This is a genomic window from Duganella caerulea (genome assembly GCF_040362985.1).
GTDB lineage: Bacteria > Pseudomonadota > Gammaproteobacteria > Burkholderiales > Burkholderiaceae_D > Rugamonas > Rugamonas vulcania.
Genome location: NZ_BPWJ01000007.1, coordinates 221648 through 278129 on the forward strand (window position 1 = coordinate 221648; position 56482 = coordinate 278129).

At 64.0% G+C, this 56482-nt stretch carries 52 protein-coding genes (2 of these 52 cut by a window edge); 39 read left to right on the forward strand and 13 right to left on the reverse strand.

The genetic code is table 11. The features are described 5' to 3' along the window. Positions 1 to 761 carry the beginning of a Tex family protein gene (locus ACUJB0_RS21700; protein ID WP_444847029.1) on the reverse strand. Its footprint begins 1588 nt before the window's first position, so 761 of the gene's 2349 nt are visible here — the first part of the coding sequence; its start codon is at positions 759 to 761; its stop codon lies beyond the left edge, outside the window. Between the two features lie 203 nt (positions 762 to 964). Between ACUJB0_RS21700 and ACUJB0_RS21705 the strand changes: the two genes are divergently transcribed. From ACUJB0_RS21705 to tatC, 31 genes are all read left to right on the forward strand, one after another. Beyond that, entirely contained in the window at positions 965 to 4093 is a 3129-nt protein-coding gene (locus ACUJB0_RS21705; protein WP_444847030.1) for a DEAD/DEAH box helicase, read from the forward strand. Continuing rightward, positions 4094 to 5227 (forward strand): PAS domain-containing sensor histidine kinase, encoded by a 1134-nt coding sequence (locus ACUJB0_RS21710; RefSeq protein ID WP_444847031.1) that lies wholly within the window; start codon positions 4094 to 4096, stop codon positions 5225 to 5227. It abuts the gene before it with no gap. Between the two features lie 55 nt (positions 5228 to 5282). Continuing rightward, the gene (locus tag ACUJB0_RS21715; protein WP_117012214.1) at positions 5283 to 5963 is read left to right on the forward strand and encodes a response regulator transcription factor; all 681 of its coding nucleotides are present in this window, start codon (positions 5283 to 5285) and stop codon (positions 5961 to 5963) included. A gap of 105 nt (positions 5964 to 6068) precedes the next feature. Then, positions 6069 to 7664 (forward strand): methyl-accepting chemotaxis protein, encoded by a 1596-nt coding sequence (locus tag ACUJB0_RS21720; RefSeq protein WP_444847032.1) that lies wholly within the window; start codon positions 6069 to 6071, stop codon positions 7662 to 7664. A 57-nt stretch (positions 7665 to 7721) separates the two neighbouring features. Further along, a complete protein-coding gene (locus tag ACUJB0_RS21725; protein WP_444847033.1) occupies positions 7722 to 8423 on the forward strand; it encodes an REP-associated tyrosine transposase in 702 nt (233 codons plus the stop codon). A 192-nt stretch (positions 8424 to 8615) separates the two neighbouring features. Further along, positions 8616 to 13343 carry a glutamate synthase-related protein gene (locus tag ACUJB0_RS21730; RefSeq protein ID WP_444847034.1) on the forward strand — a complete coding sequence of 1576 codons (4728 nt, stop codon included), beginning with the start codon at positions 8616 to 8618 and terminating at the stop codon, positions 13341 to 13343. Positions 13344 to 13378: 35 nt separating this feature from the next. Next, positions 13379 to 14842 (forward strand): glutamate synthase subunit beta, encoded by a 1464-nt coding sequence (locus tag ACUJB0_RS21735; protein WP_444847035.1) that lies wholly within the window; start codon positions 13379 to 13381, stop codon positions 14840 to 14842. 255 nt (positions 14843 to 15097) lie between these two features. After that, positions 15098 to 15901, forward strand: a complete 804-nt coding sequence (locus ACUJB0_RS21740; protein ID WP_444847036.1) for an ABC transporter ATP-binding protein — start codon at positions 15098 to 15100, stop codon at positions 15899 to 15901. After that, positions 15898 to 16683, forward strand: coding sequence for a lipid asymmetry maintenance ABC transporter permease subunit MlaE (gene mlaE / locus ACUJB0_RS21745; RefSeq protein ID WP_161089568.1), 786 nt, complete (start codon positions 15898 to 15900; stop codon positions 16681 to 16683). The genes ACUJB0_RS21740 and mlaE overlap by 4 nt, the downstream gene beginning before the upstream one ends. Before the next feature lie 36 nt (positions 16684 to 16719). Next, positions 16720 to 17190, forward strand: coding sequence for an outer membrane lipid asymmetry maintenance protein MlaD (gene mlaD / locus ACUJB0_RS21750; protein WP_161089569.1), 471 nt, complete (start codon positions 16720 to 16722; stop codon positions 17188 to 17190). Next, positions 17187 to 18062, forward strand: coding sequence for an MlaA family lipoprotein (locus ACUJB0_RS21755; protein ID WP_444847037.1), 876 nt, complete (start codon positions 17187 to 17189; stop codon positions 18060 to 18062). The genes mlaD and ACUJB0_RS21755 overlap by 4 nt, the downstream gene beginning before the upstream one ends. Positions 18063 to 18093: 31 nt before the next feature. Then, the gene (locus ACUJB0_RS21760; protein ID WP_161083044.1) at positions 18094 to 18738 is read left to right on the forward strand and encodes an MlaC/ttg2D family ABC transporter substrate-binding protein; all 645 of its coding nucleotides are present in this window, start codon (positions 18094 to 18096) and stop codon (positions 18736 to 18738) included. An 11-nt stretch (positions 18739 to 18749) separates the two neighbouring features. Further along, positions 18750 to 19175: an STAS domain-containing protein gene (locus ACUJB0_RS21765; protein ID WP_444847038.1), complete on the forward strand. Its 426-nt coding sequence runs from the start codon at positions 18750 to 18752 to the stop codon at positions 19173 to 19175. A gap of 184 nt (positions 19176 to 19359) precedes the next feature. After that, on the forward strand, positions 19360 to 20274 hold the full coding sequence (locus ACUJB0_RS21770) for an ABC transporter ATP-binding protein (RefSeq protein WP_444847039.1): 915 nt from the start codon (positions 19360 to 19362) through the stop codon (positions 20272 to 20274). Then, positions 20271 to 21038 carry an ABC transporter permease gene (locus ACUJB0_RS21775; RefSeq protein WP_117012203.1) on the forward strand — a complete coding sequence of 256 codons (768 nt, stop codon included), beginning with the start codon at positions 20271 to 20273 and terminating at the stop codon, positions 21036 to 21038. Before ACUJB0_RS21770 ends, ACUJB0_RS21775 begins: the two co-directional genes overlap by 4 nt. Positions 21039 to 21055: 17 nt before the next feature. Next, positions 21056 to 21292 carry a BolA family protein gene (locus tag ACUJB0_RS21780; RefSeq protein ID WP_161083048.1) on the forward strand — a complete coding sequence of 79 codons (237 nt, stop codon included), beginning with the start codon at positions 21056 to 21058 and terminating at the stop codon, positions 21290 to 21292. Positions 21293 to 21294: 2 nt separating this feature from the next. Beyond that, positions 21295 to 22545 (forward strand): UDP-N-acetylglucosamine 1-carboxyvinyltransferase, encoded by a 1251-nt coding sequence (gene murA / locus ACUJB0_RS21785; RefSeq protein ID WP_444847040.1) that lies wholly within the window; start codon positions 21295 to 21297, stop codon positions 22543 to 22545. Position 22546: 1 nt separating this feature from the next. After that, positions 22547 to 23209, forward strand: a complete 663-nt coding sequence (gene hisG / locus ACUJB0_RS21790) for an ATP phosphoribosyltransferase (protein ID WP_161089575.1) — start codon at positions 22547 to 22549, stop codon at positions 23207 to 23209. Between the two features lie 6 nt (positions 23210 to 23215). Beyond that, the gene (gene hisD, locus ACUJB0_RS21795) at positions 23216 to 24532 is read left to right on the forward strand and encodes a histidinol dehydrogenase (protein ID WP_444847041.1); all 1317 of its coding nucleotides are present in this window, start codon (positions 23216 to 23218) and stop codon (positions 24530 to 24532) included. Next, positions 24529 to 25347: a DNA-methyltransferase gene (locus ACUJB0_RS21800; protein ID WP_161083052.1), complete on the forward strand. Its 819-nt coding sequence runs from the start codon at positions 24529 to 24531 to the stop codon at positions 25345 to 25347. Before hisD ends, ACUJB0_RS21800 begins: the two co-directional genes overlap by 4 nt. A 13-nt stretch (positions 25348 to 25360) precedes the next feature. Further along, on the forward strand, positions 25361 to 26455 hold the full coding sequence (gene hisC / locus ACUJB0_RS21805) for a histidinol-phosphate transaminase (RefSeq protein WP_444847042.1): 1095 nt from the start codon (positions 25361 to 25363) through the stop codon (positions 26453 to 26455). Positions 26456 to 26485: 30 nt separating this feature from the next. Beyond that, positions 26486 to 27076 carry an imidazoleglycerol-phosphate dehydratase HisB gene (hisB, locus tag ACUJB0_RS21810; protein WP_117012196.1) on the forward strand — a complete coding sequence of 197 codons (591 nt, stop codon included), beginning with the start codon at positions 26486 to 26488 and terminating at the stop codon, positions 27074 to 27076. A 24-nt stretch (positions 27077 to 27100) separates the two neighbouring features. Then, positions 27101 to 27739, forward strand: coding sequence for an imidazole glycerol phosphate synthase subunit HisH (gene hisH / locus ACUJB0_RS21815; RefSeq protein WP_444847043.1), 639 nt, complete (start codon positions 27101 to 27103; stop codon positions 27737 to 27739). A 32-nt stretch (positions 27740 to 27771) separates the two neighbouring features. Continuing rightward, positions 27772 to 28566, forward strand: a complete 795-nt coding sequence (gene hisA / locus ACUJB0_RS21820) for a 1-(5-phosphoribosyl)-5-[(5-phosphoribosylamino)methylideneamino]imidazole-4-carboxamide isomerase (protein WP_444847044.1) — start codon at positions 27772 to 27774, stop codon at positions 28564 to 28566. Beyond that, positions 28566 to 29327 carry an imidazole glycerol phosphate synthase subunit HisF gene (gene hisF, locus ACUJB0_RS21825; protein ID WP_444847045.1) on the forward strand — a complete coding sequence of 254 codons (762 nt, stop codon included), beginning with the start codon at positions 28566 to 28568 and terminating at the stop codon, positions 29325 to 29327. Before hisA ends, hisF begins: the two co-directional genes overlap by 1 nt. Before the next feature lie 13 nt (positions 29328 to 29340). Further along, positions 29341 to 29802: a phosphoribosyl-AMP cyclohydrolase gene (gene hisI / locus ACUJB0_RS21830; RefSeq protein ID WP_161083057.1), complete on the forward strand. Its 462-nt coding sequence runs from the start codon at positions 29341 to 29343 to the stop codon at positions 29800 to 29802. Then, positions 29799 to 30137: a phosphoribosyl-ATP diphosphatase gene (locus ACUJB0_RS21835; RefSeq protein WP_117012191.1), complete on the forward strand. Its 339-nt coding sequence runs from the start codon at positions 29799 to 29801 to the stop codon at positions 30135 to 30137. Before hisI ends, ACUJB0_RS21835 begins: the two co-directional genes overlap by 4 nt. 21 nt (positions 30138 to 30158) lie before the next feature. Continuing rightward, entirely contained in the window at positions 30159 to 30530 is a 372-nt protein-coding gene (locus ACUJB0_RS21840) for a histidine triad nucleotide-binding protein (protein ID WP_444847046.1), read from the forward strand. 102 nt (positions 30531 to 30632) lie between these two features. Further along, positions 30633 to 30836, forward strand: a complete 204-nt coding sequence (tatA, locus tag ACUJB0_RS21845; RefSeq protein WP_117012745.1) for a Sec-independent protein translocase subunit TatA — start codon at positions 30633 to 30635, stop codon at positions 30834 to 30836. Positions 30837 to 30876: 40 nt separating this feature from the next. Further along, positions 30877 to 31371, forward strand: coding sequence for a Sec-independent protein translocase protein TatB (gene tatB, locus ACUJB0_RS21850; protein WP_444847047.1), 495 nt, complete (start codon positions 30877 to 30879; stop codon positions 31369 to 31371). Then, on the forward strand, positions 31372 to 32127 hold the full coding sequence (gene tatC, locus ACUJB0_RS21855; protein ID WP_444847048.1) for a twin-arginine translocase subunit TatC: 756 nt from the start codon (positions 31372 to 31374) through the stop codon (positions 32125 to 32127). A 2-nt stretch (positions 32128 to 32129) separates the two neighbouring features. Here the strand turns inward: tatC and ACUJB0_RS21860 are convergent, their stop codons facing one another. From ACUJB0_RS21860 to ACUJB0_RS21880, 5 genes are all read right to left on the reverse strand, one after another. After that, complete coding sequence (locus ACUJB0_RS21860) at positions 32130 to 33059, reverse strand: hypothetical protein (RefSeq protein ID WP_444847049.1); 930 nt, start codon at positions 33057 to 33059, stop codon at positions 32130 to 32132. Between the two features lie 108 nt (positions 33060 to 33167). After that, complete coding sequence (locus tag ACUJB0_RS21865) at positions 33168 to 35120, reverse strand: DUF885 domain-containing protein (protein WP_444847050.1); 1953 nt, start codon at positions 35118 to 35120, stop codon at positions 33168 to 33170. A gap of 143 nt (positions 35121 to 35263) precedes the next feature. Next, positions 35264 to 35698: a CBS domain-containing protein gene (locus ACUJB0_RS21870; RefSeq protein WP_444847051.1), complete on the reverse strand. Its 435-nt coding sequence runs from the start codon at positions 35696 to 35698 to the stop codon at positions 35264 to 35266. Between the two features lie 70 nt (positions 35699 to 35768). Beyond that, on the reverse strand, positions 35769 to 39932 hold the full coding sequence (locus ACUJB0_RS21875) for a DEAD/DEAH box helicase (RefSeq protein WP_444847052.1): 4164 nt from the start codon (positions 39930 to 39932) through the stop codon (positions 35769 to 35771). 6 nt (positions 39933 to 39938) lie between these two features. Continuing rightward, complete coding sequence (locus ACUJB0_RS21880) at positions 39939 to 41912, reverse strand: prolyl oligopeptidase family serine peptidase (RefSeq protein WP_444847053.1); 1974 nt, start codon at positions 41910 to 41912, stop codon at positions 39939 to 39941. Positions 41913 to 42026: 114 nt separating this feature from the next. On the opposite strand from ACUJB0_RS21880, the gene hemE reads away from it, so the two are divergent. Further along, complete coding sequence (hemE, locus tag ACUJB0_RS21885) at positions 42027 to 43109, forward strand: uroporphyrinogen decarboxylase (RefSeq protein WP_444847054.1); 1083 nt, start codon at positions 42027 to 42029, stop codon at positions 43107 to 43109. A 567-nt stretch (positions 43110 to 43676) separates the two neighbouring features. Here the strand turns inward: hemE and ACUJB0_RS21890 are convergent. Further along, the gene (locus ACUJB0_RS21890; protein WP_444847055.1) at positions 43677 to 43895 is read right to left on the reverse strand and encodes a hypothetical protein; all 219 of its coding nucleotides are present in this window, start codon (positions 43893 to 43895) and stop codon (positions 43677 to 43679) included. Here ACUJB0_RS21890 and ACUJB0_RS21895 point away from each other — a divergent pair. Continuing rightward, positions 43894 to 45927 (forward strand): primosomal protein N', encoded by a 2034-nt coding sequence (locus ACUJB0_RS21895; RefSeq protein WP_444847056.1) that lies wholly within the window; start codon positions 43894 to 43896, stop codon positions 45925 to 45927. The genes ACUJB0_RS21890 and ACUJB0_RS21895 overlap by 2 nt on opposite strands. Before the next feature lie 105 nt (positions 45928 to 46032). On the opposite strand, the gene ACUJB0_RS21900 is transcribed toward ACUJB0_RS21895, so the two are convergent. Next, on the reverse strand, positions 46033 to 46923 hold the full coding sequence (locus tag ACUJB0_RS21900; protein WP_444847057.1) for an ArgP/LysG family DNA-binding transcriptional regulator: 891 nt from the start codon (positions 46921 to 46923) through the stop codon (positions 46033 to 46035). 146 nt (positions 46924 to 47069) lie between these two features. Here ACUJB0_RS21900 and ACUJB0_RS21905 point away from each other — a divergent pair, with 146 nt between their 5' ends. Continuing rightward, positions 47070 to 48512 (forward strand): dihydrolipoyl dehydrogenase, encoded by a 1443-nt coding sequence (locus ACUJB0_RS21905; RefSeq protein WP_444847058.1) that lies wholly within the window; start codon positions 47070 to 47072, stop codon positions 48510 to 48512. A 73-nt stretch (positions 48513 to 48585) separates the two neighbouring features. On the opposite strand, the gene ACUJB0_RS21910 is transcribed toward ACUJB0_RS21905, so the two are convergent. Continuing rightward, a complete protein-coding gene (locus ACUJB0_RS21910) occupies positions 48586 to 49068 on the reverse strand; it encodes an SRPBCC family protein (protein ID WP_161089593.1) in 483 nt (160 codons plus the stop codon). 135 nt (positions 49069 to 49203) lie between these two features. On the opposite strand from ACUJB0_RS21910, the gene ACUJB0_RS21915 reads away from it, so the two are divergent. From ACUJB0_RS21915 to ACUJB0_RS21925, 3 genes are all read left to right on the forward strand, one after another. After that, positions 49204 to 51264: a UvrD-helicase domain-containing protein gene (locus tag ACUJB0_RS21915; protein WP_444847059.1), complete on the forward strand. Its 2061-nt coding sequence runs from the start codon at positions 49204 to 49206 to the stop codon at positions 51262 to 51264. Positions 51265 to 51327: 63 nt separating this feature from the next. Then, a complete protein-coding gene (locus ACUJB0_RS21920) occupies positions 51328 to 51783 on the forward strand; it encodes a cache domain-containing protein (protein WP_444847060.1) in 456 nt (151 codons plus the stop codon). 29 nt (positions 51784 to 51812) lie between these two features. Beyond that, a complete protein-coding gene (locus ACUJB0_RS21925) occupies positions 51813 to 52028 on the forward strand; it encodes a SlyX family protein (RefSeq protein WP_008443009.1) in 216 nt (71 codons plus the stop codon). A 15-nt stretch (positions 52029 to 52043) separates the two neighbouring features. Here the strand turns inward: ACUJB0_RS21925 and ACUJB0_RS21930 are convergent, their stop codons facing one another. Together ACUJB0_RS21930 and ACUJB0_RS21935 are read right to left on the reverse strand one after the other, a co-directional pair. Continuing rightward, a complete protein-coding gene (locus ACUJB0_RS21930) occupies positions 52044 to 52511 on the reverse strand; it encodes a heme-degrading domain-containing protein (protein ID WP_444847061.1) in 468 nt (155 codons plus the stop codon). Between the two features lie 49 nt (positions 52512 to 52560). Continuing rightward, positions 52561 to 54195 carry a TonB family protein gene (locus tag ACUJB0_RS21935; protein ID WP_444847062.1) on the reverse strand — a complete coding sequence of 545 codons (1635 nt, stop codon included), beginning with the start codon at positions 54193 to 54195 and terminating at the stop codon, positions 52561 to 52563. 160 nt (positions 54196 to 54355) lie between these two features. Between ACUJB0_RS21935 and ACUJB0_RS21940 the strand changes: the two genes are divergently transcribed. Next, entirely contained in the window at positions 54356 to 54802 is a 447-nt protein-coding gene (locus ACUJB0_RS21940; protein ID WP_444847063.1) for an SRPBCC family protein, read from the forward strand. 4 nt (positions 54803 to 54806) lie between these two features. On the opposite strand, the gene ACUJB0_RS21945 is transcribed toward ACUJB0_RS21940, so the two are convergent. Then, the gene (locus tag ACUJB0_RS21945) at positions 54807 to 55175 is read right to left on the reverse strand and encodes a hypothetical protein (protein ID WP_444847064.1); all 369 of its coding nucleotides are present in this window, start codon (positions 55173 to 55175) and stop codon (positions 54807 to 54809) included. 178 nt (positions 55176 to 55353) lie between these two features. Here ACUJB0_RS21945 and ACUJB0_RS21950 point away from each other — a divergent pair, with 178 nt between their 5' ends. Next, positions 55354 to 55620: a type II toxin-antitoxin system Phd/YefM family antitoxin gene (locus tag ACUJB0_RS21950; RefSeq protein ID WP_444847065.1), complete on the forward strand. Its 267-nt coding sequence runs from the start codon at positions 55354 to 55356 to the stop codon at positions 55618 to 55620. Between the two features lie 6 nt (positions 55621 to 55626). On the opposite strand, the gene ACUJB0_RS21955 is transcribed toward ACUJB0_RS21950, so the two are convergent. Continuing rightward, positions 55627 to 56482: the 3' portion of an NPCBM/NEW2 domain-containing protein gene (locus ACUJB0_RS21955; RefSeq protein ID WP_444847066.1), read on the reverse strand. Its footprint extends 1058 nt past the window's final position; 856 of the gene's 1914 nt are visible here — the last part of the coding sequence; its start codon lies beyond the right edge, outside the window; its stop codon occupies positions 55627 to 55629.

The window sequence follows — 56482 nt, forward strand, 5'->3', positions numbered from 1 at the left end:
TTCTCGGCCTCGGTGTCCAGCCGCAGCGTGACGTCGAGGATGCCTTCGCGGCGGCCGCGCAGCAGGGCCAGCGCGCGGTGCGACGGCACGGTGGCTATGGTTTCGGAATAATCGAAGTAATCGGCGAACTTTTCGCCCTCGTCTTGCTTTCCTTCAATAACCTTGGACTCCACGATGCCATGCTCTTGCACATATTCGCGCAGGGATTGCAGCAGGGTGGCGTCTTCGGCAAAGCGTTCCATCAGGATCTGGCGGGCGCCGTCCAGCGCCGCCTTGATGTCGGCCACGCCCGGATTGTTGCCCTCGGCGGTGGTGAAGGCGTCGCGCAGGTATTTGTTGGCTTCCATTTCCGGGTTCAGTTCCGGATTGGCCAGCAGGCCGTCGGCCAGCGGCGCCAGGCCCGCTTCGATGGCGATTTGCGCCTTGGTGCGGCGTTTTTGCTTGTAGGGCAGATATAAGTCTTCAAGACGGGTCTTGTCTTCTGCATGCATGACTGCATCTAACAGTTCGGGCGTCATTTTATTCTGCTCGGTGATCGAAGCCACGATGGCGGCGCGGCGGTCTTCCAGCTCGCGCAGGTAGCGCAGCCGCTCTTCGAGCAGACGCAATTGAATGTCGTCCAGGCCGCCGGTGGCTTCTTTCCGGTAGCGGGCGATGAAGGGCACCGTGGCGCCTTCGTCCAGCAGGGCGATGGCGGCGGCGACCTGCACCGGTTTGCAAGTCAGTTCCAGGGCAAGACGTTGTTCGATTGAAGGCAACATGTGGGCGATTCCTAAGCAGTCAAGCCCGGAATGATACGCAATCGGCGCGAATGCGCCAGTCTTGACAGTCCAAACGGACTGTGGGCGGCCGAAGTAACACGTTTATCTGCGGGTTTTTGAAGAATCCGCAAACACGAAGGCGTGTATGGCGGATAATATCGCCTGTTGCCGTTTTTGAACCATGCTGACCAACAATGCGACCTATGGATTTTACCCGCGACGACGCCACCGATGTCCCAGCTGCCCCGGCAGCCCCCGTACGCCCTGCGCCGCCCGCGAATCAATTGTCGTACGCCGTAGCCACCTGGCTGCAGCGTGTGGATGCCGCAGCGCATCCAAAAGCCAAACTGAACGCGCCGCCGGTCGATAACGATCCCAAGCAGCAGACCCAATACAAGTTGATCTACGTGATGGCGCCCACCAGCGGCGGCCGCCATGTGGCGCTGTGCCTGTACAAGGCGCGGCTGCGCTCGAACGGCGATGTCGCCGCGGCCAGCCCGGTGAGCGAGATATTTTCGCTGCTGTCGGCCCCGCCGAGCTTCCTCGCGCCCGGCGACGAGGACTTGATCCGTTTCTTTGTTGCAATGCGCAGCGGACAGAATTCCCAGACCGGCTCCGCCACCGAGCCGCGCGGCAAGATCGGCGCGGCTTTGCTCAACATGCTGGCCGAACAGGATAAATTGCTTTGGGCAAACTCCTGGGCCGACGTCGGCAACGGCCTGGTCTACCCGCTCAAGGGCGGCGTGATGCGCGAAGCCAACCTGGCCTGGCGCGAAGAAGGCAAGGGTTTGCGGCTGGGCTGGCAAGTGCAGGCGCCGCCGAACGCCAAGCATGTCGGCGCCGACCAGGTCGACTACATGCTGCCGACCGATCCGCCGTGGTACATCGACAATCTTTCCTGCGGCGTGCTGCAGCTGAACCAGGGCGGCGCGGCGATCCCGCTGGCCGACCTGCAGGCGCTGGTGGCGCAAGCTCCGCTGCTGACCAACAACGACAAGATGCGCGTGTCGCAGCTGCTGCTGGCCCACGGCCTGCAGCAGCTGATGCCGCTGCCGCAGCCGCTGCCGCAGCGGGTGCGCGATGACGTCAAGCCGCGCCCGGTGCTGACGCTGGACGCGGCCATGCTGGCCGACGGCTCGCTGCAACGCTGGCACGACTTCGCCGTGCTGTCCTTCGACTACGACGGCGAGCGCGTCTCCTTCGACCCGTCGCAGCGCGTGGTGCGCCAGAAGGGCGAAGTGACCGAAATCATCCAGCGCGACAGCGCCGCCGAGGAGCTGGCCCTGTCGCTGCTGACCGAGCGCCACTTCCACCCGCCGGTCGCGCTGCCGTTGAGCAGCGTCAAGGGCGGCCTGTTGCTGCCCAGCCAAGCCGAATGGATACGCTTTGCCCGCGACGGCATCGACGCGCTCAAGCAAGCCGGCTGGAAGGTCGAAAAAACCGTCAAGTACCGCTACGACGTGACCGAGGTCGGCGACTGGTATGCCGATGTGGTGGAAGACCCGGCCGACGGCGGCCACGCCTGGTTCGAGCTGGAACTGGGCATCATGGTCGAGCAGGACCGCGTGCCGCTGCTGCCGGTGCTGGTGCAGATGATCCGCAGCGCGCCGAACGACTTCAACCCGAAAACCATCGCCCAGCACGGCGACGAGGACCAGATGCTGGCCGTGCTGCCCGACGGCAGCCGTGTCGCGCTGCCGTGGGGCCGCGTCAAGCCCATCCTCAACACGCTGGGCGAGTTGTACTTCAACGACAAGATCAAGACCTCGCTGCGCATGGCCACGCTGGACGCGGCGCGCCTGGACGACCTGGCCCGCAACGTCGAGCTCAACTGGACTGGCGGCGCCGAGCTGCGCGAAATGGGCGCCCGCCTGAACCAGTTCGGCGCCGTCAAGCGCATCGCCACGCCGGCCGGCCTGCAGGCCACGCTGCGCGACTACCAGACCGACGGCTTGTCGTGGATGCAGTTCCTGCGCGAATACGGCTTCGCCGGCATCCTGGCCGATGACATGGGCCTGGGCAAGACCGTGCAGACCTTGGCCCACATCCTGGTCGAGAAGGAAGCCGGCCGCCTGACCGCGCCGGCGCTGGTGATCGCGCCGACCAGCCTGATGGGCAACTGGCAGGAGGAGGCCGCCCGTTTCGCCCCCGGCCTGCGCGTGCTGCTGTTGCAAGGCAAGGACCGCATGGGCCAGTTCGACCAGATCGAGGAAGCCGACCTGGTGCTGACCACCTACGCGCTGCTGCCGCGCGACGAGGAAAAACTGCGCGAGCATGATTTCCACCTGGTCATCCTGGACGAATCGCACTACATCAAGAACACCCGCAGCAAGGCCGCGCAAAGCGCCGGCCTGTTGCGCGCGCGCCATCGGCTGTGCTTGTCCGGCACGCCGCTGGAAAACCACCTGGGCGAGCTGTGGTCGCAATTCCACTTCCTGCTGCCCGGCTTGCTGGGTGACGAGAAGGGTTTCAACACCGTGTTCCGCCACCCGATCGAACGCCAGGACGACCCGCTGCGGCGCGCGCTGCTGAACCGCCGCATCAAGCCTTTCCTGCTGCGCCGGACCAAGGACAACGTGGCCAAGGAACTGCCGCCCAAGACCGAGATGGTGCGCAAGGTCGAGCTGACCGGCGCCCAGCGCGACCTGTACGAAACGGTGCGCCTGGCCATGGACCAGAAGGTGCGCGAGGAAATCGACCGCAAGGGCGTGGCGCGCAGCCAGATCGTGATCCTGGAGGCGCTGCTGAAGCTGCGCCAGGTGTGCTGCGATCCGCGCCTGGTCAAGTCGCTGCCGTCGAAGAAGCAGACGGCCGGCTCGGCCAAGCTGCTCGACCTGATGCAGATGGTCGAGGACTTGCTGGAGGAAAACCGCAAGATCCTGGTGTTCTCGCAGTTCACCAGCATGCTCGAGCTGATCGAGGAGGAACTGGAAGCGCGCGATATCCCGTATGCCTTGCTGACCGGCGAGACCAAGGACCGCAGCGCGCAAGTGGCGGCGTTCCAGCAAGGCGCGGTGCCGATCTTCCTGATCAGCCTGAAGGCCGGCGGTGTCGGCCTGAACCTGACGGCGGCCGACACCGTGATCCACTACGATCCGTGGTGGAATCCGGCGGCGGAAAACCAGGCCACCGACCGCGCCTGGCGCATCGGCCAGGACAAGCCGGTGTTCGTCTACAAGCTGATCGCCAAGGGCACGCTGGAGGAAAAAATCCAGCTGCTGCAGCAGAAGAAATCCGATCTGGCGCAATCCATCCTGGCCGAAGGCGAGTCGCAGAAAATGGCGCTCACCCAGGAGGACTTGCAGCAGATCTTCGCCCCGCTGGCGGAATAAGTGGCGACCGTCGCCGAACTGCAAGCGGCGCTGCGCCAGTCGCAGGAGGAAGCGGAGCGGTACCGCCTGCTTTTGCAGCACAGCAGCGAGGTCAGCTGGATGGCCGACTGCGCCAGCCTGCGCCTGACGTGGCTCAGTCCGGCGGCCGAGCGCCAGTTCGGCTACACGCTGGAGTCCGCGCAGGCGCTGGCGTCCGGCCTGTTGCAACAGCTGCCGGCCCGGCTGGCGCGCCACGCTGGCGGCGACCCGAGCCGCCTTCGCCTGCTGCGTGAAACCGAGCTGCCCCACGCGGACGGCCGCATGCTGCCGGTGGAAATCGAATCGACGCTGATCCTCGACGAGCACGGCGCCGCCGTCTCGGTGGTCGGCATCGTGCGCGACCTGAGCGCGCGCCGCGAGCTGGCGGCGCAGCAAAAGAAATTCGCCTCCATGCTGTCGCACGAATTCCGCACGCCGCTGTCGACCATCGACGGCGCCGTGCAGCGCCTGGAAATGACCGGCGCCCACCACGACGAAGCCACCCGCAAGCGCTACCGCAAGATCCAGACCGCGGTCGACCGCATGCTGGTCATGCTGGACGAGTACCTGTCGCCCGAGCGCATGGCCAGCATCGGCCGCGAGCGCCAGCCCAACGAAATCTCACCCGCCACGCTGCTGGAATCGGTGGCCGAACAGGCGCGCCGGCGGCGAGACGCGGTCAGCGTGCGTACCGATGCGCTGCCGCAATGGATGCGCTGCGACCCCGCCGGCATGCGCTTATGTCTGGAAATCTTGCTGGACAATGCAATTAAGTACACAAGTGCCAATACTCCGATAGAATTGATAGGCAAAATGGCAAGCGAGGGTGGTGTCGAGTTCCTGGTGCGCGATCACGGGGCCGGTGTGCCGGCGGCCGAACTGGCGCATGTGTTCGACAAATCCTTCCGCGGCAGCAATGCTGTCGGCGTCGCCGGATCGGGCCTGGGCCTGTACATGGCGCGCGCGGTGGTGGACGTCCACGGCGGCACGGTGACTGCAACAAATGTTTCTGAAAGCGGCGCGGAATTTCGGATTTGGTTGCCGGTTGGGCCCGCTGCCGGGAAAAGCCTTGCGCGGTCGGGTGGCAGCAGTGATAATTCCTTGGACGCAAGCTGAAGCAGTAGGGCAGGACTGAGCACTGTCGCTCAATAATCGATCGAATGGCGCATCAATGACGCAAATACTTATCGTGGAAGACAATCTGGACTATGCCGAGGAAATGGCAGAGTTCTTGACTGAGCTTGAACACGAAGTACACATCACCAACAACGCCAGCGAAATGTGGTCCGCCCTGAGCCAGGGCAATGTCGGCGTGGTGGTGCTCGATCTGGGCTTGCCGGACGAAGATGGTTTCAATGTGATACCCCGGATGCGCCAGCTGTATCCGCAGATCGGCCTGCTGGTGCTGACCGGCCGGGTCGCGTTCGACAACCGCATCCTCGGCCTGCGCCTGGGCGCCGACCACTACCTGACCAAGCCGATCAAATTCCCGGAACTGGCCGCCCACATCGAGGCGCTGGACCGCCGCGTCGGCCCGCAGGAAACCGTCCCGGCCCCCAGCAAATGGACGCTGCGCGTCAGCGCCCGCCAGCTGGAACTGCAGGGCATGGCGATCACGCTGACCGAGAAAGAATGCAATTTCCTTCATTTGCTGACGATTAACACCCGTCCCGTACCGCGCCAGGTCATCGTGGCCGGCATCGGCGGCGACGATCCCGACGCCGGCCGCCGGGTCGACATGCTGGTGTATCGTTTACGCAAAAAAGCCCGCACCGGCCTTGGCCAGGACTTGCCCCTGCGCAGCGCCTATGGCGAGGGCTACAGCCTCTCCGCCAGCTTCAACTTATCTTGAGTCGAACTCAATAGTATTTCTGTACTGTGGAAATCTGTGAGTTTCCTAAGTGCAGCTTTGTCGTAGCATGAATTTTCCACCTTAAAAAAACTGGGGAGAATTGTAATGCGCTACAGCGATTGGAAGATAGGGATGCGCCTGGCCGGCGGTTTCGGCCTGGTGATGTTGCTCATCGTCGGCATGGCCATGGCCGGCATGTGGCGCCTGCAGGCGGTGGGCGACCTGACCGAACAGATGGTCGGCAGCGCCAGCGTCAAGGAGCGCCTGACCGCCGAATGGCATAACCAGATCAGCATCAGCGGCGTGAGCGTGCTGGCCTTCGCCCGCAATACCGAAACCGCCGAATCCCCGGCGCTTGCCGAGAAGGCAGCTGCCACCCGCGCGCGCGTCAACGCCATCCAGAAGCAACTCGAACCCCTGCTGACCAGCACCGAGGAAAAAGCCTTGCTGGAATCGGTCGCGTCGGTGCGCAAGGGCTATGCGGCCAGCCGCGATCTCTTGTTCAAGCTCAAGAAGAGCGGCGATATCGCCGGCGCCCGTGCCCTGGCCGACAATAAATTGGAAGCCCAATTCAACGCCTACCTGGACAGCGTGCACAAGATCGGCGACTACGAGGCCGGCGTCGGCCGCGCGCTGGCGGCGGACGTGCAGCAGCAATACCACTCCGGCCAGCGCTTCCTGCTGGCGCTGACGGCCGGCGCGCTGGTGCTGGGCGCCTGGTTCGCCTACATGATCGGCCACTCGATCACCGACCCCATCCACAAGGCGGTGCGCGTGGCGCAGACCGTCGCCGCAGGCGACCTGAGCAGCAAGATCGACGTCCGCAGCAAGGACGAGACCGGCGTGCTGCTGCAAGCGCTGAAGGACATGAACGCCAGCCTGATCAACATCGTCGGCCAGGTCCGCAGCGGCACCGACACCATCGCCACCGCCTCGGGCCAGATCGCCACCGGCAACCTCGATCTGTCGGCCCGCACCGAACAGCAGGCCAGTTCGCTGCAGCAGACCGCCTCGTCGATGGAGGAACTGACCGCCACCGTCAAGCAGAACGGCGACAACTCGCGCCAGGCGCATACGCTGGCGCTGTCGGCCTCGGAAGTGGCGGTCAAGGGCGGCACCGTGGTCGACGAAGTGGTCGACACCATGAGCGAGATCAGCACGTCGGCGCACAAGATCGTCGACATCATCGCCGTCATCGACGGCATCGCCTTCCAGACCAACATCCTGGCCTTGAACGCGGCGGTGGAGGCGGCCCGTGCCGGCGACCAGGGCCGTGGCTTTGCCGTGGTGGCAAGCGAGGTGCGCAACCTGGCCCAGCGCAGCGCCAGCGCGGCGAAGGAAATCAAGGAATTGATCAACAATTCGGTCGACAAGGTGGAAAGCGGCGCGCGCCTGGTGGCCCAGGCCGGCAGCACGATGCGGGAAATCGTCGTCAACGTGCGGCGTGTGACCGATATCATCGGCGACATCACCGCCGCCAGCGCCGAGCAGACCAACGGCATCGAGCAGATCAACCGCGCCATCGCGCAGATGGACCAGGTGACGCAGCAGAACGCGGCGCTGGTCGAGGAGGCGGCGGCGGCCTCCGCCGCATTGCAGGACCAGAGCGGGGCGCTGGCCCGCGTGGTCAGCGTATTCCAGCTTTCCGGCCCTGGGCCAAAAAACAGGGACAGAGTCAGGCCGATTTTGCTGGGTACCTGATTAATCGGGGACAGAGTGGTGTAGAATCGGTGTTTCCGATTCCTTTTGCTGAAATTTATGGCACGTCTACCCCGCTTGATCGTCCCCGGCCAGCCGCATCACGTTATCCAGACCGGCAACAACAACCAACCGATCTTCCGCGAGGCCGAGGATTACCAGGCCTTCCTCGGCTGGCTGCGCACCGCCGCCAAGAACTACAAAGTGGCGGTGCACGCCTATGTTTTGATGCCGGATCACCTGCATTTGCTGGTCACGCCGGCCGACGCGGACGGCCTGGGCCAGATGATGCAGTGGATAGGCCGCTACTACGTGCCCTATTTCAACCAAAAATACGGCCGCAGCGGCACTTTGTGGAACGGACGCTACAAAACATCGCTGATCGACGCCGAGCAATACTTCATGTCGTGCAGCCGTTATATCGAGTTCAACCCGGTGCGCAACGGCATGGTGGCCAGGGCCGAGGATTATCCGTGGTCCAGCTATCCGCACCACGCCGGCCTGCGCTCCGACGGCCTGATCGTCGACCATCCGAAGTTCTGGGAACTGGGCAACACGCCATTCCAGCGCGAGGCGGCCTACATCGCGCTGGCCGAGCCGGCCTTGAGCGAAGACGAGATCACCCTCATCAGCAAGGCGCTGCTCAAGGGCTGGCCGCTGGGTACGGAGCAATTCAAGACGGCGTTGCAGCACAAGGTCAAGCGCCAGGTCTTGCCAGCCAAGCGCGGCCGGCCGTTCAAAATCAAGCCTGAAGCGGCCTGAACAGCCAGCCAGAACCGTGGGAATCGAGGGATCCCACGGTTTTTTTATAGCGGCCATCACTCTGTCCCTAATTAAAATTTCCGGCGACTTATAAAAAATTAATTCGACTCCGACCCTAATTGTTATTGTTGAAGTTTACGCTGCATTGCACTACTCTAGCTTTTCGTTAGTCAAAATTGCAGTGGAGAGCCCATGAAAGCCCAAGGTCTGTACGATCCGTCCAATGAACACGATGCCTGCGGCGTCGGTTTTGTCGCCCACATCAAAGGCAACAAGAGCCACTCCATTGTGGAACAGGGTCTGTTGATCCTGAAAAACCTCGATCACCGGGGCGCCGTGGGCGCCGACGCGCTGATGGGCGATGGCGCCGGTATCCTGATCCAGATCCCGGACCAGTACTATCGCGACGAGATGGCCAAGCAGGGCGTGGAGCTGCCGCCGCCAGGCGAGTACGGCGTCGGCATGGTGTTCCTGCCGAAGGAAAACGCTTCCCGCATCGCTTGCGAACAGGAAATCGAGCGCGCCGTGCGCGCCGAAGGCCAGGTCGTGCTGGGCTGGCGCAACGTGCCGGTCGACTGCGACATGCCGATGTCCCCGACCGTGCGCGCCAAAGAGCCGGTGATCCGCCAGATCTTCATCGGCCGCGGCGCCGACATCATGGTGACCGACGCGCTGGAACGTAAGCTGTACGTGATCCGCAAATCGTCCGGCCACGCGATCCAGGCCTTGAAGCTGATCCACGGCAAAGAATTCTTCGTGGCCTCGCTGTCGGCCCGTACCATCGTCTACAAGGGCCTGCTGCTGGCGGACCAGGTCGGCGTGTACTACAAGGACCTGCAGGATGCGCGCTGCGTCTCGGCGCTGGCGCTAGTGCACCAGCGTTTCTCGACCAACACCTTCCCGGAATGGCCGCTGGCCCACCCGTACCGCCTGATCGCCCACAACGGCGAGATCAACACCGTCAAAGGCAACTTCAACTGGATGCGCGCCCGTGAAGGCGTGATGAAGTCGGCCGTGTTGGGCGATGATCTGCACAAGCTGTTCCCGCTGATCTACGAAGGTCAGTCGGACACCGCCTGCTTCGACAACGCGCTGGAACTGCTGCTGATGGCAGGCTATCCGATCGCCCAGGCGATGATGATGATGATCCCGGAAGCCTGGGAAAATCACGGCACGATGGACGACAATCGCCGCGCGTTCTACGAATATCACGCCGCCATGATGGAACCATGGGACGGCCCGGCCGCCATGGCCTTCACCGACGGCCGCTACATCGGCGGCACGCTGGACCGCAACGGTCTGCGTCCGGCCCGCTACATCGTCACCGACGACGACCTGGTGGTGATGGCCTCGGAATCGGGCGTGCTGCCGATTCCGGAATCGAAAATTATCCAGAAATGGCGCCTGCAGCCAGGCAAGATGTTCCTGATCGACCTGGAAGCCGGCCGCATCATCGACGATAAAGAGCTCAAAGACACCTACGCCAACGCCAAGCCATACAAGGCATGGATCAACGCGGTGCGCATCAAGCTCAACGAAATCAAGCTGAGCGAAAGCCAGCTGGCGCACAACCGCGCCAAGGACGTCGCGCCGGCGCAGGGCGAAAAAGCCACGCCATCGCTGCTGGACCGCCAGCAAGCCTTCGGCTACACCCAGGAAGACCTGAAATTCCTGATGGCGCCGATGGCCGCCGCCGGCGAAGAAGCGACCGGCTCGATGGGCAATGACTCGCCGCTGGCCGTCATGTCCAACAAGCTCAAGCCGCTGTACAACTACTTCAAGCAGCTGTTCGCGCAAGTGACCAACCCGCCGATCGACCCGATCCGCGAAGCGATGGTGATGTCGCTGGTGTCCTTCATCGGCCCTAAACCGAACCTGCTGGACACCAACAACGTCAATCCGCCGATGCGCCTGGAAGTCTCGCAGCCTATCCTGGGCTTCGACGACATGGCCCGCCTGCGCGGCATTAGCGCGCATACCGGCGGCAAGTTCAAGTCATATGAGCTCAACATCTGCTATCCGCTGGCATGGGGCAAGGACGGCGTGGAAGCTTGCCTGGCGTCGCTGTGCGCCGAGGCGGTCGATGCGGTCAAGTCCGGCCACAACATCCTGATCGTGTCGGACCGCTCGGTCGGCCCTGATCGCGTGGCGATTCCAGCGCTGCTGGCCACCTCGACCGTGCACCAGCACCTGGTCAGCAAGGGCCTGCGCGCGTCCACCGGCCTGGTCGTCGAGACCGGCTCGGCCCGCGAGACCCACCACTTCGCGCTGCTGGCAGGCTACGGCGCCGAAGCGATCCACCCTTACCTGGCGATGGAAACGCTGGTCGAGATGGCGCTGGGCATGCCGGGCGACATGACCGGCGAGAAGGCGGTCTACAACTACACCAAGGCGGTCGGCAAGGGCCTGATGAAGGTCATGTCCAAGATGGGCATCTCGACCTACATGTCCTACTGCGGCGCGCAGATCTTCGAAGCTGTCGGCCTGAACAAGTCGCTGGTCGACAAATACTTCAAGGGCACGGCCTCCAACGTGGAAGGCATCGGCGTGTTCGAAGTGGCGGAAGAAGCGCTGCGCCTGCATAACCTGGCCTTCGGCGACGATCCCGTGCTGGCCAACCACCTGGACGCCGGCGGCGAGTACGCCTACCGCGTGCGTGGCGAAGACCACCTGTGGACCCCGGATGCGATCGCGAAACTGCAGCATTCGACCCGCAGCAACAACTTCTCCAGCTATAAAGAGTACGCGCAGATCATCAACGACCAGAGCAAGCGCCACCTGACCTTGCGCGGCCTGTTCGAGTTCAAGCTCGATCCAACCAAGGCGATCCCGCTGGACGAAGTCGAGCCGGCCAAGGAAATCGTCAAGCGCTTCGCGACCGGCGCGATGTCCATGGGTTCGATCTCTACCGAAGCGCACGCCACGCTGGCGGTGGCGATGAACCGCATCGGCGGCAAGTCCAACACCGGCGAAGGCGGCGAGGATCCATCGCGCTACACGATGGAACTGAAGGGCATCAAGATCAAGCAGGGCGAGACCATGGCTTCGGTCATGGGCAAAGAGCAGATGGTGGTCGACATTCCGCTGCAGGCGGGAGACTCGCTGCGTTCGCGCATCAAGCAGGTGGCGTCCGGCCGTTTCGGCGTGACCGCGGCTTACCTGAACTCGGCCGACCAGATTCAGATCAAGATGGCGCAGGGCGCCAAGCCGGGCGAAGGCGGTCAGCTGCCGGGCCATAAAGTGTCCGAGTACATTGCAACGCTGCGCTTCTCGGTGCCGGGCGTGGGTCTGATCTCGCCGCCGCCGCACCACGATATCTATTCGATCGAAGACTTGGCACAGCTGATCCACGACCTGAAGAACGCCAACCCGCGTGCTTCGATCTCGGTCAAGCTGGTGTCGGAAGTCGGTATCGGCACCGTGGCCGCCGGCGTGACCAAGGCCAAGGCCGATCACGTCGTGGTCGCCGGCCATGACGGCGGCACCGGCGCCTCGCCGCTGTCGTCGGTCAAGCACGCTGGTACGCCGTGGGAGCTTGGTCTGGCGGAAACGCAGCAGACCCTGGTGCTGAACGGCCTGCGCAGCCGCATCCGCGTCCAGGCGGACGGCCAGATGCGCACCGGCCGCGACGTCGTCATCGCCGCCATGCTGGGCGCCGACGAAATCGGCTTCGCCACCGCACCGCTGGTGGTCGAGGGTTGCATCATGATGCGCAAATGCCACCTGAACACCTGCCCGGTCGGCGTCGCCACGCAGGATCCTGTGCTGCGTGCCAAGTTCTCCGGCAAGCCTGAGTATGTGGTGAACTACTTCTTCTTCGTTGCCGAAGAAGCCCGCCAGCTGATGGCGCAACTGGGCATCCGCACGTATGACGAGCTGATCGGCCGCGTCGACCTGCTGGACAAGTCCAAGGCGATCACGCACTGGAAAGCCAAGGGCCTGGACTTTAGCAACATCTTCTACTCGCCGGAAGTGCCGAACGGCGATTCCATCTACCACACGATGGACCAGGACCACGGCCTGGACAAGGCCCTCGACCACAAGCTGATCGCGCAAGCCAAGGCCGCGCTGGAGAAGGGCGAGCGCGTCTCGTTCATCTCGCCGGTACGCAACGTCAACCGCACCGTCGGCACCATGCTGTCGGGCGAAGTGGCCAAGCGCTACGGCCACGCCGGCCTGCCGGACGACACCATCCACATCCAGCTGCAAGGCACGGCCGGCCAGTCGGCCTGCGCCTTCCTGGCGCACGGCATCACCATCGACCTGGTCGGTGAGGGCAACGACTACGTCGGCAAGGGCTTATCGGGCGGCCGCATCATCGTGCGTCCAAACACCGAGTTCCGCGGCTGGGCGGTGAACAACATCATCATCGGCAACACCGTGCTGTACGGCGCGATCAGCGGCGAAGCCTTCTTCAACGGCGTGGCTGGCGAGCGCTTCGCTGTGCGTAACTCGGGCGCCACCGCCGTCGTCGAAGGCACCGGCGACCACGGTTGCGAATACATGACCGGCGGCACCGTGGTCGTGCTGGGCGCCACCGGCCGCAACTTCGCGGCGGGCATGTCGGGCGGCATCGCCTACGTGTACGACCCGGAAGGCGATTTCGAAGCCCGCTGCAACACCGCGATGGTGACGCTGGAACCGGTGCTGACCGCCAAGGAGCAGGAAGCCCAGAGCGAAACCTGGCACGTGCAGCACAAGGACCACGGCCGCGAAGCGGACGAGGTGATCCTGAAGCGCCTGATCGAGCGCCACTTCAAGCACACCGGCAGCACCCGTGCCCGCCTGTTGCTGGACAACTGGGCCGAAGGCCGCGGCAAATTCGTCAAGGTCTTCCCGAGCGAATACAAGCGCGCCCTGGTGGAGATGGCCGAGGATGTGGCGAACGAAGCCGCTTCCGCGCAGCCGATCGCAGCCTGATGCTGACCGTACAGAACAATATTTAAGGAATTATCGTGGGTAAAATCACCGGCTTCATGGAATTCAAGCGTCAGGACGAGAGCTATCTGCCGCCTGCTACGCGCTTGAAAAACTATTCCGAATTCGTCATCACCCTGACCAACGAACAGGCCAAGGTGCAGGGCGCGCGCTGCATGGATTGCGGCATCCCGTTCTGCAACACGGGCTGCCCGGTCAACAACATCATCCCGGACTGGAACGACCTGGTCTATCGCGGCAACTACCGCGAGGCGCTGGACACCCTGCACTCGACCAACAACTTCCCGGAGTTCACCGGCCGCATCTGCCCTGCGCCGTGCGAGGCCGCCTGCACGCTGGGCATCAACAACGATCCGGTCGGCATCAAGTCGATCGAGCATAAGATCATTGACGAAGGCTGGGAACACGGCTGGGTCGTGCCGCAGCCGGCCGCCCAGCAGACCGGCAAGAAAGTGGCCGTGGTCGGTTCCGGCCCCGCCGGCCTGGCGGCGGCGCAGCAGCTGGCGCGCGCCGGCCACGCCGTCACCGTGTTCGAGAAGAGCGACCGCGTCGGCGGCCTGCTGCGCTACGGCATTCCCGACTTCAAGATGGAAAAGTCGCACATCGACCGCCGCATCAAGCAGATGGAAGCCGAAGGCGTGGTGTTCCGCACCAGCGTGCTGGTCGGCAAGGACTTCCCTGCCAACGTCAACAACTGGGCCAAGGAAACCATCTTCCCCGAGGACCTGGAGAAGGAATTCGACGCCGTGGTCCTGGCCGGCGGCGCCGAGCAGCCGCGCGACCTGCCGGTGCCGGGCCGCGAGCTCAAGGGCGTGCATTTCGCCATGGACTTCCTGCCGCAGCAAAACAAGGTCAACGCCGGCGACAAGGTGAAGGACCAGCTGAAAGCCACCGGCAAGCACGTGGTGGTGATCGGCGGCGGCGACACCGGTTCCGACTGCGTCGGCACCTCGAACCGCCACGGCGCCGCCTCGGTGACCCAGTTCGAACTGATGCCCATGCCGCCGGAGCAAGAGAACAAGCCGCTGGTGTGGCCGTACTGGCCAACCAAGCTGCGCACCTCCTCGTCGCACGAGGAAGGCTGCGAGCGCGACTGGGCGGTGGCCACCAAGCGCCTGGAAGGCAAGAACGGCAAGGTCGAGAAGCTGGTCGCCTGCCGCGTCGAGTGGAAAGACGGCAAGATGAGCGAAGTGCCGAACTCGGAATTCGAGATGAAGGCCGACCTGGTGCTGCTGGCGATGGGCTTCGTGTCGCCGGTCGCCAACGTGCTGGACGCATTCGGCATCGAGAAAGATGCACGCGGCAACGCCAAGGCCACCACGGACGGCGAAGGCTGCTACAAGACTTCCGCCCCCAACGTGTTTGCCGCCGGCGACGTGCGCCGCGGCCAGTCGCTGGTGGTGTGGGCGATCCGCGAAGGCCGCCAGTGCGCGCGCGCGGTCGATGAGTTTTTGATGGGCTCGTCGGAACTTCCACGCTAATCCCAGCGGTCCGCGAAAGCCTTCTTCGCGCCGGTGGCAACGGGTGATCCCCGTTCCCACCGGTTTTTTTTGCCTGAAACTTGTGCGATGCAGCAATGTTACAATTCTTGATGGGTGTAAATTGCTGACTTTAGGTTCAGTAGTGTTGTATTATCTGCCACTTAACATGTCTCTCTCTGTCACAAAAGAAGGGGGCGCCAGCAGAGATTAACCTTTCTGCACTACAATACGGCATTCAAAATAATGAGTACAGTCGTGGCTAATCTAGTCGAAATCCGTGATTTACACTTCTCCTATGGAAAGCGCGCCATCCTGTCGGGCCTCCAGATGGACTTCCCACGTGGAAAAGTGATCGCTGTGATGGGTGGCTCGGGCAGCGGCAAGACCACGGTGTTGCGCCTGATCGGCGGCCAGATCCGCCCGCAACGCGGCCATGTCAAAGTGCAGGGCCAGGTGGTGCACAAGCTCAATACCGCCGGCCTGTACCTGCTGCGCCGCAAGATGGGCATGCTGTTCCAGCACGGCGCGCTGTTCACCGACCTGACCGTGTACGAAAACGTCGCCTTCCCGCTGCGCGAGCACACCGACCTGTCGGAAGAGCTGATCCGCAACCTGGTGCTGATGAAGCTGCACGCGGTCGGCCTGCGCAACGCCGCCAAGCTCAAGCCGGGCGAAATCTCCGGCGGCATGGCGCGCCGCGTGGCGCTGGCCCGCTCGATCGCGCTGGACCCGGAACTGATCATGTACGACGAGCCGTTCGCCGGCCTGGACCCGATCTCGATGGGCGTCACCGCCAACCTGATCCGCAACCTGAACACCGCGCTGGGCTCGACCACGGTGCTGGTGTCGCACGACGTCAAGGAATGCTTCGCCATCGCCGACTATGTGTACTTCCTGTCGCAAGGCAAGATCGTCGCGCACGGCACGCCGGACGACATGATGGTGTCGACCGACCCGTATGTGAAGCAATTCGTCAACGCCGAGGCCGATGGCCCGGTGCCGTTCCACTATCCAGGCAAATCCCTGGCCGATGACCTGGGCCTGGGAGTGCAAGTATGAGTCTGAAGAACTGGTTGTCCAAGCTGGGCGCGCCGCTGCGCGATTACGTCGAAAGCATCGGCTACGGCAGCCGCACTTTTGCCAACATGCTGGGCGTGTCGCCCGGCCTGCTGAAGCGGCCGTCGCTGGTGGTCGAGCAGCTGCATTTCATCGGCAATTATTCGATGCTGATCATCACCCTGTCCGGCCTGTTCGTCGGCATGGTGCTGGGTTTGCAGGGTTATTACACGCTCAACAAATACGGCGCGGAACAGTCGCTGGGCCTGCTGGTGGCGCTGGGCCTGACCCGCGAACTGGGCCCGGTGATCACCGCGCTGCTGTTTGCCGGCCGCGCCGGCACCTCGCTGACGGCCGAAATCGGCCTGATGAAGGCGGGCGAACAACTGTCGGCGATGGAGATGATGGCCGTCAACCCGGTCCAGCGCGTGCTGGCACCGCGTTTCTGGGCCGGCGTGATCTCGGTGCCGCTGCTGGCGTCGGTGTTCAGCGCGGTCGGCGTGTTCGGCGGCTACCTGGTCGGCGTGCAGCTGATCGGCGTCGACGAGGGCGCGTTCTGGTCGCAGATGCAGGGCGGCGTCGACATCTGGAAAGATATCTACAACGGCTTTGCCAAGAGCGTGGTGTTCGGCATCGCCATCACGTTCATCGCGCTGTACCAGGGCTACGAAGCCCAGCCGACCCCGGAAGACGTGGCGCGCGCCACCACCCGCACGGTCGTGATTTCATCGCTGATGATCTGGTGGCTGGACTTCATGATGACGGCGCTGATGTTCAGCAAGTAAGCGTAAAAGTACAAGATAAGAAACTAAGGAATCGCTATGCAACGTAAATCTCTGGATGTCTGGGTCGGTCTGTTCATCGTCGTCGGCGTCGCCGCGCTGATGTTTCTGGCGCTGAAGGCCGGCAACATGGGTTCCATGTCCTTCGGCAAGGCCTACCCGATCACCGCCAAGTTCGACAATATCGGCAGCCTGCGCCCGCAGGCGCCGGTCAAGGCGGCCGGCGTGGTGGTAGGCCGTGTGGGAGAGATCAAGTTTGATGACAAGAGTTACCAGGCGCTGGTAACCTTGAACATGGAAGAAGGCTACAAGTTCCCGAAAGACAGCTCGGCCAAGATCCTGACCGCCGGCCTGCTGGGTGAGCAATACGTGGGCATCGAGGCCGGCGGCGACACCAACAACCTGGCCGCCGGCGACAAGATCGCCCGTACCCAGTCGGCCGCCGTACTGGAAGACCTGATTAACCAGTTCATCTACAGCAAAGCTGCAGAAGGAAAGGACAGCAAATGACGCAACGCACCGCCAAACACCTCCGCAGCGCCGCATTGGCGCTGGGCGTCACCGTGCTGCTGGCCGGCTGCGCCGGCCCGAACCCGCGCGACCCGTACGAGGGCTTCAACCGCGCCATGTTCAGCTTCAACGACACGGTCGACACCTACGCGCTCAAGCCGGCCGCGACGGCTTACCACAACGTGCTGCCGAACTTCGTGCAGACCGGCGTCAACAACTTCTTCGGCAACCTGGCCGACGCCTGGACCGGCGTCAACAACCTGCTGCAAGGCCATGGCGAAGCCGGCATGTCGGACGTCACCCGCTTCGCGCTGAACTCCACGCTGGGCATCGTCGGCCTGTTCGACATCGCCTCGGAAGCCGGCCTGCAGAAGCACAAGGAAGACTTCGGCCAGACGCTGGGCACCTGGGGCGTGCCGTCCGGCCCGTACCTGATGCTGCCGCTGCTGGGCCCTTCGACCGTGCGCGACACGGTGGCCTTGCCGCTGGACATCAAGGGCGATATCTGGGGCTACAAGGAACCGGTCTACATCCGCAACACCGGTACCGCGCTCCGCGCCGTCGATCAACGTGCTAACCTGCTGAACGCGACCAGTTTGCTGGAAGACGCCGCCTTGGACCGTTACGAATTCATCCGCGACGGCTTCCTGCAGCGCCGCGAAAGCCAGATTCATCCGGACGGCGACGACGCGCCGCGCAAGCCGTCCAAGGATGACTCGGCCGAGCCCGAGGCTAAGCCAGAAGTTAAGCCGGAAGCCAAACCGGAAGCCAAACCGGTCGCCGCCGCGGAAAGTTCTACCCCTGTGTCATCCGAATCGGCGCCAAAAGAGTTAAACTCTGGCGCACCGGCTGCGGCAACCGTCAGCCAGTGACCCCGAAGAACCACACAAAGGTAACGACAACATGAAATTGATTAAACAACTTATCGCCCTGGCAACTGTCGCGCTGGCCGTGAACGCCCACGCGGCCGCCGCGCCGTCCAACGAAGCGCCGGACGTGCTGGTCAAGCGCATCAGCCAGGAAGTGATCGAGACCGCCAAGGCGGACAAAGCCATCCAGGCCGGCGACCAGAAGAAAGTGCTGGACCTGGTCGAAAGCAAGATCCTGCCCTACGTCGACTCGCAGCGCATGACCGCGCTGGCGGCCGGCCGCTTCTGGCGCGACGCCACCCCCGAGCAGCAAAAAGCGCTGTCGGACCAGTTCCGCACGCTGCTGATCTTCACCTACTCGGGCGCGCTGTCGCAGATTAAAAACGAAACCGTCGAGTTCAAGCCGATGCGCTCCGACCCGTCCGACAACGAAGTGGAAGTCCGTTCGCAGGTCAACGTGACCCGCGGCGAACCGATCCCGCTGAACTACCGCGTCGCCAAGACCCCGGCCGGCTGGAAGATCTACGACATCAACGTGCTGGGCGCGTGGCTGGTCGAGACCTACAAAGGCACGTTCGCCTCCGAAATCAGCAAGGGCGGCATCGACGGCCTGATCAAGACGCTGACGGAAAAGAACAAGTCGCTGGCCAACAAGCCCCTGAAAACCGTTGCCAAGTAAGCCATAACGCCATGTCCACCGCCGTTTCCGAAGCCACCGACAACCTGCAGTCGCTCACGACCCTGACCGTGCTCAACGCCTCTGCGGCGCTGGAGCGCGGCCTGGCGGCCCTCAAGGCCGGCCAGACCGTGTTCGACCTGCGCCATGTGTTGACGGTGGATTCGGTGGCGGTGTCGGTCATGCTGGCGTGGCAGCGCGCCGCCCAGGACGCCGGCGTCAAGCTGGAACTGAAAAACCTGCCGCCGGCGCTGCAAAGCCTGACCAAGCTGTACGGCGTGTGCTCGCTGCTGTTCCCGGCCGACGTCAAGCTGGACCAGGGCTGCGGCGCACCCGCCAATCCCGCCCACGAAGAGTTTGCCCCGGTCGACGCGCCGGAATCCTTCTTCACCAAAAAGACCGGTCTCGCCGACGACTCGTCTTCGCATCACCATCATTGACCCCCGCCCCACCCCGCCGCCCGCTGTACTCCTGGTAAAAAGCCAGTCCGGCTCTGCCGATCCGAATTTCCAATATAATTGAACGTTGCCGCTGCCCGAGAGCCGCGGCGCCCGCAGCACCTTCCGCCAAGTTTAGGCCACACCGCGCCGGTTCGCGCCGCCGCACCTTACAGATAAGTCAAGCATGACAGCGATCCAAATAAGTAATGTCGAGAAGCGCTACAAGTCGCTCCAGGCACTGGGCGGCGTGTCCCTCTCCATCGAGGAGGGGGAATTTTTCGGCCTGCTGGGCCCCAACGGCGCCGGCAAGACCACCCTGATTTCCATCATCGCCGGCCTGATCCGGCCCGACGCGGGCAAGGTCACCATCCACGGCCATGACGTCACCGGCGATTTCCGCGCCGCCCGCAAGAAGCTGGGCGTGGTGCCGCAGGAGCTGGTGTTCGATCCCTTCTTCACGGTGCGCGAGACGCTGCGCCTGCAGTCCGGCTACTTCGGCCTGCCCAACAACGACGCCTGGATCGATGAAGTGATGCACAACCTCGACCTGACCAACAAGGCCGACGTCAACATGCGCGCCCTGTCCGGCGGCATGAAGCGTCGCGTGCTGGTGGCGCAGGCGCTGGTGCACAAGCCGCCCGTCATCGTGCTGGACGAGCCGACCGCCGGCGTCGACGTTGAACTGCGCCAGACGCTGTGGAAGTTCATCTCGCGCCTGAACCGCGAAGGCCACACCGTGGTGCTGACCACCCACTACCTGGAGGAAGCGCAAGCCATGTGCAAGCGCGTGGCCATGCTCAAGAGCGGCAAGGTCGTCGCGCTGGACACGATGGCGTCGCTGATCCGCCGCATCTCCGGCTCGCAGCTGACGGTCAACCTGGCCGCCGGTGACCTGCCTGCGGACATGCGCCACCTGGTCACGCACCCGGAAGAGTCGGAGCACGGCAAGAAGTACAGCCTGCGCGTCAACGAATACGCCGAAGTCGAAACCCTGCTGGCGCGCCTGCGCGAATCCGGCGCCGTGATCGACGAAATGCAATTGCAACAAGCTGATTTGGAAGACATCTTCTTGCAGATCATGGACAAGGGGACTGTATGAACTTCATCTCCACCGGCTTCCGCACCCTGGTCTACAAGGAGACGCTGCGCTTCTGGAAAGTGGCCACGCAGACCGTCGCCGCGCCGATCCTGACGGCGATGCTGTACCTGCTGATCTTCGGCCACGTGCTCGAAGGCCGCGTCACCGTGTACTCGGACGTCAGCTACACCGCCTTCCTGATCCCCGGCCTGGTGATGATGAGCGTCCTGCAGAACGCCTTCGCCAACTCGTCGTCGTCGCTGATCCAGTCCAAGATCACCGGCAACCTGGTGTTCGTGCTGCTCACGCCCTTGTCGCACTGGGAGATCTTCTCGGCCTACGTGATCGCCGCCATGGTGCGCGGCATCGTGGTCGGTTTCGGCGTGTTCGTGGTGACGGCGTGGTTCGCCCACCTGTCGTTCACGGCGCCGTTCTGGATCGTGGTGTTCGCGCTGCTGGGCGCCGCCATCCTCGGCACCATGGGCCTGATCGCCGGCATCTGGGCCGAGAAATTCGACCAGCTGGCCGCGTTCCAGAACTTCCTGATCATGCCGCTGACCTTCTTGTCCGGCGTGTTCTACTCCATCCATTCGCTGCCGCCGTTCTGGCTGACGGTCTCGCACCTGAACCCGTTCTTCTACATGATCGACGGCTTCCGCTACGGATTCTTCGGCCAGTCGGACGTCAACCCGCTGGTCAGTGTGAGCATCGTCTCCGCCTTCCTGGTCGCGTTGGCGCTGCTGGCGATACGCTTGCTGCGCAGCGGTTACCGGTTGCGCCACTAATAATTTAAGGACCCATCATGCCTACTACTCCAGAACTCATCCACGGCTACATCTCGGCCGGCCTCGAATGCACCCACCTCGAAGTGGAGGGCGACGGCCAGCACTTCCAGGCCCTGATCGTCTCGCCCGCGTTTGCCGGCAAGCGTCCGATCCAGCGCCACCAGATCGTGTACGCCGCGCTGGGCGACCGCATGCGCGAGGAAATCCACGCGCTGTCGATGAAAACCCTCACCCCAGAAGAATACCAAGGATAAGCATGGACAAGCTCCTCATACAAGGCGGCAACCGCCTGAACGGCGACATCAACATCTCCGGCGCGAAGAACGCGGCCCTGCCCATCCTGTGCGCCGGCCTGCTGACGTCGGGCGATGTCGAACTGTCCAACGTGCCGCACCTGCACGACGTGGCGACCATCCTCAAGCTCCTGGGCCAGACCGGCCTGAAAGTGACGCAGGACGGCGACAAGGTCACGCTCAACGGCAGCGCCATCGACAAGCTGGAAGCCCCGTATGAGCTGGTGAAAACCATGCGCGCCTCGATCCTGGTGCTGGGCCCATTGCTGGCGCGCTTCGGCGAAGCCAAGGTCTCGCTGCCGGGCGGCTGCGCCATCGGCTCGCGTCCGGTGGACCAGCACATCAAGGGCCTGCAGGCGCTGGGCGCGGACATCACCGTCGAAGGCGGCTACATCTACGCCAAGTGCAAAAAGCTCAAGGGCGCGCGCATCGTCACCGACATGATCACCGTCACCGGCACCGAGAACCTGCTGATGGCCGCGACGCTGGCCGAAGGCGAGACCGTGCTGGAAAACGCCGCCTGCGAACCTGAAGTGACCGACCTGGCCAACCTGCTGGTGGCGATGGGCGCGAAGATCGAAGGCATCGGCACCAACCGCCTGACGATCCAGGGCGTCGAGGCTTTGCACGGCGCCAGGCACGCCGTGATCTCCGACCGCATCGAAGCGGCGACCTTCCTGTGCGCGGTGGCTGCCACCGGCGGCGACATCACGATCCGCAACACCCGCGTCGACATCATGGACGCCGCGCTGGACAAGCTGCGCGAGATCGGCCTGCAAATGACCATCGGCGACAACTGGATCCGCGCGCAGATGGACAAGCGCCCCGCGCCCGTGACCTTCCGCACCACTGAATATCCGGGCTTCCCGACCGACATGCAGGCGCAGTTCATGGCGGTGAACACCATCGCCGACGGCGCCAGCCGCGTGACCGAAACGATTTTCGAAAACCGCTTCATGCACGTGCAGGAGATGAACCGCCTGGGCGCGTCGATTGAAACCGACGGCAACACGGCCTTCATCAAAGGCGTCGAGCAGCTGGTGGGCGCGCCCGTGATGGCGACCGACCTGCGCGCCTCGGCATCGCTGGTGATCGCGGCGCTGGCCGCGCGCGGCGAAACGCTGATCGACCGCATCTACCACCTCGACCGCGGTTACGACCAGATGGAAGTGAAACTGTCCGCGGTCGGCGCCAACATCAAACGGATTAAATAACATGAGCGCATTCCAGGCCAATTCGCAGCTGATCCTCGCGCTGTCGAAGGGACGTATTTTCGAGGACACCCTGCCGCTGCTGGAAGCGGCCGGCATCACCGTCACCGAAAACCCGGAGACTTCGCGCAAGCTGATCCTGTCGACCAACGATCCCGACGTGCGCGTGATCATCGTGCGCGCCACCGACGTGCCGACCTATGTGCAGCATGGCGCGGCGGACTTCGGCGTGGCCGGCAAGGACGTGCTGCTGGAGCATGGCGGCGAAGGCCTGTACCAGCCCATCGACCTGCACATCGCGGCTTGCCGCATGTCGGTCGCGGTGCGCAACGGCTTCGATTACGAGACCGCCGTGCGCCAGGGCGCGCGCCTGCGCGTGGCCACCAAGTTTGTCGAGACGGCGCGCGAGCACTTCGCCAAGAAGGGCGTGCACGTCGACCTGATCAAGCTGTATGGTTCGATGGAACTGGCGCCGCTGGTCGGCCTGTCGGACGCCATCGTCGACGTGGTCAGCACCGGCAACACGCTGCGCGCCAACGACCTGAAAGAAGTGGAAGCGATCATGGACATCTCGTCGCGCCTGATCGTCAACCAGGCCGCCCTGAAGATTAAGCGCGCCCGCCTGCAACCGATCATCGAAGCCTTCGAACGCGCCTCTAAAAAGTAAACCATCATGCCGATTCAAATCACCAAGCTCGATTCCACCCAAGCCGATTTCAAAAAGTCACTGGACGCCCTGCTGGCATTTGAAGCAAGCACCGATGAAGCGATCGAACGCGCCGTCGCCGGCATCCTGGCCGACGTGAAAACGCGCGGCGACGCCGCCGTGCTGGAATACACCAACCGCTTCGACCGCATTCCGAACGGCGGCGCCGCCAACATGGCCGCCTTCGATATTCCCGAAGCCGAACTGCAGGCCGCGCTGGCCGCCATCCCTGAAGCGCAACGCAACGCGCTGCACATCGCCGCGCAGCGCATCCGCGTGTTCCACGAGCGCCAGAAGCAGGAGCTGAACGGCTTCACCTACACCGAAGCCGATGGCACGGTGCTGGGCCAGAAGGTGACGCCGCTGGACCGCGTGGGCATCTACGTCCCCGGCGGCAAGGCGGCCTATCCATCGTCGGTGCTGATGAACGCGATTCCCGCGCACGTCGCCGGCGTCAAGGAAATCACCATGGTGGTGCCGACCCCGGACGGCGTGAAGAACCAGATGGTGCTGGCCGCCGCCGCGATTGCCGGCGTCACCCGCGTCATCACCATCGGCGGCGCGCAGGCTGTCGCCGCGCTGGCGCACGGCACCGAGACCATCCAGCCGGTCGACAAGATCGTCGGCCCCGGCAACGCCTACGTGGCCGCCGCCAAGCGCCGCGTGTTCGGCATCGTCGGCATCGACATGATCGCCGGCCCTTCCGAAATCCTGATCATCTGCGACGGCACCACCGACCCTGACTGGGTGGCGATGGACCTGTTCTCGCAGGCCGAGCACGACGAGCTGGCGCAAGCCATCCTGCTGTGCCCCGACGCCGATTACATCGCCAAGGTGGAAGCGAGCATCAACAAGCTGCTGCCGGCGATGCCGCGCGCGGAAGTCATCCGCACCTCGCTGACCGACCGCGGCGCGCTGGTGAAGGTGCGCGATATGGCCGAAGCCTGCGCCATCGCCAACAGCATCGCCGCCGAGCACCTGGAAATCTCGGCCGAGAACCCGCAGCAGTGGGCCGACCAGATCCGCCACGCCGGCGCCATGTTCCTCGGCCGCTTCTCGTCCGAATCGCTGGGCGACTACTGCTGCGGTCCGAACCACGTGCTGCCGACGTCGCGCACCGCGCGCTTCTCGTCGCCGCTGGGCGTGTACGATTTCCAGAAACGCTCGTCGATCATCCACGTCAGCGAAGCCGGCGCGCAAACGCTGGGCAAGGTCGCGGCGGAACTGGCCTACGGCGAAGGACTGCAGGCGCACGCCCGCAGCGCGGAGCTGCGCCTCAAATGACCGAAGCGTGGATCAATCAGGTCTTCTGTGAGGATGCGCTGGCCGGACTGGCGCGCATCCCGGACGGTTCCATCGACCTGATACTGACCGACCCGCCGTACAACCTGGGCAAGGACTACGGCAACGACTCCGACTCGCAAACGGTGGAGGAGTACCTGCGCTGGACCGAACAATGGATCGACGCTGCCCTGCCCAAGCTCAAGCCCAACGGCAGCCTGTACATCTTCCTGACCTGGCGCTTTTCGCCGGAGATCTTCGTGCTGCTGAAAAAGCGCATGACGATGATGAACGAGATTATCTGGGACCGCCGCGTGCCGTCGATGGGCGGCAGCGTGCGCAGCTACTCGTCGGTGCACGACACCATCGGCTTCTTCGTGCGCCGCAAGGACTACTACTTCGACCTGGACTCGGTGCGCATTCCGTATGACGCCGAAACCAAGAAGGCCCGTTCGCGCTCGATCTTCGTCGGCGCGAAATGGCTGGAAGTGGGCTACAACCCCAAGGATTTGTGGAGCGTGTCGCGCCTGCACCGGGAGCATCCCGAGCGCGCCGACCATCCGACGCAGAAGCCGCTGGAGATCATCGAGCGCATGGTCAAGGCCTCGTGCCCGCCGGACGGCGTGGTGCTGGACCTGTTCATGGGCAGCGGCACGACGGCGATCGCCGCCAAGCGCTGCGGCCGCAATTTCGTCGGCTTCGAACTGAATCCCGACTACTGCGCCATCATCGCCGAACGCCTGGCGATGCCGGAAGTGCCGGCGCCGCCGGAAAAGAAGAAAAAAGCATCACCCAAGCGAAGTTTAATCAACTCATAGGAGCCTTAGTAAGATGTCTTCCATCGACACCCTGGTCAACACCACCATCCGCTCCGACGTGCGCGCCATCCATGGCTACCACGTCGCCGACGCGAGTGGCTATATTAAACTGGATGCGATGGAGAACCCTTACCACCTGCCGCATCACCTGCGCGAGGAGCTGGCCAACCGCCTGGTGGACGTGACGCTGAACCGCTATCCGGTCGCCTCCTACGAGACCATCAAACAGCGTGTGCGCGCCAGGCTGGGTGTGCCGGCCGGCTACGACGTCATGCTGGGCAACGGCTCCGATGAACTGATCTCCATCCTTTGCACCGGCTGCGCGCTGCAGGACCGCCGCGCCGTGGTGCTGGCGCCGACGCCGTCGTTCGTCATGTACCAGCGCTCGGCGCAATTCGCCGGCATGGACTACGTCGGCGTGCCGCTCAAGGCCGACCTGACGCTGGACCTGCCGGCCATGCTGGCCGCGATCGCGCAGCACAAGCCGTCGCTGGTGTTTTTGTCCTATCCAAACAACCCGACCGGCAACCTGTTCGCGGCCGACGACATCGTCGCCATCATCAAGGCGCTGGACGGCTTCGGCCTGGCCGTGGTGGACGAAGCCTACGAGCCGTTCGCGCAGCAGACCTTCATGCACCGCCTGCCGGAGTTCGACAACCTGGTGGTGATGCGCACCGTGTCGAAGCTCGGCCTGGCCGGCATCCGCCTCGGCTACATGTCGGCGGCGCCGGAATTGCTGGCCGAATTCGACAAAGTGCGGCCTCCTTACAACATCAACGTATTGACGCAGGCAGCGGCCGAATTCGCGCTCGACCACGTGGAGGTGCTGAACCAGCAGGCCACCGATTTGCGCGCCGCACGCGCCGATCTGATGGCTGCATTGGCCGCCATGCCCGGGGTGCAGGTCTTCCCGTCGGCGGCGAATTTTATCTTGATACGGGTGCCGAATTCCGATGATGCCTATGCGAAACTGCTGTCCCGCAAGGTATTAATCAAAAATGTAGGTAAAATGCACGATGTGCTGGCCAATTGTTTGCGTATCACGGTCAGCACCCCGGAAGAGAATTCCGCCTTCCTCGATGCCTTCGCAGCATCGCTGGCATCCTAACGTTATCGCCATCGCCATCGCGAGCCTTTCATGAACCGCACCGCAGAAATCACCCGCAACACCAACGAGACGCAAGTCCGCGTCTCCATCAACCTTGACGGCACCGGCCAGCAAAAGCTGAACACCGGCGTGCCCTTCCTGGACCACATGCTGGACCAGATCGCCCGTCACGGCCTGTTCGACCTGGAAGTGGAAGCGACCGGCGACATCCATATCGACAACCACCACACGGTGGAAGACGTCGGCATCACGCTGGGCATGGCCGTGGCCAAGGCCATCGGCGACCGCAAGGGCATCGTCCGCTACGGCCATTCGTATGTGCCGCTGGACGAGGCGCTGTCGCGCGTGGTGCTGGATTTCTCCGGCCGGCCAGGCATCGAGTACCACATCCCGTTCACGCGCGCGATGATCGGCACCTTCGACGTCGACCTGACGCTGGAATTCTTCCGCGGCTTCGTCAACCATGCGCTGGTCACGCTGCACATCGATAACCTGCGCGGCACCAACGCCCACCACCAGTGCGAAACCGTGTTCAAGGCCTTCGGCCGCGCGCTGCGCATGGCGTCCGAGCTGGACCCGCGCGCCGCCGGCACGATCCCGTCGACCAAGGGCAGTCTGTAAAACCGGGCTTACGAAAAAAACGTCATGAAAAAAATCGTAGTAGTTGATTACGGCATGGGCAATCTGCGCTCGGTCGCGCAGGCCCTGCGCGCCGTCGCGCCCGAGGCCAACGTGCTGATCTCCGGCGAAGTGGCCGATATTGAATCCGCCGACCGCATCGTGCTGCCCGGCCAGGGCGCCATGCCGGACTGCATGCGCAGCCTGCGTGAATCCGGCGTTCAGGACGCGCTGCTGGTGGCCGCCAAAACCAAGCCGCTGATGGGCGTGTGCATCGGCGAGCAGATGCTGTTCGACGTCAGCGAGGAAGGCAATGCCGCCGGCCTCGGCCTGTTGCCGGGCAAGGTGGTGCGCTTCCAGCTGGACGGCCAGGTCCAGGAGGACGGTTCGCGCTTCAAGGTGCCGCAGATGGGTTGGAACCAAGTCCATCAAACCGCGTCTCACCCGATGTGGCAGGATATCGCGGACGATAGTTACTTCTATTTCGTGCACAGCTATTTTGCCCAGCCAGCGCTGAGCGAACACACCGTCGGACAAACTGTCTACGGTGCGCCGTTCAGCTGCGCCGTCGCCCGTGATAATATTTTTGCGACCCAGTTCCACCCGGAGAAAAGCGCCGCGGCCGGATTGCAGTTGTACAAAAATTTCGTTCACTGGAACCCTTGATTTCATTTACCCCTAAATCTACCTAAACCATCATGCTGCTCATTCCTGCCATCGACCTCAAAGACGGTCACTGCGTTCGCTTGAAACAAGGCGATATGGAACTCGCCACCGTATTTTCCGAAGATCCGGCCGACATGGCTCTGCATTGGCTGAAACAGGGCGCGCGCCGCCTGCACCTGGTCGACCTGAACGGCGCCTTCGCCGGCAAGCCGAAGAACGAGGCCGCGGTCAAGGCCATCCTGAAAGTGGTGCAGGAGTACGCCGAGGAAAACGACCTCGATGAGATCCCCGTGCAGCTGGGCGGCGGCATCCGCGACCTCGACACCATCGAGCGCTACCTGGACGCCGGCATCAGCTACGTCATCATCGGCACCGCCGCGGTCAAGGAACCGGGCTTCCTGCACGACGCCTGCGGCGCCTTCCCCGGCCACATCATCGTCGGCCTGGATGCCAAGGACGGCAAGGTCGCCACCGACGGCTGGAGCAAGATGTCCGGCCACGAGGTGATCGACCTGGCGCAGAAGTTCGAAGCGTATGGCGTGGAATCGATCATCTACACCGACATCGGCCGCGACGGCATGATGGGCGGCGTGAACATCGAAGCCACCGTCAAGTTGGCGCAGGCTGTGAAGATCCCGGTCATCGCATCGGGCGGCCTGCACAACCTGGGCGACGTGGAAGCGCTGTGCGCGGTGCAGGACGAAGGCATCGAAGGCGTGATCTGCGGCCGTTCGATTTACGAAGGCACCATCGACCTGGCCTCGGCCCAGTTGCGCGCGGACGAACTGAGCGGCGACCTGGTCGAAGAAGAAGACACGGAAGAATAATGCTCGCTAAACGCATCATCCCCTGCCTGGACGTGACCGATGGCCGCGTCGTCAAAGGCGTCAATTTCACCGAGCTGCGCGACGCCGGCGACCCGGTGGAAATCGCCCGCCGCTACGACGAGCAGGGCGCCGACGAACTGACCTTCCTCGACATCACCGCCACCAGCGACAACCGCGGCCTGATCCTGGACATCATCGAGGCCGTGGCTTCGCAGGTGTTCATTCCGCTGACCGTGGGCGGCGGCGTGCGCGAGGTGGCCGATGTGCGCCGCCTGCTCAACGCCGGCGCGGACAAGGTCGCGATGAATTCGTCGGCGGTGACCAACCCGCAACTGGTGTTCGACGCCTCGCAAAAGCACGGCTCGCAGTGCATCGTGGTGGCGATCGACGCCAAGCAGGTGTCGCCCGGCAAGTGGGAAGTGTTCACCCACGGCGGCCGCAAGGCCACCGGCATCGACGCCATCGAGTGGGCAAAGAAAATGGAACAGCTGGGCGCCGGCGAGATCCTGCTGACCAGCATGGACCGCGACGGCACCAAGTCCGGCTTCGACCTGGGCCTGACGCGCGGCGTGTCCGACGCGATCAACATCCCGGTGATCGCCTCGGGCGGTGTGGGCGGCCTGCAGGACCTGGCCGACGGCATCAAGCTGGGCAAGGCCGACGCGGTGCTGGCGGCCAGCATCTTCCACTACGGCCAGCACACCGTGCAGGAAGCCAAGCGGTTCATGGCGCAGCAGGGCATTCCGATGCGCCTGGTTTAATTGGAAAATGACGATGTCGACTACCCCAAGCGCCTTGGCCAAGGCTAAATGGCTGAAGAAGATCCAATGGGACGAGCACGGCCTGGTGCCGGTCATCGCCCAGGAAGCGGGCAGCAACGATGTGTTGATGTTCGCCTGGATGAACCGCGACGCGCTGGCCAAGACGGTCGAGCTGGGCGAGGCCGTGTACTGGAGCCGCTCGCGCAAGAAGCTGTGGCACAAGGGCGAGGAGTCCGGCCATGTGCAGAAGGTGCTGGAGATCCGCCTCGACTGCGACGAGGACGTGGTGCTGCTGAAGATCGAGCAGGCCGGCGGCATCGCCTGCCACACCGGCCGCCATTCCTGCTTCTTCCAGAAATTCGAGGGCGACGCACTGGAAGGCGACTGGCAGAACACCGAGCCGGTGCTGAAGGATCCATCGGAAATCTACACCCCCGCCACCGTGGCGAAAACCAAAGCAAAGAAACCGACATGAGCACTATCCTGGACCGCCTGGCCGACATCATCGAGTCGCGCAAACTGGCCAACGGGGGCGATCCCGCCACGTCCTACACTTCCAAGCTGTTCTCCAAGGGCGACGACGCCATCCTGAAGAAAATCGGCGAGGAAGCCACCGAGACCGTCATGGCCGCCAAGGATGCGCGCGCCGGCGGCGACAGCGGCAAGGTGCTGTACGAGGTGGCTGACTTGTGGTTCCATACGCTGGTGCTGCTGGCCCAGTTCGATTTGAAGCCGCAGCAGGTGCTCGACGAGCTGGCGCGCCGCGAAGGCGTCTCCGGCATCGAGGAAAAAGCCGCCCGCAAGGAATAACCCCCCACTCACGGAGTCGTTGTGGAAAACTGCCTGTTTTGCAAGATAGCTGAAAAGAAAATCCCTTCCGCCATCGTTTACGAAGACGAAGACCTGCTGGCCTTCAAGGACATCAACCCGGCCGCGCCGGTGCATTTGTTGCTGATTCCGAAGAAACATTTCTCCACGCTGTCCGATTGCAGCGCCAACGAAGCCCCGCTGCTGGGCAAAATGCTGGCGCTGGCCCCCCGTCTGGCAGAGGAAGCCGGCTGCGGCGTCAGCTATGATGCGGACGGCTCGCCGACCGGCGGTTACAAGACGCTGATTAACAGTGGGCCGAATGGCGGCCAAGAGGTGTACCATTTACACCTGCACGTGATCGGCGGTCCACACCCGTGGCGCGGCCAGCGCTAAGCCGTATGACATCTACATGACAGGCGGCGCTTCGCTTATACTGTCGCAGCAGTTCACGTATCAATGGATAATCGGGCGTATGCGCCTTGCAAGGGGAATATGATGGGTTCATTTAGTATTTGGCATTGGTTGATCGTGCTGGTCATCGTGATGCTGGTTTTCGGTACCAAAAAACTGGGCAACATGGGTTCGGACATCGGCAAGGCCGTCAAGGGCTTCAAGGATGGCGTCAAGGGCGAGGACGACAAGCCGGCCACGCCAGCCGCGCCTGGCACCATCGACGTCGACGCTAAAGAGAAGAAGTAAGCTGGGGGAGCGCTGCTCCCTGCCAGGCTGAAACCACCTTATGATCGATCTCGGTCTTACCAAACTTGCTGTGATCGGCGTGGTTGCGCTGGTCGTCATCGGTCCTGAAAAGCTGCCCAAGGTGGCCCGCATGGCCGGGACGCTGTACGGCCGCGCCCAGCGCTACCTCAACGAAGTCAAATCCGAAGTCTCGCGCGAGATCGAACTGGAAGAGTTGAAAAACCTCCAGAAGGAAGTGCAGGCGGCGGCCGAGAGCGTGAAGGCGGACGTCGAGAATTCGATGTCGCAGCACGTGGCCGAGGTGGAGAACGCCTGGCACGATACGCCGACCATCCACTCGCCGACCATCAGCCACGTCACCACCGACGACCTGTCGCGCAAGGCGCGCGAGTTCCGCCGCAAGAAGCTGGTGCGCAATTCGGCCATCCCAGGCTGGTACAAGCAGCGCAACGGCGGCAAGATGCACGTGACTTCCGGCGCCGCGCGCGTGGCCCGCTTCCGCCCCGGCAGCAACTCCTCTTCTTCGTTCTACTAAATGACTACTCCTGAAAAGGGCGAAGAGACCTTTATCTCTCACCTGATCGAATTGCGCGACCGCCTGGTCAAGGCATCGATCGGCATTGCCATCGTCTGCGTCGCGCTGATGATCTGGCCCGGTCCGTCGCATATCTACGATTTCATCGCGCGGCCGATGATCGCCTCGCTGCCGGTCGGCTCGAAGATGATCGCCACCGGTGTGATCTCGCCGTTCCTGGTGCCGATGAAGGTGACGCTGGTCATCTCCATCATCCTGTCGCTGCCATGGGTGCTGTACCAGCTGTGGGCCTTCGTGGCGCCCGGCCTGTACGCGCATGAGAAGCGGCTGATCGCGCCGCTGGTGATTTCCTCGTCGGTGCTGTTCATGTCCGGCGTGGCGTTCTGCTACTTCCTGGTGTTCGGGCGCGTGTTCCAGTTCATCTCCGAGTTCTCGCCGCAGTCGATCGCGGTGACGCCGGATATCGAGAACTACCTGGATTTCGTCATGTCGATGTGCCTGGCGTTCGGCGCGACCTTCGAGGTGCCGGTGGTGGTGGTGATTTTGGTGCGTATGGGTTTGGTCAGCGTGGCCAAGCTGAAGGAGATACGGCCTTACGCCATCGTGGGTGCCTTCGTGGTGGCCGCGATCGTTACGCCGCCTGACGCGGTCAGCATGTTCTCGCTGGCGATTCCGATGTGCCTGCTGTTCGAACTGGGCCTGCTGGTGGCGCCGATGTTCGTGCGCATGTCGACGGCGCCTGAAGAGAAGGCCTGATCTCAGGAAAACAGTTTCACCAGTATCACGACATTCAATGTCAGCGAAATTCCCATCATCCAGAATAGCGTGGTGAATTTCGCTTTGACGCTGGCTTTCAGGGCTTCCAAGCCGCGTCCCAAGACCGCCACGTCCTGCCTCAAGGCCGCCACGTCCTGCTGCAAGGTCGCCACGTCTTGCTTCAAGGCCGCCACGTCCTGTTTCAAGGTCGCCACGTCCTGCTTCAAGGCCGCCACGTCCTGTTTCAAGGTCGCCACGTCCTGCTTCAAGGCCGCCACGTCCTGCTCCAAAGCCGCCACGTCTTGCTTCAAGGCCGCCACGTCCTGCTTCAAGGCCGCCACGTCCTGCTTCAAGGCCGCCACGTCCTGCTTCAAGGTCGCCACGTCCTGCTTCAAGGCCGCCACGTCCTGCTTCAAGGCCACCACGTCCTGCTTCAAGGCCGCCACGTCCTGCTTCAAGGCCACCAAGTCTTGCTTCAAGGTCGCCACGTCTTGCTTCAAGGTCGCCACGTCTTGCTTCAAGGTCGCCACGTCCTGCTTCAAGGCCACCACGTCCTGCTTCAAGGCCACCAAGTCTTGCTTCAAGGTCGCCACGTCCTGCTTCAGAATAGCGACGTCTTGCTTCAACGTTTCCACGGCCTGCTGCAGCCAATCCACGATCTGCTTCAGGATAGCCAGATCCTGCTTCAACGTTTCCATGTCTTGCTTCAGCAAATCCACGATCTGCCTCAGCGTATCCATGTCGTGCTTAACGATTTCTATGCGGGCGACGAAATCCGTTCTGAGCAGCACAAGCTCGCTGGGCGTGACGGTCGCCTCGGCAAACGCTTCAATCAGCGCTTGAGCCTGGGCCTCGGCTTGAGGCTTGGGTATCCCGGCCTCTACGAGTGTTCGAACGTACTCAAGTGTGTCGAATTTGATGGGCATGGTCATGATCACTCCCCGATTAAATAGTAGCAGAAGCCAGCCAAAACGCAGGCCAGCTCCCACCCTATCGAATCAATGGATGAGCCGTTTGCGCGCACGCAAACGGCCGTGATCCTACTGCGTCATCAAGCCCTTGATCACGCGCACCGGCGCGCTGCCGTAGCTCAGGAATTGCTCGTGGAATTCCTTCAGGTTGAACTTGGCGCCCAACTGCTGCTTGCGCTGCTCGCGCAATTCCATGATCTCGCTGTAGCCGCTGAAATAGCTGGTCAGCTGCACCGACGACACCTGCACCCGATGCCACTTCTCCACCGCCTCGCTGCGCGTCTGGAAGGCCTGGCGCGTCAGCAGGTCGATGGCCTGCTCCTCGGTCATGCCCAGCACATGCACGCTGTAATCGAGGATGGTATTGGTCACGCTGCGCAGGTTCCATTTCGAATACATCAGCCACATCTCCGGCGCGTTGTCGCCATAGCCGGACTCCAGCATCATGCGCTCGCCATACACCGCCCAGCCCTCCACCATCGCGCCATTGCCGAAGATGGATTTGACGATCGACGGCGACTTGTTCGCATACACCAGCTGCGCGTAGTGCCCCGGTATCGCCTCGTGGATATTGAGGATCTGCAGGATCCAGTAGTTGTACTCGCGCAGGCTGCTCTCGGCCGCCTCCGGCGTCGCGCCGTCAAGCGGGGTCACGTTGTAGTAGGTGCGGTCCTGCGGGCGATACGGCCCCGGCGCATCGATGCTGGCGCCCGCCACGCCGGCCTGGTAGGCGGGCGTCGCGCGCACTTCCAGCTGCTTCTTCGGATCCAGCGTCAGCAGGTTGTGGCTGATCACCCAGTCCTGCAGCACCGGCACCTGCCGGCGGATCTCGGCGAAGAAATCCTCGCGCTTCACATGGCGCTCGGATAGCTTGTCGATCACCATGCCGATCTTGGCGAAGCGGTCGGCCGGCTTGGCGGTGGCGCCCATGGTCTTGTCCCACAGCTCGTCGGAGATGCGCTCCATATTGGCCAGCAGCTCCTCGCGCGCGGCCAGCGCCTTCTGGTAGGTCTGCTCTGCCGTGCTGCCGGACTGGATGTCGAAGGCGAACTTCTGCTCATACAAGTCTTTGCCCAGGCGGAAGCTGCGGCGGCCCACGGTGTCCATCTGCTTGTCCATCTCGGTCAGGAAGGCGACGTAGCCGTCCACCGCCGTCAGCGCCGCGTTCACGCGCTGGGTGAACAGCTGCTTCTCCACCGGCGTCAGGATCGACGCCTGCGCCGCCTTGTCCACCTCGGTCAGCAAGGTCTGCACGCCGGGCGCCTGGGCGATCGCCAGGCGGGTGTGCTCGCGCGTCGGGTTGACGATGTTGGCGCGCGCCGCCTCGTAGTAGGCCGGGATGCCGGCGATGCGCTTGAGCAGCGTGCGCAGGCGCTGCGGCTGGGCCGCGTATTCCGTGTTCAAGATCAAGTCGATCGGGCCGGCCACGTTGTAACTGGCCGGATTCCATTCATATTCTTTCAGCGTGGTCAGGCGGAAGCGGTCGCTGTCGAGCTTGTTCATCAGCAGCGCCAGGTCGGTACGCTGCCTGGCCGAGAGCTGGCTGGCGTTGATGGCGCTGAAACGCTGCTTCCACTCGTCGATGAAGGCCAGCTCCTTGGCCTGCCCGGCCTTGTCGGGGATGGACAGCGTGGCGGCGGTGTCGTACTTGCCGGCGTAGATCGCGCTTTCCGAATCGATGCGCCACAGCGCGTTCAGGAACTGGCTGCTCTGGCCGTCGAAGGAGCGGTCCTGGCGGCGTTCAGGCGTGCCGGACGGCTTCAGCGACGGCGCCACGGCTGCGGCGGCCACGGCGGCGGCGGCGACCGCCTTGGTCTTGCCTTTGCCTTTGCTGGTGCTGTGTTTGCTGCTGCCCTTGGCGGCCTTGCCGCCGCTCTTGGCGTGCGCGCCGTGGGTCGAATGTGTGGACTTGCTGCCGCTCTTGGCCGCGGCGTGGGCGGCCTTGTGGTGCGTGCTGGCGCCGGCTGGTGCGACGGCGAGCGTCGTCATCAATACAGCCAGGGCGATTTTTGTCTTGATCATCGTAAGTAGCCTCTGTTTATTTTGACCAGGCCCGCCCATGCACGAGGCGGGCTCAGTCGAAGCGTGGGAGATTATCACTAATCGACCCGCTTGAGAGCGCCCGTTACAAGACAAAAACCGGAAACCGCGATTATTCGGCCGTGCTACATCGGCGGCACCGGGGAGGAGATATCGCGCAAGGTCTCTACCGTGCGGCCTTCCATGGCCTCGTCCTGCACCAGGTCCGCCATGGCGACGATGCCGACCAGCTTGTGGTCGTCCCGGCTGACCACCGGCACCCGGCGCACCTGGATGTCGCCCATGTCCTCCAACACCTCCTCGATGCTCTGGTCCTCGTAGCAGTAACAGATATCCTCGGTCATCACCTCGGTCACCAGGGTTTCCTCGGGCCCCAGGCCGGCGGCGGTGGCGCGGATGGTGATGTCGCGGTCGGTGATCATGCCGACCAGGCGGTGGCCCTCGGTGACCGGCAGCGCGCCGACATCGAGATCGTCCATCAACTCGGCCGCGCGGCGTATGGTTTCCTCCGGCGACACGCTGGTCACATCGCGGCTCATAATGTCTGCTATGGTTTTCATGGCGCTCTCCTCTTCACAAACCCTGTGCGGGCGATGCCAGTAAGACCGGAGCGGGCCAGGCAAAGTTCATCTACTTTTTCAGGCCTTCCTGCAGCATGTTGAGCATCTCGCTGGCCGACATGCGGCCGCTGACATCGCTGCCTTCGAGCAGGCTGTCGGCCAGGTCGCGCTTGTGCTGGTGCAGCTCGACGATGCCTTCCTCGATGGTGTGGCGCGCCACCAGCCGGTAGATGGTCACCGGCCGCAGCTGGCCCATGCGGTGCGCCCGGTCCGAGGCCTGGTCTTCCACCGCCGGGTTCCACCACGGGTCCATGTGGATCACGTAGTCGGCGGCGGTCAGGTTGATGCCGACGCCGCCCGCCTTCAGGCTGATGAGGAACACGTCGCCCTGGCCCGACTGGAACAGGTCCACGCGTTTCTTGCGGTCGGCCATGGTGGTCGAGCCGTCCAGGTACTGGTAGCTGATGTTGTTGGCGTCCAGGTGTGCGCGGATCAGCGACAGGTGGTCGACGAACTGGCTGAACACCAGCACCTTGTGGCGGTTCTCCAGCAGCCCTTCCAGCAGGCGGGCGAAGGCCGCCAGCTTGCTGCTGGCCAGGCCCAGCTCCGGCGCGATCAAATTGGGATTGCAGCAGGCGCGCCGCAGCCGCATGATCTCGGCCAGGATCTGGATCGACTTCTTCTCGGCCGGACCTTCGACGGCGGCCAGGTTTTCCAGCGCGGCGCGGCGCAGCGATTCGTACAGCGCCGTCTCTTCCGCCGACAGGTCCACCTCCATCGTGATCTCGGTGCGCGAGGGCAGCTCGGTCAGCACCTGTGCCTTGGTCCGGCGCAGCATGAAGGGCTGGATCAAACGCCGCAGGCGGTTGCGCGCGCCCAGTTCGGCGCGGTGGTCCTGCGGCTTTTCGATCGGCGCGGCGAAGCGCAGGTTGAATTGCTCGATGCTGCCCAACAGGCCCGGATTGATGAAGCGGAACAGGTTCCACAACTCGCCCAGGTGGTTCTCCAGCGGCGTGCCGGTGGCGATCATGCGGAAGTCGCCCTTGAGCGCCATCACGGCCTGCGAGCGCTTGGTGGCGCCGTTCTTGATCGCCTGCGCCTCATCGAGCACGATGGTGTTCCACTGCACGCCGGCGAACAGCGCGGACTCCAGCTGCAGCAGGCCGTAGCTGGTCACCACCAGGTCGTAGGGCTGCAGCGTCGACATGGTCTCGGCGCGGTCGCCGGGGCCGAACAGCTTCACGTTCAGCGTCGGCGCGAAGCGCGCGGCTTCGCTGATCCAGTTCATGCAGACGGAGGTCGGCGCCACCACCAGCGTCGGGCCTTGCGGCGCGCGCGACAAAATCAGCGCCAGCGCCTGCAGCGTTTTGCCCAGGCCCATATCGTCGGCCAGGCAGGCGCCCACGCCCCAGCTGGCGAGGCGCGAGAGCCAGTTGAAGCCTTCCAGCTGATAGTCGCGCAGCTCCGCCTGCAAAGTGGTCGGAAGCTGCGGCACGAAGGCCGCCTGCGCCTCCATGCGCGCCAGGTGCTCCTTCCACAGCTTGTCCGATTTCAGGCCGCCGATATCGTCGGCCAGTTCCTCCAGCGCGAACGACGCCAGCGGATGCAGGCGCACGCCGTCGCCGGTGATCTCGCCGTAGACCGAGACTTCCATCAGGCGGCGGTGCAGCTCCTCGGTCAGCGCCAGGTAGCGGTTTTCGCCCAGCTCCACGAAGCGGCTCTGGCTCTTCTGCATCAGCTCCAGCAGCGTCTTCAGGTCCATGACCTTGCCTTCGTCGATCTGCAGTTCGCCGCTGGCCGCGAACCAGTCCTTGTTGCTCTTGATGGCGAGGCGTAGCTGCTTGGTCTCCACCTTGGCGGTCACGCGGAAGCTTTCGCCTTCCGGCCAGGCCAGCACGATGCTGTCCGGGTTCATCTCCTGCAGTTCCACCAGCAGCTGAAGGCACAGCGCCGGTTGGCCCAGCAGCCATTCGCCGTGTTCCTGCTCGGCCGATTCCAGGATCGGACACTTGGCGATCAGTTCGCGCTCGGCGTCGCGCTCGTCGATCAATTTGCGGCGCGCCTGCACCGGCTTGCCGTTGACATCCGCGATCACGCTGTCCGCGCCGGCTCCGGGCGCGTAGTACGCGCCGTTGGCCAGTGGCCGCACCAGCACCTGCATCTTCAGGCCGTGCTGGTAGGGCAGCAGGTGCAGGTGCAGGCGCATGTCGGCCTCCACCTGTTCCATGTCCGGCGCGGCGCCGCCGATTTCCGACTGCACCGTCACCAGCGACGAGATGGAGCTGATCGCGTGCAGCACCTGCTGTTCCGCGTGGGCCGGCACGCTCAGGCCATCGCCGACGATGGCGGCGATGCGGCGGTGTTCATCGAGGATGGTGACCACGCGCAGGCGGGTCGGCGTCTCCTTGGTGACGATGACGGAGGAGCTGTCGTCCGGGATCGGCGGTTGCAAGCGCAGTTCCAGGTTGCCGGGGCTTTTCTTGATCAGCAGTTCGGGCTCGCCGGCCAGCATCTCCACGCGCGTATCCGGCGCGTCGGCCCAGAACAGCAGCGGATGGCCGATCAGCGCCGAGGCGGCGCGCTGCGGATCGATTTCGTAAGCGAGGCCGCTGGACTGGTAGGTGCGGTGCGCCACCGAGATCGCCTCGGACGCGCGCACGTCCTGCGGCGTGAGGAAATCGAACTGCTCGGCTTCGAAGCGCAGCCGCTTCAGGCCCACGGCGCGGCCCTTGCTCCACAGGCCGCGCGCGTCGCGCTTCTGCTCCACCGGCGCGACATCGGTCAGGCCGTGGCGGTTATCGTAGTTCAGCATCCACACCAGGCGCGTGCTGCCGGCTGCATCGACGGCGGCGGGCTGCTGCAGGTTGATCAGCGCCGTCAACTGCCGCTGCCACGCCTCCTGCCGTTCGAACCATACGGTCAGGTCGGGATAGCCGAGGCGCGAGCGCAGCGCGTTGGCGTGGCGCTGCTGTTCGACGTCGCCCAGGTGGCCCAGCAGGCATGCGGCCTGCCCGGCGATGAACAGGTAGCCGGCGCGTTCGGCGTTCTGCGCCAGCTCCTCCAGTTGTGCCTTGCGCTCGGACAGCTGCGGCAGCGACAGCCAGAAATACAGCAGGCACTGGAACATCTGCGTCTGCAGGCCGGTCTCCCACGCCAGCGCGGAGACGGCGGCTGGAGGCATGGTGCCGGCGCGGATCTGGCGCAGCATGTCGATCTGCTGGTGCACGGCGGTGTCGCGGTTCTGCGGCATGCGTACGGCGATTTCGAGGTAGGCCTCGGCCGCCTTCAGGTGTTTGGGATCGCCGCTGCGCAGCATCGAGAGCAGGTACAGGTAGCCGCCCATGCCGGTGAACAGGTGCTTGCGCTTGCCGGTGTCGCGCCGCAGCGTCTTGAGCGCCGCGTCGAAGCCGACGATGGCCGCGCCGCTGGCGCCGCGCAGCAGCACCACGGCGCTGGCGAGGTATTGGCTCTGCGGGCCGGCGGTGCGCTCCAGGTAGCGCTTGGCGTCGTCCAGGCGGCCGCACAGGATGGCGTCTTCCGCCAATGCCATGCGCAGCTCGGGGCTGATGTCGTCCTTGGCGGCCTGACGGCGCTGCAGGTGCTGTTCGCAGAATTCGCGGATCACCGGCACGGTCAGGAATTCATGCTGCGCGTTCTGCAGCAGCACCATCAGCACATCGTCCTGCAGCAGCGGATGCACGCGCGCCAGCATGCCCGGCTCGAACGGACGGCCGAAGATGTCGACGATGGGATGCAGCTGCGCCGCCTCGTAGCTGCCCAGGCAGAACGCCAGTATCGGCTGGATCTGTTGCGGCGTCTGGCCGCGCAGGAGGCCCATGCGCAGGCGCGCCATGCCGGCGCGGTAGCTGCGCGGCTCGACGCTGTTCCAGGTCTGGCGCATCGGCACCAGCTCGTCGTAGGCATTGCACAGGTCATCCAGCGCGTGCGTGCCGATGGAGGCGCGCATCGCAGGCCAGCGCAGCTTGGGGTTGCAGATAAAGCCGCGTCCCGTCACCACGCTGATGAAGGCCAGCCGTTCCAGCTTGCGCAGCGCCTCGTCCAAGGTGCCGACGCTGTAGGCATTGCCGTCCTTGTCCTCGATGCGCGCGCGGTTCAGGTGATCGAGGATGGAAGTGCGTCCCACCGGCTCGCCGATCAGGGCGAGCAACGCCAGTATCATTTTTTCGTTGAACTCAAGCGTGTCAAATTCGGCGAGCAGCTTTGCGTCGGTCATGCGGGGTCAATCTTTCAGGTTATCGATGTGTACCGGCGGCGTGGCGGCCGGGTCGTGCAGGCCACGGGTTAGCTTAAATACGCGCTGGTAGAAGTACAGCTCCGCCTCCAGCGTGCGGACGATGTTCTCGCCCTTGCGGAAGCCGTGGCCCTCGCCCTCCAGCGGCACGTAGGCCACCGGCACGCCGCGCGCCTTGAGCGCGTCGACCATCATCTCCGATTGCTGCGGCGGCACCACCTTGTCGTCCAGGCCCTGGAAGAAGATCATCGGGCGCGCCAGCTTGTCGGTGTGGTTGATCGGCGAGCGGGCCTGGTACAGCGCCTCCGCCTGCGGCTGCGGCGCGATCAGGTATTCGTTGTAGTGCGATTCGAACTTGTGCGAGTCCTGGTCCAGGCCTTTGAGGTCGGAGACGCCGTAGTAGCTGGCGCCGGCCTTGAACACATCGTGGAAGGTCAGCGCGCACAGCGTGGTCAGGCCGCCGGCGCTGCCGCCGCGGATGATCAGGCGTTCGCCGTCGGCCAGGCCGTGTTCGACCAGCGCCCGCGCGCCGGCCACGCAGTCCTCGACATCGACGATGCCCCACTGGCCCTTGAGCAGGTCGCGGTAGGCGCGGCCGAAGCCGGTGCTGCCGCCGTAGTTCACATCGAGTACGCCGAAACCCCGGCTGGTCCAGAACTGGGTCTTCAGGTTCAGCGTGTTGACGGTCATGCCGGTCGGGCCGCCGTGGCTGATGACGATCACCGGCGGCTTGCTGCCTGCGGGCGCGGTCACGTCGCGGTTGCGCGGCGGGTAGAAGAAGGCGTGCGCGGTGCGCCCGTTGGCGCTGGGGTAGCTGATGCTGGCGGGAATGGACAGTTGGTCCTCGTCCGGCAGCTCCTCGATCGACTGCGCCAGGATCTCCACGCCCTCCTCGGTGAAGTCGATGCGCGCCAGCTCCATCGGGATGGTGGGGCCGCCGGCCAGCATGGCGATGTAGCCCGGGGCCACGCGCAGTTCGCGGATTTCCTCGTAGGGGTTGGCGATGGCTTCCAGCTTGCCGCTGCCCGGCAGCAGGCGCGCCAGGCGGCTCACGCCCTTGTCGATGTAGGTGCAGATGATTTCGGAGGCCGAGCGGAAGCCGTACATCGAGTTCCCGAAGGTCCAATGCGGGGAGGCGAATTCCGCCTCCATCGGGCACAGGCCCTCGGTGCGGTCGCGGCCCCGGCACAGGCGGTACAGGTTCCACCAGCCGCTGCGGTCGGAGACGAAGTGCAGTAGGCCGTCCGGCGACCATTCGGGCTGGCACACCGATTCCTCGTCGCCGCCGGCGATGCGCAGCGGCGCGGCCAGCGTGCCGTCGTCGCCGATGTCGGCCAGCCATAGCGTGGTGCCCTGCCACGGCATGCGCGGATGGTCCCAGCTCAGCCAAGCCAGCGAGCGGCCATCCGGCGACAGGCGCGGCGACGAATAGAAATCGGCGCCCTGCGCCAGCACGGTCTCGCCACCGTCGGCGTCGATGGCGCAGATGGTGTTGGCTGGCTGCGCGTGCGGGTCATCGCCATGCAGCTCGCGCACGCCGATCAGGCGCCCGCGCGCGCGGTCCACCACGAAATCGGCGAAGCGCTGCTTGCCCGCGGTGGTCAGCGCGACCGGCTCGGCGCCGTCGTCGGCTAGATCAAGTTTGTAGACGCGGTTGTCGGCAAAATGCGAAAAATAGACGGTATCGCCGTCCACCTGGTAGGCGCCGCCGCCGTATTCGTGTACGCGGCTGCGCACATTGAAGGGGGCCGGGGTCAATTCGCCGGTGCTCACGCCGTGGTGGCGCAGCAGGGTATTGCGGCCCGCTTCGGCGGCGCGGCCGGCCAGCCAGAAGATATCGCTGCCATCGGCGCCACCCAGCATCAGCGTGGACAGGGGCGTGGCGCCGGCGGCGACGCGCGCGGCGCTGATGGTCGATGGCCAGGCGCCGTAAGGGGCGGTAATGGGTGGGGCGGATGTCATGGCGTCTCCAAAGTCGGGTGCTACGCATGATAGTGAATGAACGGACGATCATCCAGCAAAAAAAACCCGCGCAGGATGCGATAATAGCTCTTTGACCGATTTCGATTGCCTTCCATGCCACAATTTGCCCCGCTCCAGAATGACACCTTCTTGCGCGCGTTGTTGCGCCAGCCGACCGACTACACGCCTGTGTGGCTGATGCGCCAGGCGGGGCGCTACCTGCCGGAATACCGCGCCACGCGCGCCAAGGCCGGCTCCTTCATGGGCCTGGCCACCAATCCCGACTACGCCACCGAAGTCACGCTGCAGCCGCTGGACCGCTTCCCGCTGGACGCGGCCATCCTGTTCTCGGACATCCTGACGGTGCCGGACGCGATGGGCCTGGGCCTGTATTTCGTCGAAGGCGAGGGTCCGAAATTCGAGCGTCCGCTGAAAACCGAGGCCGATGTGATGGCGCTGCGCGCGCCGGAACTGGGCTCGCTGGACTATGTGTTTAAGGCCGTCACCCAGATCCGCACCGAATTGAACGGCCGCGTGCCGCTGATCGGCTTCTCCGGCAGCCCGTGGACGCTGGCCTGCTACATGGTCGAAGGCCAGGGCTCGCGCGAGTTCCACACCATCAAAACGATGCTGTACAACCGCCCCGACCTGATGCATCACATTTTGAGCATCAACGCCAAGGCCGTGGCCGAGTACCTGAACGCCCAGATCGACGCCGGCGCCCAGGCGGTGATGGTGTTCGACTCGTGGGGTGGCGCGCTGGCCGATGGCGCCTACCAGGAGTTCTCGCTCAAATACATGCAGCAGGTGGTTTCCCTGCTCAAGCGCGACAAGGACGGCGTCAAGATCCCGGCCATCGTCTTCACCAAGGGCGGCGGCCACTGGATCGAGCAGATCGCCGACATCGGCGCCGACGCGGTTGGCCTGGACTGGACCGTCAACCTGACCCAGGCGCGCAAGCTGGTCGGCCACAAGGTCGGCCTGCAGGGCAACCTGGACCCGGCCATCCTGTTCGCCAGCCCGGACCAGATCCGCGCCGAAGTGCACAAGGTGCTGGACGCCTACGGCACGCCGGCCGCCGGCAGTGGCCACGTGTTCAACCTGGGCCATGGTATCTCGCAATTCACGCCGCCGGAGAACGTCGCCGCCATGGTCGAAGCCGTTCATAGCTACAGCAAGGCCCAGCGCGCAGGCTGATGTAATTTGCGAACAGAGGGCACGTTTCTCCGGAGGCGTGCCCTTTTTCGTTGGTGCGCGCGGGAAATCAAATACCGACTTATACACAATTTTTTTTGCTGCGGAAATATTAGGCAGTGCTTTTTTCGTAGCCCGTGGGCTCCTTGCAAGTCATTGATTACATGGCATAAATTTTGTAGACGAAGAGTCAATAGATGGCAAGTCGTAAACCTTGACTGTGCGCTGAAACTAGTTTATTTCTTCATTGTCCACAAAGTTATCCACAAAAACTGTGGATAAAAAATAAAAGTACTTAGTAAACCGTGACTTAGCCATAATGTTGCTGTTTTGCTTGAAGTGTATGTTGCGTTGCACGATTTTTAGGCAAAGTTTAGACCGCGATAACGAAGTTGCGAACAGACAAACCTTATACATAAAGTACCTGCTGGCTTTCGCGTTGATAGTATTGCATTGTGCTCTGCAATATCGGTGGATAAGCCCCAAAAAGTGCTTGATTTCAGCAAAAAAAGCATCCTAAATACTTCACTTATGCACAGCGGCGGAGAAAAAACGCGAAATTTTCTTCTCCTAGGAAGCATTTTCCAAGTGTTTGATTTTAAAGAGAAATAATTTTGAATTTTTGCCCGGTTTACGACGATGCCAAGCCTGAAGTCTGTGCTTTCCGGGGATTAAGATTCCTTTGTCCACAAAGTTATCCACAAAAACTGTGGATACATCAAACCGCCCCGGCGGGCGCGGGATTTGCGCCCTATTGCCGCGGGAATTTTCTACTGTGACGGGATCCATGCAGGGCCTTTTCCACCATTGCATTCTTCAGATTGCGCTTGATACGCCGCTGAACGCGATATTCGACTACCGCTGGCATTGCGACGCGGCAGAGCAGCCGCAGGTCGGCCAGCTGGCGCTGGTGCCGTTCGGGCGGCGCGAGGTGATGGGGCTGATCGTCGGCGTCGCGGCCGAGACCGATGTGCCGGTGGATAAGTTGAAGGATGCGCTGGCCGTGCGCAGCCAGCTGGGTCCGTTGTCGGCGCAATGGCTGGCGCTGGCGGGCTTTGCCGCCGATTATTACCAGCGTCCGCTGGGCGAGGTGGCGCTGCCCGGCCTGCCCAAGAATCTGCGCGTGCTGACCACGGTGGCGCTGGACCGGGCGCTGAAGAAGCTGGCCAAGCTGGACGCGCCGCACGACGGCACGCCGCTGAACATGCCGGCGCTGAATCCCTCGCAGCAGGAGGCGGCGGACGCCATCGGCGGCGCCGTGGGCTTCAAGCCGACCTTGCTGTACGGCGTGACCGGCAGCGGCAAGACCGAGGTCTACCTGCAATCGTGCGCGCAAGTGCTGGCGCGCGAGCCGGACGCGCAGATCCTGATCCTGGTGCCGGAGATCAACCTCACGCCCCAGCTGGAAGGCAATATTCGCGCGCGCTTCCCCGGCGTGATGCTGGCGACCTTGCACAGCAGCCTGTCCGAAGGCGAGCGCATGCTGCACTGGCTGGCCGCGCACCAAGGCAAGGCGCGCATCGTGCTGGGCACGCGGCTGGCGATCCTGGCCTCGCTGCCGAATTTGAAGCTGATCGTCATCGACGAAGAGCACGATCCCTCGTACAAGCAGCAGGAAGGCCTGCGCTACTCGGCGCGCGACCTGGCCGTGTGGCGGGCGTGGCAGCTGGGCATCCCCATCGTGCTGGGGTCGGCCACGCCGTCGCTGGAGAGCTGGCACCACGCGCAATCCGGCCGCTACCGCAAGCTGGAGCTGCGCGAGCGGGCCGTCAAGAACGCCGTGCTGCCGCAAGTGAAGCTGCTGGACATGGAGCGCGACAAGCCCAAAGATGGGCTGACGTCGCAGCTGATTGCGGCGATCAGGCAGAGGATGGAGCGCGGCGAGCAGTCGCTGCTGTTCCTGAACCGGCGTGGCTATGCGCCGGTGATCTGCTGCGAATCGTGCGGCTGGATCAGCGAATGCACGCGCTGCACCTCGTTCATGGTGCTGCATCGTCCCGAGCACCGGCTGCGTTGCCACCATTGCAGCCTGGAGATGCGCATCCCGCGCCATTGCCCCACGTGCGGCAACGTCGACCTGCAACCGCTGGGGCGCGGCACGCAGCGCGTGGAGGAAGGCTTGCAGGTGCTGTTCCCTGAGGCGCGGGTGCTGCGCATCGACGCCGACTCCACGCGCAAGAAGGGCAGCGCGCAGGAAGCGTTCGACACGGTGCACCGGGGCGAGGTCGACATCCTGATCGGCACGCAGATGGTGGCCAAGGGGCACGATTTTAAGAACCTGACCTTGGTCGGCATCCTGAACCCGGACACGGCGCTGTTTTCGCAGGACTACCGCGCCAGCGAGCGCCTGTTCGCGCAGCTGATGCAGGTGGCTGGCCGGGCCGGCCGCGCCGCCCAGACCGAAGGCGGCAGCGTCAGCGAGGTGCTGATCCAGACCCGGTATCCGCAGCACCCGCTGTACGGCGCGGTGGTCAACCACGACTACGACCACTTCGCCTCGGCCTTGCTGGAGGAGCGTGAGCAGGCAGCCCTGCCGCCCTATCTGTACCAGGCGTTGCTGCGGGCAGAGGCGCCCGAGTTGGCCACGGCCATCGAATTCCTCACCATCGCCCGCGATTGCGTCGAGCATCCCGGCATCACCATCAACGACCCGATACCGATGAGCATGACGCGGGTCCACAACGTCGACCGCGCGCAATTGCTGGTGGAATCAGCCTCGAGGCCCATGCTGCAAGCCTTCCTGCGAGAGTGGCTACTCACTCTGCGCGAAATGAAAAGCCGCGTGAAGTGGTCGCTGGAAGTAGACCCGCTGGACATCTAGTTTGTCTAATTTGGGGTCAAGTCTGGCATTCGGACACGAGCTCTGCCGTAGCGCCAAGCTACGGCAAAGCTCGTGTCCGAATGCCAGACTTGACCCCAAAATGGGCTAGAGCAAGAAGCGTTGCGCGGTGGCGACGATTTGCTCGGTCAGCGCGCGGGTGAACGGGGTGTCGAGGTTCCAGGCGTGCCAGTTCAAGGCGATGTCGACGTGGTGGCCGGGGGCGAGGTCAACCAGGCGGCCGGCGGTCAGCGCGCCCGATACCTGGATCTGCGGCATCAGGCCGTAGGCCAGGCTGCCGTAAATGCATTCGGTGGTGGCGGGCGATTGCGGCATGGTGTGGTGTGGATAGGGGCCGTTCAGGTCCAGCGTCGTGCGCAGGAAGCCGGTCATCATGTCCTGGTCGCTGATCACTGCCGGGGCCAGCCGCGCCGCTTCCTGCGAGAAGCCGTCGCCGAACCAGTGCCCTGCGAACGCGGGCGTGGCGACGCACACGTAGCGCAGCTTGCCCAGCGGCGTGACTTCCGGACCGTTGGCGTGCTGGTCCGGATGGTCCTGGGCGGCGGCGATGCTGCCGAAGACGCTACCCTCCTGCACCAGATGCAGCGCTAGCCGCTGGTCGGCCAGCTGCACCTTCAGCTGGCAGCGCGGCGGCGATAGCAGGGGCTGCAGGCTCATGGGGAACCAAGTCGCCAGGCTGGCCGCGTCGACCGCCAGCGCGATCTCCGGCATGCTCACTTTGTGACCCATATCAATGTCGAGCGCCGCCTCCATCAACCGGACGTTGCGGTGGTGCGACACCAGCCGCTGGCCCAGGCCGGTCGGCACGGCGGGCTGGCCGCGCACGATCAGCAGCCGGCCGGCGGCATCCTCCAGCGCCTTGATGCGCTGCGAAACGGCCGATTGACTGATGCCCAGCGCCAGGGCGGCCTTTTCGAAGCTGCCCTGGCTGGCGACGGCGTCCAGCACGGCCAGCGCGCGGTAGTCCAGTGATCCCATAAGCTGCACTTATAAAAATTAAAAACGATAAGCAATACTAATGCCATTTGGAAATTAAGTAAAACTCGATTACACGCTATCGTGCGCGGGAAAAGCTTGCTTTTTGGCCGAGGATGCGGTCCGGCCAAACGGTGTAGACTCTGGGAATGAAAACGCTACGCACCGAAGTCGCGGTGATCGGCGCCGGCACCGCCGGCATGACCGCTTACCGCGCCGCCTCCACCGGCGGCAAGAAAACCCTGTTGATCGAAGGCCATGTCTACGGCACCACCTGTGCCCGCGTCGGCTGCATGCCCAGCAAGCTGCTGATCGCGGCGGCCGAGGCGGCCCATGCGTTGCAGGCGGCGCCGGCGTTCGGCGTGCATCCGGGCCAGCCGCGCATCGACGGCAAGGCCGTGATGGCGCGCGTGCGCAGCGAGCGCGACCGGTTTGTCGGCTTCGTCGTCGAGAGCGTGGATGGCTATCCGGCCGAGGACAAGCTCCTCGGCCACGCCCGCTTCCTGAGCCCGACACAGCTGCAAATCGACGACCACACGCTGGTCGAGGCGGAACGCTTCGTCATCGCCACCGGTTCCACGCCCATCGTGCCGGACGAGTGGCGCGCTGCCGGCCCGCGCGTGATCACCAGCGACGATGTGTTCGACTGGGACGACCTGCCGGACTCGATCGCCGTGGCCGGCACCGGCATCATCGGCCTGGAGCTGGGCCAGGCGCTGGCGCGGCTGGGCGTGCGCGTGACCGTGTTCGGGCGCGGCGGCAGCGTCGCCCAGCTCAGCGATCCGGACGTGCTGGAGGTGGCGCGGCGCGCCATGGCCGACGAGCTCGACGTGCGCTTCAAGACCAAGGTGGTGCGCGTGGTGGCGGACGCCGATGGCCTGGCCGTCACCAGCGAGGGCGCCGACGGCGCGCAGCGCACCGAGCAGTTCAGCTATTTGCTGTCGGCTATCGGCCGCCGGCCCAATGTCCACAAGCTGGGCCTGGAAAACACCGGCCTGTCGCGCGACCACCACGGCATTCCGTTCTTCAACCCGCAGACGATGCAGTGCGGCGACAGCGCCATCTTCATCGCCGGCGACGCCGACCAGGAACGCCCGCAACTGCCGGAAGCAGCCGACCAGGGCCGCATCGCCGGCGACAACGCGGCGCGCTATCCGGCCGTGCAGCCCGGCCTGCGCCGCACGCCGCTGACCATCGCCTTCACCGAGCCGCAGATCGCCACGCTGGGCGCCAGCTACGAGGAGTTATGTGCTTCGCAGAAGGGCCGATTCGCGGTCGGCAAGGTGTCGTTCGAGAACCAGGGCCGCAGCCGTGTCATGCTGCAGAACAAGGGGATGTTGCGCGTGTACGCCGAGCATGCCACCGGCCGCTTCCTGGGCGCCGAGATGATCGGCCCGCGTGCCGAGCACATCGGGCATCTGCTGTCCTGGGCGTGCCAGGCCGGGCTGACCGTCAGCGCCATGCTGGACATGCCGTTCTACCACCCGGTGGTGGAGGAAGGCGTGCGCACCGCGCTGCGCGACCTGGCGCATCAGCTGGCCAACGCGCCAGCCCATGACTGCGCCTGCATTGACTGCACGCCGGCGCCCTAGGACAACAGCCCGCGCCGCCGCTCAAACAAGGCGGCGCTGCCGGCCACGCCAGGCGTGGGGCGCGGCGCCCCGGTCAGTTCAGCAGCGCGTCCAGCCGGCCCTGCTGCGCCAGGTCGCGCAGCACGCGGATGGTGTCGATATCCGATTCCTGGTAGGCCGAGCGGCGGAAATCATCGTACATCGCGTTGGCGGCGTCGGTGGCCGCGTCGTGGCCGTCGTCGTACTGGAAGCGCACGTACAGCGTGTCGGCGGTCGGCGTTTCGATCGTCATCGTCAGGCTGGACTGGCTGATGTCCTGCTGCGCCGCCACCTCGTAGCGCACCTCGCGCATCGGCTCCAGCACCACGCGGTCCTCGATGACCAGCTGGCCGTAGCGCAGGCTGCGGCGGAAGCTGAGCTCCTCGCGTTCGGTGATCGTGCATTCGTCCAGGTGCGGCACGAACAGCTTCGGCGATTCGGCGCGCAGCACCAGGCCGCTCCACAACTGCTTGATGCTCAGCGCATCGATCAGCGGATTGAGCGGGTCGTTAATTTCAATCAAATGTTCGAATTTCATGGGGCAACCATCTAAAAGCCAGGCGCGCGTGCGCCTCATCCCCGCATGGTAACGCAAATGTCGCCACGACCTCTGCGCCCGCTCAGGCAAGGCGCTGTACAATGGCTGGTTGTCACCCTGCCATAGCGCCATTCGATGTCCAAAGCACCACAATTCGGCCTTAACGTACCGCAGAGCGAAGCGGTCACCTACCTGGACGGCCCCTGCCTGGTACTGGCCGGCGCCGGCTCGGGCAAGACGCGCGTGATCACCCAGAAAATCGCCCACCTGATCGAGGACCGCGGCTACGATCCGCGCACCATCGCCGCGTTGACCTTCACCAACAAGGCCGCGCTGGAGATGCAGGAGCGGATCGCCAAGCTGCTCAAGCAGCCGCGCCAGGCCAAGCAGCTGACGGTGTCGACCTTCCACTCGCTGGGCGTCAAGATCCTGCGCCAGGAAGCCAACGGCGTCGGCCTCAAGGACCGCTTCTCCATCATGGACGCTGACGATTGCGGCTCGCTGATCCAGGACCTGGCCATCACCACCGACAAGCAGGTGGTGCGCCGCATCCAGACCGACATCTCGCTGTGGAAGAACGGCCTGGTCGACCCGGCGATCGCGCTGCGGAACGCCAAGGACGAGGACGAGGCGCAGTCGGCGCGCATCTACGGCAGCTACGTGGCCACGCTGTCGGCCTACCAGGCGGTGGATTTCGACGACCTGATCCGCCTGCCGGTGGAGCTGTTCCGCAACAACGAGCCGGTGCGCGACAAGTGGCAGCGCCGCCTGCGCTACCTGCTGATGGACGAGTACCAGGACACCAACACCTGCCAGTACGAGCTGGTCAAGCTGATGGTGACGGGCATCGGCAAGAAGCCGATGTTCACCGCCGTGGGCGACGACGACCAGGCGATTTACGCCTGGCGCGGCGCGTCGGTGGAAAACCTGAAGACGCTGCAGACCGACTTCCCCGACCTGGCGGTGATCAAGCTGGAGCAGAACTACCGCTCCACCACCCGCATCCTGCAGGCGGCCAACGCGGTGATCGGCAACAATCCCAAGCTGTTCGAGAAATCGCTGTGGTCCGAGCACGGCCTGGGCGAGCCGATCAACGTGCTGGGCATGGCCAACGACGACCAGGAAGCCGAGCAGGTGGCGATCATGATCTCGGCCGACCATTTCCAGCGCAAGAACAAGTGGTCCGACTACGCCATCCTGTACCGGGGCAACCACCAGGCCCGCGTCATCGAGCAGACGCTGCGCAAGGAGCGCATTCCGTACACGATCTCCGGCGGCCAGAGCTTCTTCGACAAGGCCGAGATCAAGGACATCATCAGCTACCTGCGCCTGCTGGCCAACACCGACGACGATCCGGCCTTCATCCGCGCCGTCACCACGCCACGGCGCGGCGTCGGCCAGTCGACCATGGAAACGCTGGGCACCTTCTCCGGCCAATGGCAGTGTTCGCTGTTCGAGGCGGTGTTCAAGGGCGGCATCGAGGCGCTGCTGAACGATCGCCAGCTGGGGCCGCTGCGCGACTTCTGCAACTTCATCAACAACCTCGAGGCGCGCGCCAGCCGGCCCGGTCCGAGCGGCAGCGGCGACAACGCGGCCCAGGTGCTGGACGACTTGCTGGAAGCGATCAACTACGAATCCTACCTGTACGATATGTTCGACGAGCGCGCCGCGCAGAGCCGGTGGCAGAACGTGCTGGAGTTCATCAACTGGCTCAAGGAGCGTGGCCGCGGCGGCAAGGACCGCGACGGCGAGGAAAAGAACGTGCTGGAGCTCACGCAGATGGTGGCGCTGATGTCCATGCTCGAGGGCCAGGACGAGGATCCGGACGCGGTGCGCATGTCCACGCTGCACGCGTCGAAGGGGCTGGAGTATCCGCACGTGTTCCTGGTCGGCGTGGAGGAAGGCATCCTGCCGCACAAGGGCGATCCCGACGCGCCGGCCGAGACCATCGCCGCCCGCGTGCAGGAGGAGCGGCGCCTGATGTACGTCGGCATCACGCGCGCGCAGCGCACGCTGCAGATCACCTGGTGCAAGAAGCGCAAGCGCGCGGGCGAGCAGGTGCACTGCGATCCGTCGCGCTTCATCAAGGAGATGCAGCTCGACGTCGGCAACGCCGTGCCGGCCGAATCCGAAGTGCTGACGCCGAAGGAGCGGCTGGCACGGATGAAGGAACTTTTGACCACACCGAAGACGTAATCCCGCGCAGGTTGTGCTAGCATCGGCACGTGCCGATCCGGCATGCTTCCGTTGGAGATAATCTTGCGTAATCAGTTAATCGCGTCGCTGGTTTTAAGCTGTGCCCTGCTGCCGTCGGTGCAGGCCGCCGAATTCGCCACCAAGCCGGAAGCGGAGGCGATGGTGCACAAGGCCCTGAAGTTTTTGAAGGCCAATGGCAAGGAAAAAACCTACAGCGAAATCGACCGGAAGGACGGCCAGTTCGTCGACCGCGACCTGTACCTGACCGTGTACGGCATGGACGGCGTGGTGCGCGCGCACGGCGCCAATCCCAAGATGATCGGCAAGAACCTGCTGGAAATTAAAGACGTCGACGGCAAGGCCTTCGTCAAGGAACGCGTCGAGATGGCGAAGAAGAAGCAGCCGTTCTGGCAGGACTACAAGTTCACCAATCCGATCAGCAAGCAGATCGAGCCGAAGGCCATGTACTGCGTGCCGGAGGATGACATGGTGGTCTGCGGTGGGGTCTATCTCAAGTAGAATGCGGGCTTTCCAGCAGGGAGTATGCCGTGAGCACCACCGAAGACCGCTTCATCGATATTGAAATCAAACTGGCGCACCAGGAGCACATCGTGGAGTCGCTGAACCAGCGCGTCTACGAGCAGCAGCAACAGATCGACAAGCTGGAGCAGATGTGCGCGGCGCTGGTGCAGCATGTGCGCGACCAGGCGCAAAGCAGCGGCGGCGGTGGCGCACTGGCGCACGAGCCGCCGCCGCATTACTGATTACGTCAGCGCAGATTAAGCCAGCACTGCCCGCAGCGCTTCCACGATGATCGCATGGTCTTCCGCCTGGCGCAGGCCGGAGACGGTGGCCGTGCCGATCAGCCCCACATTTTTGACCACCACCGGGAACGAGCCGCCAAAGGCCGCGTACTCTTTCGGGTCGAGATACTTCACGTCATCGAACACCACGCTGCGATTCTTGTAGTCGGTGCCGACGTGGAAGGAACAGCGGCCGAAGCGCGTCACCACATTGCTCTTGCGGCGTATCCAGTCGGCCTGGTCGGGCGTTGCGCCCTGCATCGCGTGGTGGAACAGCACCTTGCCGTTGACGGTCACGTTGACCGTCACGCTCTTCTCACGCTGCCTGGCCAGCTCGACCACCTTCAGGCCCAGCGCCAGCGCGGTGTCGCTGGTGAAGGCGGTGAATTGCAATTCCTTTTCCTGCTGTGCCAGGGTTTCCAGCAGCTCGACAAAATTTTCCATCATTGATCCTCGTGCGGTACAAGACGGCAGTGTAGCCGAGCCGGCCGGATTAGCGGAACTCGAATCGCGGCGCGGCGGCCTTCTGGTCCGCCTTGGCCTGCCACGCGCGGGCCAGCGCCGCGTCCGGCTTCAGGTCCAGTTCGCCCTTTTCATAGGCTGTGGCCAGGCGGCGCATGGCGGCTTCGAAATCCAGCTCGGCCGCGCGCTGGTACATGGCGGCCGCCGTGGACGCGCTGCGCGGCACGCCCAGGCCGGCTTCATGCAGCGCCGCCAGGCGATACAGGCCGTCCGCGTTGTTTTGCGCGGCCGCCAGCTGGTACTGGGCCGCCGCGCGGACCGGGTCCTTGTCGACGCCCAGGCCGTGCTCGTACAAACCGCCCAGCGCCGCCTGCGCGTTGCCGTTGCCCCGGCCGGCGGCGCGGATATACCAGTCGCGCGCGGCGGCGTAGTCCTGCGCGACGCCGCTGCCGGTTTCGTAGGCGTAGCCCAGGTTGTTCTCGGCGATGGCGTTGCCGCTCTTGGCCGCGGCGCGCTGCCACTTCACGCCCTCGGCCGGATCGGCGGCCACGCCCAGCAGGCCATGGCTCAACACCAGGCCCAGCCGGATTTGCGAAGGGACGCTCTTGTCTTCCGCCGCCAGCCGCAGGTAGCGCAAGCCCTCGGCGTCGTCGCGCGGCACGCCAGTGCCGTTCAGGTACATCAGCGCCAGGTCGCGCTCGGCGGCGGGGTTGCGCTTGGCGGCTGCGCGCTCCAGCCATTGCAGCGCTTGCGGCAGGTCCTGCGGAACGCCGCGGCCGTACAGGAGGAACATGCCCAGGTTGGCCTCGCCCCAGGCGTCGCCGCCCTCGGCCGCCTTGCGGTACCAGACGGCCGCCTCGGCGAAATCGATGGCGACGCCGCGTCCATAGGCATGCAGCAGGCCGATATTGTTTTCCGCATAGTGATTGCCTTGGGCCGCCGCCTTCAGATACCAGACCATCGCCTCGGCGTAGTCTTGCGTGATGCCCTTGCCGTGTTCGTAGCGGTAGCCCAGTTCAAGCTGCGCTTGCCACTTGCCGGCTTCGGCGGCTTTGCGATACCAGGTGGTTGCCTCGGTCTGGTCCTTGGGGGCGTTGCTGCCGTTCGCCAGCCGGTGGGCCAGCTCGAACTGCGCGTCCGCCAGGTTCTTGTCGAGCGTCTCGCGGAACTGCTGCAGGGTCGTCGCTTGGTTGGCCGCGCCGTTGCTGTAGGCCTTGGCCAGCTGGTACAGCGCCTCGGCATCGCCGGCCAACGCGGCCTCGCGGTACCGGTTCACGCTGGCCTGGTCGACGTGCGGCCGGGAGCCGCCCTCCAGGGTCCAGACGTATTGCATCTGCATCCAGGAGCTGACGGCTTTGCCGTCCGCGGTGCCGGGCTTGAAGTGGCACAGGCGCACGGCGGACACTGCCGCATCGTCGAGCAGCGGGAAGCCGCTGGAGCGGACGATTTTGCTGTCGGCGACGCTGCCGTCGGCGTCGACCAGGAAGGACAGCGTGACCGTGCCGGTCTGCTCATTACGCAGCGCCTCTTTCGGCCAGGCCGGCTTGGCGCAGGTGCTGAAATCAGCGGTGGCCCGTGTGTACGGTTGCGCCGCGCCGGCGTGCAACGAGACAGCGGCGCCCAGCGCCACGGCCAGCAGCGGCCGGGTGGAAAAAATCTGTCCCATGGCGTATCCTTAATATTTCAAATTTGAAAACAGGCAGGATAGGCGCTCATTGCGTATTTGTCTATTACTGACAGGATAGGCGCGGCGTGTCGAATTCGCGGACCGTCGTTCGTCGTAGCTTGCAGAGGGACGTCCTCTGACTTATTTTGGAGATACGATCATGACCACGAATACTGTACAACTGCACCGCGTGTTCAAGGCCAAGGCTGAGCGCGTTTATCGGGCCTTCCTGGATGCCGACGCGCTGGCCAAATGGCTGCCGCCGCACGGCTTCACCGGCAAGGTGCATGCGCTGGACGCCAAGGTGGGCGGCAGCTATCGGATGTCGTTCACGAATTTCACCACCGGCGGCGGCCACCACTTCGGCGGCGAGTACCTGGAACTTGTGCCGAACCAGCGCCTGGTCTACACCGGCAAGTTCGACGATCCCAACCTGCCCGGCACCATGCAGACCACGGTGACGCTGCGCGAAGTGTTCTGCGGCGTGGAGGTGAAGGTGGTGCAGGAAGGCATACCGGCGATGATCCCGGCGGAAGCGTGCTATCTCGGCTGGCAGGACTCGCTGCAGTTGCTGGGGCAGTTGGTGGAGCCTGAGATCCGCGAGTGAGGCGCTAGAACAGGCCGAAGACCTTGACGATCAGGCTGAGGGTGCCCAGGGCTGTGGTGAGGCTGATGCTCAACAGGATGCGGAAATCCGTGGTGCGTATCTTCATCAGCTGTTCATGTACGCGAACGAACTCGGCGTCGACACGAGCGAACTGGGCGTCGACGTGAACGAACTTGTCTTCGACATGGGCAAACTTGTCGTCGACATGGGCGAAACCTGTGTTTACGCTTGCGTCCGCTCGGCTAAAGCCGACATGCATCTCCTCGCGTAGCACGGAAATGGCTTGGTTCTGATAGTCGACCGCCGTTTCAAGACGGGCTATGCGTTCGATGATGTGGTGCTGTTCCTGCTGTGGTTGGTTGTTGCCATTCATGGCGGCCTCCTTGGCGGCATCCACCACTTTACGCCTGCGCGCGTGCGCGGCATAGCGCACACGATTGACGCAGGTCGCGACGGTGCGGCGGCCCCTGCGATGAAGTATGTGACATTGATATCGTCATCACACTGTGGTGCTATGATCATGTGACCATCCAGATAGTCAGGAGGTTCCGATGTACACATTCTCGTTGGCTCAAGCGAAAGCGCAGCTGAGCAAGCTGATCGAATTGGTGGAAAGTGGTGAACAGGTGACGATCACCAAGCGCGGTAAAGCGGTCGTCAAGATAGTAAAAAGCGATCCTCCCCGCCAGCATGTTCCAAGCTTGGCTGAACACCGGGCCGGCATTCGTTATCTGGGTGAGCCAGCAGCGGAATTCATACGTAAAATGCGCGATTCAGAGCTAACGATGCGGCGGCCATGTTTTCGGCCGCCGCGATGATCCCCGTTAGTCGGATCGCTCGGACGAGAGCAAGGCGGCGTTGCCCCAGCTGACTGGCAAGTGCTCATTGGTGCCGGCCGCGCTGCGTGCCACCAGTTCGACCATGCGGATGCCGGCCACGTCGGCGTTCAAGGCTTGCGCCGGCTGGCCCCAGCGCAGCGGCTTGCTCTTGGCCAGCAGCTTGCCGTCGCCGTAGATCATGAAGGTGACGTCGTGCTTGCGGTCCTGCGCGGAATCGTCCACGCCCACTTGCGCGCTCAGGCGGCGGTAGCCCTGGTTGCGCACCTCCAGCCGGGAATTGACCAGGATGCCGATGCCGGAAGCGTAACGCGTGCCGGCGATCTGCATGACCTGGCCGTAGGGCGTGCTGTCGGCGCGCGCGCCGCCCCAGCCGGCGTACATCGGCCGTTCGCCCGGACCCTTGGTGCCGGTCCAGCCGGCCGACGAGCGGAAGATCGTCGGATCGGCCTGCGGCCGGACCACGCCATCGACGGCCGGATTCACGCTGCCCGGTTGTTCCGAAAGATAAACGCCCTGGGCCAGCACCCGCTCACCGTTGGCGCGGAAGATCCGCGTCTCGCGCGGCATCACGCGCACCTTGGTCTCCTTGGTGAACGTGCTGTCCGCCTTGGTCCACAGGTCGGTCAGCGTGACCGGCGCGTTGTCGCGCAGCTTGAGGTGCTCGGCGGTCAGGTCGACGTCGATCGGCGCCAGCCCACGGTTGAAGATCGCCACCGCCTTCTGGCCCGAGGCCAGCGGCTTGACCAGGATCTCCAGGTCGTCGGCGTCATAGGCCAGCACCGCCTGGTTGCCGGCCGGGTCCTGGTTGACCGCGATGATGTCGGCGTTACCGACGATGTCC

What these genes read in the sequence shown, in the direction of transcription:
- hisB (WP_117012196.1), top strand. Translation starts at nt 26,486, where the DNA reads ATGAACCGCACCGCAGAAATCACCCGCAACACCAACGAGACGCAAGTC.
- ACUJB0_RS21880 (WP_444847053.1), bottom strand. Translation starts at nt 41,912, where the DNA reads ATGACATCCGCCCCACCCATTACCGCCCCTTACGGCGCCTGGCCATCG.
- hisG (WP_161089575.1), top strand. Translation starts at nt 22,547, where the DNA reads ATGAGCGCATTCCAGGCCAATTCGCAGCTGATCCTCGCGCTGTCGAAG.
- ACUJB0_RS21775 (WP_117012203.1), top strand. Translation starts at nt 20,271, where the DNA reads ATGAACTTCATCTCCACCGGCTTCCGCACCCTGGTCTACAAGGAGACG.
- ACUJB0_RS21780 (WP_161083048.1), top strand. Translation starts at nt 21,056, where the DNA reads ATGCCTACTACTCCAGAACTCATCCACGGCTACATCTCGGCCGGCCTC.
- hisD (WP_444847041.1), top strand. Translation starts at nt 23,216, where the DNA reads ATGCCGATTCAAATCACCAAGCTCGATTCCACCCAAGCCGATTTCAAA.
- tatC (WP_444847048.1), top strand. Translation starts at nt 31,372, where the DNA reads ATGACTACTCCTGAAAAGGGCGAAGAGACCTTTATCTCTCACCTGATC.
- ACUJB0_RS21730 (WP_444847034.1), top strand. Translation starts at nt 8,616, where the DNA reads ATGAAAGCCCAAGGTCTGTACGATCCGTCCAATGAACACGATGCCTGC.
- ACUJB0_RS21725 (WP_444847033.1), top strand. Translation starts at nt 7,722, where the DNA reads ATGGCACGTCTACCCCGCTTGATCGTCCCCGGCCAGCCGCATCACGTT.
- mlaD (WP_161089569.1), top strand. Translation starts at nt 16,720, where the DNA reads ATGCAACGTAAATCTCTGGATGTCTGGGTCGGTCTGTTCATCGTCGTC.
- ACUJB0_RS21940 (WP_444847063.1), top strand. Translation starts at nt 54,356, where the DNA reads ATGACCACGAATACTGTACAACTGCACCGCGTGTTCAAGGCCAAGGCT.
- ACUJB0_RS21900 (WP_444847057.1), bottom strand. Translation starts at nt 46,923, where the DNA reads ATGGGATCACTGGACTACCGCGCGCTGGCCGTGCTGGACGCCGTCGCC.
- ACUJB0_RS21895 (WP_444847056.1), top strand. Translation starts at nt 43,894, where the DNA reads ATGCAGGGCCTTTTCCACCATTGCATTCTTCAGATTGCGCTTGATACG.
- ACUJB0_RS21875 (WP_444847052.1), bottom strand. Translation starts at nt 39,932, where the DNA reads ATGACCGACGCAAAGCTGCTCGCCGAATTTGACACGCTTGAGTTCAAC.
- ACUJB0_RS21870 (WP_444847051.1), bottom strand. Translation starts at nt 35,698, where the DNA reads ATGAAAACCATAGCAGACATTATGAGCCGCGATGTGACCAGCGTGTCG.
- hemE (WP_444847054.1), top strand. Translation starts at nt 42,027, where the DNA reads ATGCCACAATTTGCCCCGCTCCAGAATGACACCTTCTTGCGCGCGTTG.
- ACUJB0_RS21755 (WP_444847037.1), top strand. Translation starts at nt 17,187, where the DNA reads ATGACGCAACGCACCGCCAAACACCTCCGCAGCGCCGCATTGGCGCTG.
- ACUJB0_RS21910 (WP_161089593.1), bottom strand. Translation starts at nt 49,068, where the DNA reads ATGAAATTCGAACATTTGATTGAAATTAACGACCCGCTCAATCCGCTG.
- ACUJB0_RS21935 (WP_444847062.1), bottom strand. Translation starts at nt 54,195, where the DNA reads ATGGGACAGATTTTTTCCACCCGGCCGCTGCTGGCCGTGGCGCTGGGC.
- ACUJB0_RS21930 (WP_444847061.1), bottom strand. Translation starts at nt 52,511, where the DNA reads ATGGAAAATTTTGTCGAGCTGCTGGAAACCCTGGCACAGCAGGAAAAG.
- ACUJB0_RS21915 (WP_444847059.1), top strand. Translation starts at nt 49,204, where the DNA reads ATGTCCAAAGCACCACAATTCGGCCTTAACGTACCGCAGAGCGAAGCG.
- mlaE (WP_161089568.1), top strand. Translation starts at nt 15,898, where the DNA reads ATGAGTCTGAAGAACTGGTTGTCCAAGCTGGGCGCGCCGCTGCGCGAT.
- ACUJB0_RS21720 (WP_444847032.1), top strand. Translation starts at nt 6,069, where the DNA reads ATGCGCTACAGCGATTGGAAGATAGGGATGCGCCTGGCCGGCGGTTTC.
- ACUJB0_RS21760 (WP_161083044.1), top strand. Translation starts at nt 18,094, where the DNA reads ATGAAATTGATTAAACAACTTATCGCCCTGGCAACTGTCGCGCTGGCC.
- ACUJB0_RS21890 (WP_444847055.1), bottom strand. Translation starts at nt 43,895, where the DNA reads ATGGATCCCGTCACAGTAGAAAATTCCCGCGGCAATAGGGCGCAAATC.
- ACUJB0_RS21945 (WP_444847064.1), bottom strand. Translation starts at nt 55,175, where the DNA reads ATGAATGGCAACAACCAACCACAGCAGGAACAGCACCACATCATCGAA.
- ACUJB0_RS21905 (WP_444847058.1), top strand. Translation starts at nt 47,070, where the DNA reads ATGAAAACGCTACGCACCGAAGTCGCGGTGATCGGCGCCGGCACCGCC.
- murA (WP_444847040.1), top strand. Translation starts at nt 21,295, where the DNA reads ATGGACAAGCTCCTCATACAAGGCGGCAACCGCCTGAACGGCGACATC.
- ACUJB0_RS21865 (WP_444847050.1), bottom strand. Translation starts at nt 35,120, where the DNA reads ATGATCAAGACAAAAATCGCCCTGGCTGTATTGATGACGACGCTCGCC.
- tatB (WP_444847047.1), top strand. Translation starts at nt 30,877, where the DNA reads ATGATCGATCTCGGTCTTACCAAACTTGCTGTGATCGGCGTGGTTGCG.
- tatA (WP_117012745.1), top strand. Translation starts at nt 30,633, where the DNA reads ATGGGTTCATTTAGTATTTGGCATTGGTTGATCGTGCTGGTCATCGTG.
- ACUJB0_RS21950 (WP_444847065.1), top strand. Translation starts at nt 55,354, where the DNA reads ATGTACACATTCTCGTTGGCTCAAGCGAAAGCGCAGCTGAGCAAGCTG.
- ACUJB0_RS21715 (WP_117012214.1), top strand. Translation starts at nt 5,283, where the DNA reads ATGACGCAAATACTTATCGTGGAAGACAATCTGGACTATGCCGAGGAA.
- hisI (WP_161083057.1), top strand. Translation starts at nt 29,341, where the DNA reads ATGTCGACTACCCCAAGCGCCTTGGCCAAGGCTAAATGGCTGAAGAAG.
- ACUJB0_RS21860 (WP_444847049.1), bottom strand. Translation starts at nt 33,059, where the DNA reads ATGACCATGCCCATCAAATTCGACACACTTGAGTACGTTCGAACACTC.
- ACUJB0_RS21705 (WP_444847030.1), top strand. Translation starts at nt 965, where the DNA reads ATGGATTTTACCCGCGACGACGCCACCGATGTCCCAGCTGCCCCGGCA.
- ACUJB0_RS21800 (WP_161083052.1), top strand. Translation starts at nt 24,529, where the DNA reads ATGACCGAAGCGTGGATCAATCAGGTCTTCTGTGAGGATGCGCTGGCC.
- ACUJB0_RS21835 (WP_117012191.1), top strand. Translation starts at nt 29,799, where the DNA reads ATGAGCACTATCCTGGACCGCCTGGCCGACATCATCGAGTCGCGCAAA.
- hisC (WP_444847042.1), top strand. Translation starts at nt 25,361, where the DNA reads ATGTCTTCCATCGACACCCTGGTCAACACCACCATCCGCTCCGACGTG.
- hisF (WP_444847045.1), top strand. Translation starts at nt 28,566, where the DNA reads ATGCTCGCTAAACGCATCATCCCCTGCCTGGACGTGACCGATGGCCGC.
- ACUJB0_RS21770 (WP_444847039.1), top strand. Translation starts at nt 19,360, where the DNA reads ATGACAGCGATCCAAATAAGTAATGTCGAGAAGCGCTACAAGTCGCTC.
- hisA (WP_444847044.1), top strand. Translation starts at nt 27,772, where the DNA reads ATGCTGCTCATTCCTGCCATCGACCTCAAAGACGGTCACTGCGTTCGC.
- ACUJB0_RS21765 (WP_444847038.1), top strand. Translation starts at nt 18,750, where the DNA reads ATGTCCACCGCCGTTTCCGAAGCCACCGACAACCTGCAGTCGCTCACG.
- hisH (WP_444847043.1), top strand. Translation starts at nt 27,101, where the DNA reads ATGAAAAAAATCGTAGTAGTTGATTACGGCATGGGCAATCTGCGCTCG.